Origin of the sequence: Haloactinomyces albus, assembly GCF_031458135.1 — a bacterium.
Lineage (GTDB): Bacteria > Actinomycetota > Actinomycetes > Mycobacteriales > Pseudonocardiaceae > Haloactinomyces > Haloactinomyces albus.
The window spans coordinates 3,151,415-3,208,451 of record NZ_JAVDXW010000001.1; the positions used below are offsets into that span (position 1 = coordinate 3,151,415).

Annotated in this window: 56 protein-coding genes (1 of these 56 only partly in view); 35 read left to right on the forward strand and 21 right to left on the reverse strand. The window is 67.3% G+C overall.

Translation table 11 applies throughout. From position 1 onward, the window contains the following. From JOF55_RS14920 to dapC, 3 genes are all read left to right on the forward strand, one after another. On the forward strand, positions 1–477 hold the 3' portion of the coding sequence (locus JOF55_RS14920; RefSeq protein WP_310274662.1) for a hypothetical protein. It extends 411 nt beyond the left edge of the window; 477 of the gene's 888 nt are visible here — the last part of the coding sequence; the start codon falls outside the window, past its left edge; its stop codon occupies positions 475–477. Between the two features lie 199 nt (positions 478–676). Further along, entirely contained in the window at positions 677–997 is a 321-nt protein-coding gene (gene fdxA / locus JOF55_RS14925) for a ferredoxin (RefSeq protein WP_310274663.1), read from the forward strand. Then, positions 994–2,124, forward strand: coding sequence for a succinyldiaminopimelate transaminase (dapC, locus tag JOF55_RS14930; protein ID WP_310274665.1), 1,131 nt, complete (start codon positions 994–996; stop codon positions 2,122–2,124). Before fdxA ends, dapC begins: the two co-directional genes overlap by 4 nt. Positions 2,125–2,244: 120 nt before the next feature. Here dapC and dapD read toward each other — a convergent pair whose 3' ends face one another. Next, positions 2,245–3,249, reverse strand: a complete 1,005-nt coding sequence (gene dapD / locus JOF55_RS14935; RefSeq protein WP_310274667.1) for a 2,3,4,5-tetrahydropyridine-2,6-dicarboxylate N-succinyltransferase — start codon at positions 3,247–3,249, stop codon at positions 2,245–2,247. Between the two features lie 104 nt (positions 3,250–3,353). Here dapD and dapE point away from each other — a divergent pair, with 104 nt between their 5' ends. Next, positions 3,354–4,430 (forward strand): succinyl-diaminopimelate desuccinylase, encoded by a 1,077-nt coding sequence (gene dapE / locus JOF55_RS14940; protein ID WP_310274669.1) that lies wholly within the window; start codon positions 3,354–3,356, stop codon positions 4,428–4,430. 7 nt (positions 4,431–4,437) lie between these two features. Here dapE and JOF55_RS14945 read toward each other — a convergent pair whose 3' ends face one another. After that, entirely contained in the window at positions 4,438–5,382 is a 945-nt protein-coding gene (locus tag JOF55_RS14945) for a slipin family protein (RefSeq protein ID WP_310274672.1), read from the reverse strand. 335 nt (positions 5,383–5,717) lie between these two features. Here JOF55_RS14945 and JOF55_RS14950 point away from each other — a divergent pair, with 335 nt between their 5' ends. Together JOF55_RS14950 and JOF55_RS14955 are read left to right on the forward strand one after the other, a co-directional pair. Next, entirely contained in the window at positions 5,718–6,557 is an 840-nt protein-coding gene (locus JOF55_RS14950; protein WP_310274674.1) for an LOG family protein, read from the forward strand. Continuing rightward, positions 6,539–7,171, forward strand: coding sequence for an LOG family protein (locus tag JOF55_RS14955; protein ID WP_310274675.1), 633 nt, complete (start codon positions 6,539–6,541; stop codon positions 7,169–7,171). Before JOF55_RS14950 ends, JOF55_RS14955 begins: the two co-directional genes overlap by 19 nt. Positions 7,172–7,306: 135 nt before the next feature. Here the strand turns inward: JOF55_RS14955 and JOF55_RS14960 are convergent, their stop codons facing one another. Both JOF55_RS14960 and JOF55_RS14965 read right to left on the reverse strand, forming a co-directional pair. Then, positions 7,307–7,678: a hypothetical protein gene (locus JOF55_RS14960; protein WP_310274677.1), complete on the reverse strand. Its 372-nt coding sequence runs from the start codon at positions 7,676–7,678 to the stop codon at positions 7,307–7,309. Beyond that, positions 7,675–9,450 carry an AbeC-like domain-containing protein gene (locus JOF55_RS14965; protein ID WP_310274680.1) on the reverse strand — a complete coding sequence of 592 codons (1,776 nt, stop codon included), beginning with the start codon at positions 9,448–9,450 and terminating at the stop codon, positions 7,675–7,677. Before JOF55_RS14965 ends, JOF55_RS14960 begins: the two co-directional genes overlap by 4 nt. Before the next feature lie 298 nt (positions 9,451–9,748). On the opposite strand from JOF55_RS14965, the gene JOF55_RS14970 reads away from it, so the two are divergent. The 3 genes from JOF55_RS14970 (at position 9,749) to JOF55_RS14980 (ending at position 11,033) form a co-directional block, all read left to right on the forward strand. Next, positions 9,749–10,081, forward strand: a complete 333-nt coding sequence (locus JOF55_RS14970; protein WP_374727509.1) for a PadR family transcriptional regulator — start codon at positions 9,749–9,751, stop codon at positions 10,079–10,081. A 125-nt stretch (positions 10,082–10,206) separates the two neighbouring features. Further along, positions 10,207–10,545: a DivIVA domain-containing protein gene (locus tag JOF55_RS14975; protein WP_310274684.1), complete on the forward strand. Its 339-nt coding sequence runs from the start codon at positions 10,207–10,209 to the stop codon at positions 10,543–10,545. 5 nt (positions 10,546–10,550) lie between these two features. After that, on the forward strand, positions 10,551–11,033 hold the full coding sequence (locus tag JOF55_RS14980) for an SRPBCC family protein (RefSeq protein ID WP_310274687.1): 483 nt from the start codon (positions 10,551–10,553) through the stop codon (positions 11,031–11,033). 133 nt (positions 11,034–11,166) lie between these two features. Here the strand turns inward: JOF55_RS14980 and JOF55_RS14985 are convergent, their stop codons facing one another. Beyond that, positions 11,167–11,958, reverse strand: a complete 792-nt coding sequence (locus JOF55_RS14985; RefSeq protein WP_310274689.1) for an enoyl-CoA hydratase-related protein — start codon at positions 11,956–11,958, stop codon at positions 11,167–11,169. Between the two features lie 519 nt (positions 11,959–12,477). Between JOF55_RS14985 and JOF55_RS14990 the strand changes: the two genes are divergently transcribed. The 3 genes from JOF55_RS14990 to JOF55_RS15000 all read left to right on the forward strand — a co-directional run bounded on the left by JOF55_RS14990 (position 12,478) and on the right by JOF55_RS15000 (position 15,565). Further along, complete coding sequence (locus JOF55_RS14990) at positions 12,478–12,645, forward strand: DUF3117 domain-containing protein (protein ID WP_310274691.1); 168 nt, start codon at positions 12,478–12,480, stop codon at positions 12,643–12,645. Positions 12,646–12,798: 153 nt separating this feature from the next. Then, a complete protein-coding gene (locus JOF55_RS14995) occupies positions 12,799–14,382 on the forward strand; it encodes a leucyl aminopeptidase (RefSeq protein WP_310274693.1) in 1,584 nt (527 codons plus the stop codon). Between the two features lie 10 nt (positions 14,383–14,392). Further along, entirely contained in the window at positions 14,393–15,565 is a 1,173-nt protein-coding gene (locus tag JOF55_RS15000) for an MFS transporter (RefSeq protein ID WP_310274695.1), read from the forward strand. A 174-nt stretch (positions 15,566–15,739) separates the two neighbouring features. Here JOF55_RS15000 and tatB read toward each other — a convergent pair whose 3' ends face one another. The 4 genes from tatB to sigE form a co-directional block, all read right to left on the reverse strand. Then, complete coding sequence (gene tatB, locus JOF55_RS15005; RefSeq protein WP_310274697.1) at positions 15,740–16,171, reverse strand: Sec-independent protein translocase protein TatB; 432 nt, start codon at positions 16,169–16,171, stop codon at positions 15,740–15,742. A gap of 108 nt (positions 16,172–16,279) precedes the next feature. After that, positions 16,280–17,752 (reverse strand): S1C family serine protease, encoded by a 1,473-nt coding sequence (locus tag JOF55_RS15010; protein WP_310274699.1) that lies wholly within the window; start codon positions 17,750–17,752, stop codon positions 16,280–16,282. A gap of 156 nt (positions 17,753–17,908) precedes the next feature. After that, positions 17,909–18,700 (reverse strand): zf-HC2 domain-containing protein, encoded by a 792-nt coding sequence (locus tag JOF55_RS15015; protein WP_310274701.1) that lies wholly within the window; start codon positions 18,698–18,700, stop codon positions 17,909–17,911. Then, positions 18,697–19,278, reverse strand: coding sequence for an RNA polymerase sigma factor SigE (gene sigE / locus JOF55_RS15020; protein WP_374727510.1), 582 nt, complete (start codon positions 19,276–19,278; stop codon positions 18,697–18,699). Before sigE ends, JOF55_RS15015 begins: the two co-directional genes overlap by 4 nt. A 267-nt stretch (positions 19,279–19,545) precedes the next feature. Between sigE and JOF55_RS15025 the strand changes: the two genes are divergently transcribed. Further along, the gene (locus JOF55_RS15025) at positions 19,546–20,208 is read left to right on the forward strand and encodes an O-methyltransferase (protein ID WP_310274705.1); all 663 of its coding nucleotides are present in this window, start codon (positions 19,546–19,548) and stop codon (positions 20,206–20,208) included. 125 nt (positions 20,209–20,333) lie between these two features. Here the strand turns inward: JOF55_RS15025 and JOF55_RS15030 are convergent, their stop codons facing one another. From JOF55_RS15030 to JOF55_RS15040, 3 genes are all read right to left on the reverse strand, one after another. Further along, positions 20,334–21,473: an Mrp/NBP35 family ATP-binding protein gene (locus JOF55_RS15030; RefSeq protein ID WP_310274707.1), complete on the reverse strand. Its 1,140-nt coding sequence runs from the start codon at positions 21,471–21,473 to the stop codon at positions 20,334–20,336. A 146-nt stretch (positions 21,474–21,619) separates the two neighbouring features. After that, positions 21,620–22,162 (reverse strand): DUF1003 domain-containing protein, encoded by a 543-nt coding sequence (locus JOF55_RS15035; RefSeq protein ID WP_310274710.1) that lies wholly within the window; start codon positions 22,160–22,162, stop codon positions 21,620–21,622. Then, a complete protein-coding gene (locus tag JOF55_RS15040; protein WP_310274712.1) occupies positions 22,155–23,456 on the reverse strand; it encodes a magnesium transporter MgtE N-terminal domain-containing protein in 1,302 nt (433 codons plus the stop codon). Before JOF55_RS15040 ends, JOF55_RS15035 begins: the two co-directional genes overlap by 8 nt. 91 nt (positions 23,457–23,547) lie before the next feature. Here JOF55_RS15040 and JOF55_RS15045 point away from each other — a divergent pair, with 91 nt between their 5' ends. From JOF55_RS15045 to JOF55_RS15085, 9 genes are all read left to right on the forward strand, one after another. Further along, entirely contained in the window at positions 23,548–24,507 is a 960-nt protein-coding gene (locus JOF55_RS15045) for an HpcH/HpaI aldolase/citrate lyase family protein (RefSeq protein ID WP_310274713.1), read from the forward strand. A 159-nt stretch (positions 24,508–24,666) separates the two neighbouring features. Then, complete coding sequence (locus tag JOF55_RS15050; protein ID WP_310274715.1) at positions 24,667–25,146, forward strand: HAD family hydrolase; 480 nt, start codon at positions 24,667–24,669, stop codon at positions 25,144–25,146. Between the two features lie 426 nt (positions 25,147–25,572). Further along, entirely contained in the window at positions 25,573–26,649 is a 1,077-nt protein-coding gene (gene pstS, locus JOF55_RS15055) for a phosphate ABC transporter substrate-binding protein PstS (RefSeq protein WP_310274718.1), read from the forward strand. Positions 26,650–26,762: 113 nt separating this feature from the next. Then, entirely contained in the window at positions 26,763–27,698 is a 936-nt protein-coding gene (gene pstC, locus JOF55_RS15060; protein WP_374727511.1) for a phosphate ABC transporter permease subunit PstC, read from the forward strand. Next, positions 27,698–28,786, forward strand: a complete 1,089-nt coding sequence (gene pstA, locus JOF55_RS15065) for a phosphate ABC transporter permease PstA (protein ID WP_310274722.1) — start codon at positions 27,698–27,700, stop codon at positions 28,784–28,786. The genes pstC and pstA overlap by 1 nt, the downstream gene beginning before the upstream one ends. A gap of 29 nt (positions 28,787–28,815) precedes the next feature. Further along, a complete protein-coding gene (pstB, locus tag JOF55_RS15070; protein ID WP_310274724.1) occupies positions 28,816–29,595 on the forward strand; it encodes a phosphate ABC transporter ATP-binding protein PstB in 780 nt (259 codons plus the stop codon). Positions 29,596–29,703: 108 nt separating this feature from the next. Further along, positions 29,704–33,411 carry a patatin-like protein gene (locus JOF55_RS15075; protein WP_310274726.1) on the forward strand — a complete coding sequence of 1,236 codons (3,708 nt, stop codon included), beginning with the start codon at positions 29,704–29,706 and terminating at the stop codon, positions 33,409–33,411. 180 nt (positions 33,412–33,591) lie between these two features. Further along, complete coding sequence (locus JOF55_RS15080) at positions 33,592–34,113, forward strand: general stress protein (RefSeq protein WP_310274729.1); 522 nt, start codon at positions 33,592–33,594, stop codon at positions 34,111–34,113. A 442-nt stretch (positions 34,114–34,555) separates the two neighbouring features. After that, entirely contained in the window at positions 34,556–35,401 is an 846-nt protein-coding gene (locus JOF55_RS15085) for an ESX secretion-associated protein EspG (RefSeq protein WP_310274731.1), read from the forward strand. 358 nt (positions 35,402–35,759) lie between these two features. Here the strand turns inward: JOF55_RS15085 and JOF55_RS15090 are convergent, their stop codons facing one another. Next, positions 35,760–36,005 (reverse strand): HC3 family zinc finger protein, encoded by a 246-nt coding sequence (locus JOF55_RS15090; protein WP_310274733.1) that lies wholly within the window; start codon positions 36,003–36,005, stop codon positions 35,760–35,762. Positions 36,006–36,146: 141 nt separating this feature from the next. Here JOF55_RS15090 and JOF55_RS15095 point away from each other — a divergent pair, with 141 nt between their 5' ends. The 6 genes from JOF55_RS15095 to JOF55_RS15120 all read left to right on the forward strand — a co-directional run bounded on the left by JOF55_RS15095 (position 36,147) and on the right by JOF55_RS15120 (position 40,798). Continuing rightward, positions 36,147–36,998 carry a helix-turn-helix domain-containing protein gene (locus tag JOF55_RS15095; protein WP_310274734.1) on the forward strand — a complete coding sequence of 284 codons (852 nt, stop codon included), beginning with the start codon at positions 36,147–36,149 and terminating at the stop codon, positions 36,996–36,998. Then, the gene (locus JOF55_RS15100) at positions 36,995–37,198 is read left to right on the forward strand and encodes a DUF397 domain-containing protein (RefSeq protein ID WP_310274736.1); all 204 of its coding nucleotides are present in this window, start codon (positions 36,995–36,997) and stop codon (positions 37,196–37,198) included. Before JOF55_RS15095 ends, JOF55_RS15100 begins: the two co-directional genes overlap by 4 nt. Positions 37,199–37,315: 117 nt before the next feature. Further along, positions 37,316–37,726 (forward strand): hypothetical protein, encoded by a 411-nt coding sequence (locus tag JOF55_RS15105; protein WP_310274738.1) that lies wholly within the window; start codon positions 37,316–37,318, stop codon positions 37,724–37,726. Between the two features lie 4 nt (positions 37,727–37,730). Further along, the gene (locus tag JOF55_RS15110; RefSeq protein WP_310274740.1) at positions 37,731–38,312 is read left to right on the forward strand and encodes a DUF3558 domain-containing protein; all 582 of its coding nucleotides are present in this window, start codon (positions 37,731–37,733) and stop codon (positions 38,310–38,312) included. Positions 38,313–38,375: 63 nt separating this feature from the next. Beyond that, entirely contained in the window at positions 38,376–39,719 is a 1,344-nt protein-coding gene (locus JOF55_RS15115; RefSeq protein WP_310274743.1) for a PPE domain-containing protein, read from the forward strand. 140 nt (positions 39,720–39,859) lie between these two features. After that, positions 39,860–40,798, forward strand: coding sequence for an EamA family transporter (locus JOF55_RS15120; protein WP_374727512.1), 939 nt, complete (start codon positions 39,860–39,862; stop codon positions 40,796–40,798). Between the two features lie 39 nt (positions 40,799–40,837). Here the strand turns inward: JOF55_RS15120 and JOF55_RS15125 are convergent, their stop codons facing one another. Continuing rightward, positions 40,838–41,296 (reverse strand): MarR family winged helix-turn-helix transcriptional regulator, encoded by a 459-nt coding sequence (locus JOF55_RS15125; protein ID WP_374727513.1) that lies wholly within the window; start codon positions 41,294–41,296, stop codon positions 40,838–40,840. 276 nt (positions 41,297–41,572) lie between these two features. On the opposite strand from JOF55_RS15125, the gene wrbA reads away from it, so the two are divergent. The 3 genes from wrbA to JOF55_RS15140 all read left to right on the forward strand — a co-directional run bounded on the left by wrbA (position 41,573) and on the right by JOF55_RS15140 (position 43,879). Beyond that, positions 41,573–42,184: an NAD(P)H:quinone oxidoreductase gene (wrbA, locus tag JOF55_RS15130; RefSeq protein ID WP_310274750.1), complete on the forward strand. Its 612-nt coding sequence runs from the start codon at positions 41,573–41,575 to the stop codon at positions 42,182–42,184. Between the two features lie 94 nt (positions 42,185–42,278). After that, a complete protein-coding gene (locus tag JOF55_RS15135) occupies positions 42,279–43,247 on the forward strand; it encodes a ring-cleaving dioxygenase (RefSeq protein ID WP_310274752.1) in 969 nt (322 codons plus the stop codon). Beyond that, complete coding sequence (locus JOF55_RS15140; RefSeq protein ID WP_310274754.1) at positions 43,244–43,879, forward strand: alpha/beta hydrolase; 636 nt, start codon at positions 43,244–43,246, stop codon at positions 43,877–43,879. Before JOF55_RS15135 ends, JOF55_RS15140 begins: the two co-directional genes overlap by 4 nt. A gap of 17 nt (positions 43,880–43,896) precedes the next feature. On the opposite strand, the gene JOF55_RS15145 is transcribed toward JOF55_RS15140, so the two are convergent. The 3 genes from JOF55_RS15145 to JOF55_RS15155 all read right to left on the reverse strand — a co-directional run bounded on the left by JOF55_RS15145 (position 43,897) and on the right by JOF55_RS15155 (position 47,258). Further along, the gene (locus JOF55_RS15145; RefSeq protein ID WP_310274756.1) at positions 43,897–44,649 is read right to left on the reverse strand and encodes a CAP domain-containing protein; all 753 of its coding nucleotides are present in this window, start codon (positions 44,647–44,649) and stop codon (positions 43,897–43,899) included. 666 nt (positions 44,650–45,315) lie between these two features. Further along, positions 45,316–46,416: a magnesium/cobalt transporter CorA gene (gene corA, locus JOF55_RS15150; RefSeq protein WP_374727283.1), complete on the reverse strand. Its 1,101-nt coding sequence runs from the start codon at positions 46,414–46,416 to the stop codon at positions 45,316–45,318. Positions 46,417–46,829: 413 nt separating this feature from the next. Then, complete coding sequence (locus JOF55_RS15155) at positions 46,830–47,258, reverse strand: NUDIX hydrolase (protein ID WP_310274760.1); 429 nt, start codon at positions 47,256–47,258, stop codon at positions 46,830–46,832. A 146-nt stretch (positions 47,259–47,404) separates the two neighbouring features. Here JOF55_RS15155 and JOF55_RS15160 point away from each other — a divergent pair, with 146 nt between their 5' ends. The 4 genes from JOF55_RS15160 to JOF55_RS15175 all read left to right on the forward strand — a co-directional run bounded on the left by JOF55_RS15160 (position 47,405) and on the right by JOF55_RS15175 (position 49,795). Next, complete coding sequence (locus JOF55_RS15160; protein WP_310274761.1) at positions 47,405–47,566, forward strand: hypothetical protein; 162 nt, start codon at positions 47,405–47,407, stop codon at positions 47,564–47,566. 18 nt (positions 47,567–47,584) lie between these two features. Further along, entirely contained in the window at positions 47,585–48,154 is a 570-nt protein-coding gene (locus JOF55_RS15165; protein ID WP_310274763.1) for a PH domain-containing protein, read from the forward strand. 88 nt (positions 48,155–48,242) lie between these two features. Continuing rightward, positions 48,243–49,115, forward strand: coding sequence for a PHP domain-containing protein (locus tag JOF55_RS15170; RefSeq protein ID WP_310274765.1), 873 nt, complete (start codon positions 48,243–48,245; stop codon positions 49,113–49,115). Between the two features lie 221 nt (positions 49,116–49,336). After that, a complete protein-coding gene (locus tag JOF55_RS15175) occupies positions 49,337–49,795 on the forward strand; it encodes a hypothetical protein (protein ID WP_310274767.1) in 459 nt (152 codons plus the stop codon). Positions 49,796–49,812: 17 nt separating this feature from the next. Here the strand turns inward: JOF55_RS15175 and xylB are convergent, their stop codons facing one another. The 4 genes from xylB to JOF55_RS15195 form a co-directional block, all read right to left on the reverse strand. Then, positions 49,813–51,225: a xylulokinase gene (gene xylB / locus JOF55_RS15180; protein WP_310274769.1), complete on the reverse strand. Its 1,413-nt coding sequence runs from the start codon at positions 51,223–51,225 to the stop codon at positions 49,813–49,815. A gap of 208 nt (positions 51,226–51,433) precedes the next feature. Continuing rightward, positions 51,434–52,594: a xylose isomerase gene (xylA, locus tag JOF55_RS15185; protein WP_310274771.1), complete on the reverse strand. Its 1,161-nt coding sequence runs from the start codon at positions 52,592–52,594 to the stop codon at positions 51,434–51,436. A 163-nt stretch (positions 52,595–52,757) separates the two neighbouring features. Further along, entirely contained in the window at positions 52,758–55,484 is a 2,727-nt protein-coding gene (locus JOF55_RS15190) for a glycoside hydrolase family 3 C-terminal domain-containing protein (RefSeq protein WP_310274773.1), read from the reverse strand. Between the two features lie 47 nt (positions 55,485–55,531). Then, positions 55,532–56,923: a sugar porter family MFS transporter gene (locus JOF55_RS15195; protein ID WP_310274775.1), complete on the reverse strand. Its 1,392-nt coding sequence runs from the start codon at positions 56,921–56,923 to the stop codon at positions 55,532–55,534. Between the last annotated feature and the right edge of the window lie 114 nt (positions 56,924–57,037).

Here is a 57,037-nt window from a genome sequence, read left to right on the forward strand (position 1 = left end):
ACATCACGGTTGCCGATCCGCAACGCACTCGGGACGGTCGGTCAGGGACTGGTGTTGTCGGCCATCGCCTCCGAGCACGGCGTGCACGATCAGGCCCACCAGGTTCGGCTGATCGCCGAGGTGGTCCTCGACCGTGCTCTTCCGCGCACGGTCGCGGAGGGGACCGGCACGGGTGCGCGAGAGCACGATGACGAACGCACCGCCGAGCTCACCGAGGAGCTGGAGGCATCCCGCCGCGAGCACGGGCGCCCGACATCCGCAGCGGTGGCGAATACGGTGTGGCGAATGGCACGCACCCTGTGGGAAATCGATTCCGAACTCGACAAGCGACCGCAGGGACGGTTCCACCACGAGGCGATCGGTTCGGTTCCCGTCCTCGGTGTGGTGGGCGGTTACCTGGGAGAACGTTCGGCACTGCGCCGGGTGGCACGGCATGGCTCGAAGTGGCTTCGCCGCAATCCACCTCCGGCCGTGTGAGATTGGCCCGCCCCGTGTCGGGGTATGACGCGTGTGCCCATGATGTGTCCCGAAGTAGAGTCACGGGAGCCCCGGCCGTGGAGCTTCTCGTGAAGTGGGAGCCACTTACGTATCCGGGGTGGTAACGAGGGATACTGTCAGCGACCGTGCCAGGTGATCCTGTGCGCGGAGGACGAACGTTTCTAGCAGGAGAGCAACCGTGACCTACGTGATCGCCGAGCCCTGCGTCGACGTGCTCGACAAGGGCTGCATCGAGGAATGCCCCGTCGACTGCATCTACGAGGGCGGGCGGATGCTCTACATCCACCCCGATGAGTGCGTCGACTGCGGCGCCTGCGAACCGGTTTGCCCGGTCGAGGCCATCTACTACGAGGACGACGTGCCGGAGGAGTGGGCTGCCTACACGCAGGCCAATGTGGACTTCTTCGACGACCTCGGATCGCCTGGCGGCGCGGCCAAGGTGGGACGGGTCAACAAGGACGTCGAGCCCGTCACCAGCCTGCCTCCGCAAGGCGAATGAGTCCCGCCGACCACCCGGGCGGTACGGGACCGTCCGGGCGGCGCGGCCCCGATCTGCCGAGCTTCCCCTGGGACTCCCTGTCCGGGTACGCATCGGTGGCGCGGGCCCATCCGGAAGGCGTCGTCGACCTCTCGGTCGGGACGCCGGTCGACCCGGTCCCACCCGTGCTGCAGCGGGCGCTGTCCGCTGCAGCCGATTCCCCCGGCTATCCGGCGACGCACGGCACGGAGCAGCTCCGCGAGGCGGCAGTGGATTCGCTGGATCGCCGCTACGGAATCCGCGGCCTTGCCGCCGACGCGGTACTGCCGACGCTCGGATCGAAGGAACTCGTGGCCTGGCTGCCGATGTTGCTCGGGGTCCGGCCGGGAGACCTCGTGGCGATCCCGGACCTGGCCTACCCGACCTATGAGGTCGGTGCGCGGCTCGCGGGTGCCGAAACCGTGCGACTGAGCCCCGGCCAGGCTCCACCTGCCGGGACCGCACTGGTGTGGTTGAACTCCCCGTCGAACCCGACCGGCCGTGTCCTGGATGCCGAGCAACTCGCCACGTCGGTGCGCGCGGCCCGCGACGTCGGTGCCGTCGTGGCTTCCGACGAGTGCTATCTGTCGCTGGGGTGGGAGGCCGAACCCGTCTCCGTACTGCACCCCTCCGTATGCGGAGACTCCTTCGAGGGTCTGCTCGCGGTGCACTCGCTGTCGAAGTCCTCGAACTTCGCCGGATACCGCGCAGGTCTGGTCACCGGTGATTCCGAATTGGTGCGTGGCCTCCTGGAACTGCGCAAGCACGCCGGGATGATCGTGCCGCGCCCGGTGCAGGAGGCGATGACCGTCGCTTTCCGTGATGACGACCACGTGCGCGTGCAGCGTGATCTCTACGCCTCGCGACGCGCGGTGCTGTGGCCGGAACTGGAACGGGCGGGCTTCACCGTCGAGCACTCGCGCGGTGGGCTCTACCTGTGGGCGACGCGCGGGGAGGACGCGTGGCAGACGGTGGACTGGCTGGCACAGCGCGGCATCCTCGCCGCTCCCGGCACCTTCTACGGACCCGGTGGTGGCGAGCACGTGCGTATCGGGCTCACCGCCACCGACGAGCGGGTCGACGCCGCCGCGAAGCGCCTCGCCGAGTGACGTCCGCTCGCGGCGTCGGTCGGTTTCGTGCGAAGTCGGCAACGATCGTGCCGAACCCGGCACCGTGGGGCGCTTCCGCCCGCCTTTGTCCGGTGGAGGCGCCCCACGTTCCGGAGTGACTCAGTCGTTGGCGTGCAGTGCGGCGTTGAGTTCGACCTTGCCGCCGGTGCGGGGCACGACCTCGACGGCGCCCGTGGTGGAGTTACGACGGAACAGCAGACCGTCGTTCCCGGAGACCTCGGAGGCCTTGGTCAGGGTTCCGTCCGGAAGGGTGATCTTGGTGCCTGCCGTGACGTACAGGCCCGCCTCCACGACGCAGTCGTCACCGAGGGAGATGCCCACGCCGCCGTTGGAGCCGATCAGGCAGCGTTGACCCACCGAGATGACCTCCTTGCCGCCGCCGGAGAGCGTCCCCATGATCGACGCGCCACCGCCGACGTCGGAACCGTCCCCGATGACCACCCCGGCCGAGATACGTCCCTCGACCATCGAGGCACCCAGAGTGCCCGCGTTGAAGTTGATGAAACCCTCGTGCATGACGGTGGTTCCGCCGGCCAGGTGGGCACCGAGCCGCGCCCGGTCGGCATCGCCGATCCGGACTCCGGAGGGAATGACGTAATCGACCATCCGGGGGAACTTGTCGATGCTGTAGACGGTGACCGCCCCGCGTGCCCGCAGCCGTAGGCGGGTCGCCTCGAAGCCCTCCACCGGGCAGGGGCCGTGATTGGTCCACACGACATTGGACAGCAGACCGAAGATGCCTTCGAGGTTCTGCCCGTGCGGGCGCACCAGGCGGTGCGACAGCAGGTGCAGCCGCAGGTAGACCTCGTGCGTGTCGGCCGGTGCATCGGACAAGCGAGCCACGCCGGTGCGCACCGCGACCACCTCGACGCCGCGGGCATCGTCTCGGCCGAGCAGGTCGGCGCTCGCGGAACCGAGCGTGTCGGAGACCTCCTGCGGGGACAGCCGGGTGCTACCGACCTGGTCGGGATCACCCAGCTTGACGATGGGGAACCAGGTGTCCAGCACCGTGCCGTCGTCGGTGACAGTGGCCAGGCCCACACCGTGGGCGCCCGTGGCCTGTGGGTCGGGATTCTGCGGGCTGGTCGTGGACGCGCTGTTCATGGTTGAAAACAGTAATCGGTGCAGGTGGCCGAAGCCCGTGCAGGGTGAGGTCGTGGCCGGTGGGAACGCAGGCCGCCGCGGGCGGGCGGGTATCCTGCGCAACCGTGACCGCACGCTTGGATCTCACCGCCGACCCTGTCGAATTGACCGCCGCGCTGGTGGATGTTCCCAGTGTTTCCGGTGAGGAGACCGATCTCGCCGACGCGGTGGAGCAGGCCCTGCGAACGCAGGCTCCACACCTGGACGTGGTGCGCAACGGCGATGCGGTGCTGGCTCGGACGAACCGGGGGTGCGACTCCCGCGTCGTGCTCGCCGGGCACCTGGACACCGTGCCGATCAACGGAAATCTTCCGCTGCATCGCACCGGCACCGGCGACGAGGAGGTGCTGCACGGCTGCGGCACGGTGGACATGAAGGGTGGAGTCGCGGTGATGCTGCACATCGCCGCGGCATTGACCGAACCGCGTCACGACCTGACTTTCGTGTTCTACGACTGTGAGGAGATCGCTGCCGAGTACAACGGACTCAACCGCATCGAGCGGGAACTGCCCGACTGGTTGGCGGGAGATCTGGCCGTGGTGGGCGAGCCGTCGAACGCCTCGATCGAGGCGGGCTGCCAGGGCACCCTCAGGGTCGAGGTGCGTACGCAGGGACGTCGTGCGCACACTGCCCGTGCGTGGATGGGTGAGAATGCCATCCACGCGGCCGAGCCGGTGTTGCGGCGGCTCACCGAGTACACGCCCCGGCAGCCCGAGATCGACGGGATGCACTTTCACGAGGGGCTCCAGGCGGTGCGTGTGGAAGGCGGCATTGCGGGCAACGTCGTCCCGGACGCCTGCGTGGTGACGGTCAATCACCGCTTCGCGCCGGACACGTCGCTCGCCGCCGCCGAGGAACACGTGCGGGAGGTGTTCGACGGATTCGACGTCACCGTCGTGGACGCCTCGCAGGGGGCCCTGCCCGGGTTGACCGAGCCCGCCACCGCCGAGCTGGTGCGTGCCGCGGGTGGAGAGCCGGTGGCCAAGCTGGGATGGACGGATGTCGCCCGCTTCGCCAAGCGAGGTCTGCCCGCCGTGAACTTCGGCCCCGGCTCGCCGACCCTTGCCCACACCCGGGAGGAGAACGTCGCGACGAGCGACATCCGACACTGCGCGGATGTACTACGGCGATTCCTGAGCTGAGCGGGACTCAGATCACTTCCCGGGAAGTGGTCGGGGGCGGCAGCGCCGGGTCGAGGGGAGCGTCGGCGGGTTTCCGCGGTTCGGGTGCCGTTGCGGCGTCCGGCGTGACCCGAAGGTCCGCCCCGTCCGTATGCTGCCCGTCCGCGCTCGATGCCGACTGCGCCTGCTGCTCCGGGGCACGCTGTTCCCCGTGCTGCCCGTCCCGGGCCTGCTCGACGAAGCGCAGCAATTCGACGGGGAACGGCAGGACGAGCGTGGAGTTCTTCTCCGCTGCCACCTCCACCACGGTCTCCAGCAGCCGCAGTTGCAGCGCGGACGGAGTGTCGGCCATGACGGTGGCGGCCTCGGACAGCTTGCGGGAGGCCTGGAACTCGCCGTCGGCGGAGATGATGCGCGAGCGCCTCTCCCGTTCGGCCTCGGCCTGGCGGGCGATCGAGCGCTTCATCGTTTCCGGCAGCGAGACGTCCTTGATCTCCACTCGGTCGATGTGCACGCCCCAGTTCAGTGCGGGACTGTCGATCATCAGCTCCAGGCCCTGGTTGAGCTTCTCCCGGTCCGACAACAGGTCGTCGAGATCGCTCTTGCCGATGATGGAGCGCAGCGAGGACTGGGCGACCTGTCCCATCGCGAACAGGTAGTCCTCGACATTGATCACCGCACGGATGGGGTCGGTGACGTTGAAGTAGACGACGGCATCGACCCGCACGGTCACGTTATCCCGGGTGATGCCCTCCTGGGCGGGCACGGGCATCGTGACGATCTGCATGGTGACTTTGCGGAGACGATCGATCCCGGGAACGATCAGCGTCAGTCCCGGGCCCCGTACCTGCTGCTGGAGGCGACCGAATCGTAGGACGACTCCGCGCTCGTACTGTTTGATGACCTTCACACTGGCCGCGGCGGCAAGCACGCCGAGGACGAGAACCACGATCAGTACGTTGATGAGAATCATGCCGGACTCCCGGGGCCGATGGTGTTCGTGCCCGACGACCGGTCGCCGACTGCAAGCCACTGCGTAGATCACATACGATCTGCGGGTGGGTCCTGCCGCGCCCGTCGTTTGACGGGCCTGTCGCTTGACGGGCCTGTCGGCAACACCCGATCCTTACTCGTATGGTACGCCGCGAACGCCCGAAATGAAGTCCTTCCGACCAGCATTTTCATCGGCCATTGACGGTGCGGATGCTCGGCCGGTGGGGTTCCATACTCGGCATCGTCGACGGATGGGTACTGCGCGGAGCCGGGCGGCTCATTCGAGGTTCACCCGGGCTGCCTACGCTCATCGGCATGACGATCGAAGGGCCCGGGGACTCCTTGTACAGCACCGAGGACGACGGTGGCGAGAACGGCGAGGACACCGGCAATACCGGAAACGGAAGTGACCATTCGCCCGAGAAACGGCGCGGTCCGGTGGTGCTGCGCCGGTCCAGGCTGCAGGAACCGACCACGACCGACCAGCGGCTCCTCGACTCGCGTGGACCCTCGGACTGGGTGCACACGGATCCATGGCGGGTGCTGCGGATCCAGGCGGAGTTCGTCGAGGGATTCGGTGCGCTGGCAGAGGTCCCGCGCGCGACCACGGTGTTCGGTTCCGCACGGACCTCGCGTGAGCATCCCGAGTACCAGGCCGGGCTCGAGCTGGGGGCGGCGCTGGCCGGGATCGGCTGTGCCGCGATCACCGGTGGTGGGCCGGGTACGATGGAAGCGGTCAATCGGGGTGCTTCCGAGGCCGGTGGCCTGTCGATCGGGCTGGGTATCGAGTTGCCGTTCGAGCAGGGACTCAATCCCTGGGTCGATCTCGGCGTCAACTTCCGCTACTTCTTCACGCGCAAGACGATGTTCGTCAAGTACGCGCAGGCGTTCGTCTGCTTGCCGGGCGGCTTCGGCACGATGGACGAGCTGTTCGAGTCGCTCACTCTCGTGCAGACCAAGAAGGTCACGAAGTTCCCCGTGGTGATGTTCGGCCGGTCCTACTGGCAAGGGCTGTACGACTGGATACGGGACACGATGTACGGGACGGGCAAGATCGGGGAGAAGGATCTGGCTCTGCTGCATCTGACCGACGATTTGGAGGACGCCGTGCGCGTCGTGGAGGAGGCATACCAGGCATGGGAGGACACGCACTGAGCAGCCCGGAAGCAGCGAGCCCGGAAGCAGCGAGCCCGGAAGCAGCGAGCTCTGAAGCGGCGAGCCCGGAGGCCGGATGGCAGGTTTCGGTCTGTGTCTACTGCGCGTCGCGTCCTGTCGACGAGCGTTACGTGCACCTGGCAGGGGAGGTCGGTGCGTCCATCGCCAAGCGGGGTTGGACGCTGGTTTCCGGTGGTGGCCGGGTGTCGATGATGGGGGAGGTCGCCCGATCGGCTCGCTCCGGTGGGGCGCGCACGGTCGGGGTCATACCGCGCGAACTCGTCGACCGGGAGGTGGCCGATACCGAGGCGGACGAACTGCTGGTCGTGGACACCATGCGCGAGCGCAAGGGGTTGATGGACGCCCATGCCACGGCTTTTCTGGCGCTGCCCGGCGGTATCGGAACTTGCGAGGAGCTGTTCGAGGTGTGGACCTCCCGCTACATCGGTATGCACGACAAGCCGGTGGTGATACTCGATCCGGACGGCCACTACCGGGGGCTGCTGGATTGGGTGCGCGAGCTGGTCGGCAGCGGTTTCGCTTCCCAGCGCAGTCTCGATGCGCTGACCGTGGTCACCGATGTCGAGGCCGCCCTCGATGCCTGCGCGGGGTGAGGCGGAGCTGCCCGGAGATACCGATTTCCTGGCTGAGGCATGAACTACCTCCTCGACGCCCATGTCGCTTCCGAGTTGCCTCGGCGTTCCCCGAACCGGTTCCTGTGAGCGCTGGTCCGCCCAGCGCTCACAAGGTCAGAACAGGCTGCTGATCAGGCTCGCGATCGAAGCCACCGAGCCTATCGTGCCCACCGTCTCGAGCATCGGTTCCAGCCGCGACCAGCGGTTTTTGATGTGCTCTGCGTTCGGTTGCTCGTCTTCCAGTAGCTCGGAGAGTTCTTCGGTCCGCCAGCGGGCTTCGCCACCGTCGAGGTTCGATTCCGGTTCGGCGTGCAGAGTTCGTACGAGCTGCCGCACGAGGTGCCGAAGTTGCTCCAGGTCCTCCTGGTGGGGGTTTCCGGAACCGAACACCTGCTCGGCATGTGCTTTCGAGCGGGAACCCCAGCTGTGTGCACCGACGAAACTTCCGCCACTGATGTTGATCCGTTGTTTCTCGTCGTCACTCATGTGTGCTCCCTCGATTCGGTGGCTGCCGGAGACGGAGCCGGTGCGGCGGCTACCGTGCCGGTACTGGCGGTCGAGTGGGAACCCCAGCTGTGTGCACCGACGAACTGCCCGCCCCGGATGGTCGTGGTGTTGTTGATGATGTGAGTGCTTTGCCGGTCCAGTTCCTCGGTGCTGTAGCCGCGTTCGGTCAGGTGGTTGCGGACCGCCGAGAACATCCGTTTCTCCAGTAGCCTGATGTGGCGCTGGCCGTCGAGATCCTGGAACTCGCCACCACACTGGTCGTCGGCGGCCATTTCCCGGATGCTCTCGATGTTGCGACGGGCGTAGGTGGGGTCGGTCGCTCCGAGCCGGGTGGGCGCGGCGCGCAGGCCGTGTGCCATCTGCCGGATGGTGCGCCAGCGTCGTGCGATGCTGCCCAGCAGCTGCAGGAACTCGAGCGTGGCCAGACTTACCGCGTGGGACGCCGATGGGTCGACATGGCCACCCCTGCGGTACTCCGGAGCGATCGGGAACAGGCAGTAGGCGTTCCATTCGAGGTAGAGCGTGCGGTTGTCACAACCGATGTTGAGAAACGTGGAGACGACCAGGTCGGAGTCCCAGCTCGGCACACTGCTGCGCTGGAAATGCCGAACCCACTCCTGATCCTGGTCCATCAGGCTCAGCAAGGTCTCGTTCCGAAGCGCGATGGCGGGACGTCCGCTGTGGTCGGGCAGTAGCTCGTGCGCCAACGGGCTGTCCCGGTGCCTGCGGAGGCCCTGACTGGAGGCCACGACCAGGGGCTCCACCGTCAGGTCGCGGAGACGTCCGCCGGGGGCGAGCAGGTCGGCTTCGCGCATGTTGCACAGTTCGGTGCTGACCGCTTCGTACAGTTCCTGGGGACGCAGCGGTGTGGCTTCGTCGGAGTTCTGCTCCCGGCGGCGGAGGACCAGGGGAAGCGTCCAGGCGCTGACGCGGTGGCCATGAGCGACGAAGGCGTCCCAGCCACTGTGGACGAGGATGTTGCCGCTCGCCGACCGGTGAGCCACCTCGTCCAGCAGCGGCCCGTGGCGGGAAACGACCGCCGAAATCAGGCGGTTGATCAGGTTGGCGATCAGCGGGGATGGCTGCGGCGGTGGGGCAGGACTGCTATGCGTGGCCAGCAGCTGCTGCACGACACGCTTGTCCGCCAGCAACACCAGGTAGATCGCGGCCACGGCCGGCAGAAATACCAGCGCGAGGAGGAACCAGGCCACGCCCGGCGAACCCCCGCTTCCGAGGGCGCTCGCGATCAGCATGGTGGAGAACAGGAAGAACAGTCCGCCACCGAGCAGCCAGACCAGGAACAGCACTGTGGCGGCCATGCCGACGAAGCTGACCCCGCTCTCCTCGTCGCGGGTGTCCGGGTCTTCTCGCCGCGGAGTTCGTCGCAGGCCGACGGTCAACGACCAGAACAGACACATCGCGCCCCAGAACAAGGTGAAGGCGACGCTGTAGGGCAGGACGACGAGTGCGGCCACGAGCATGAGGGCCAGCACGGTCGCGTCACGTGCCCGGCGCCGTCGCCGGGCTACGAGGGCCTGGGTCAGGATCACCCGGGCGTCCAATCCCAGTGCCGGAGGCAGTGCCTCCGAAGGGGCGGAGAAATAGGTGTCGATGACGCGGTCGGCGAAGTCGGGCTTGAGATGGACGGCAGCCGTGAGGTGCCGTGTGATTTCGTCGTGGGATTGTGGAGTGCCGGTTCCTCCGGGCGGACTACTCGGTGCCGCTACGGCCGTCGGTGGTGTCGGGTGCATGGATCTCCTCGGTGGTGCCGGTCCGTGCGCGAGGGCTGCTGTTGATATTGCTCACTCCGGTGAATCCGACGCGAGAAAATGAAATGAACTCATCCGATCGGAGTAAATGGGCTCGGGCGGGCCGGGACAGGATTGCTGATCGTGAGTTGCGTCCCTCGATCGAGTCACGTTTTTCCGGTGTGCGACCACTCGGAAGGATCAGTGATGCAGGTCACGAAAGCTGCGTACCGGATGAGGACTTAAGGCTCTTGCCGGGCGCTCGTGACAGTGGCCGCCGATGACCGTAGAGTCGCTACTCGTGAAAGCCGATGCCCTACGTGGTCACCTGGACGGGTTGCTGCTGGCCACTCTCGACGGTAGGCAGCTCCACGGCTACGCGATCATCGAGGCGCTGCAGCAACGCAGCGGTGGTGCCGTCGATCTCCCCACCGGCACCGTCTACCCGGCATTGCGCCGGCTGGAACGTGCCGGGTACGTGTGCAGCGAGTGGAGCACCGTCGGCGGGCGCAGGCGACGTACCTACCGCCTGACTCGATCCGGGATGGGCACTCTCCATGCCGAACGGCGTGCCTGGCGGGAGTTCACCGCTGCTATCGAAGGTGTACTCGGTGACGTGGTCACTCCTGCCTGAAGGTGGGACGTGTCGAGGTGTTTCGCCGGGCGGGCGACGCCGCCGCTGTTTTCGAGCTGTACACACCCCACCCCGGGATGGCGGCGGTATCCGTGTTCCGTCCCGTCCGTGCCACGATCTGACCTGTGGTTAGCGCACTCATCTACCTCGTCGTCGTACTCGCCGTGGCCGCGGTGATCTACCTGCTCGCCTCCCTGGTATTCGGTCGTGGTGAGGAAATGGAGCCACTGCCGCCCGGATCGACTCCGACGCGACTGCCGCCCTCGGGGGTCCAGGGCGGCGATGTGCGCGCCTTGCGATTCCAGCAGGTCTTTCGCGGGTACAAGGCTTCCGAGGTGGACTGGGCGCTGAACCGGTTGGCCGGGGAGCTGGACGAGTTGCGTGGTCAGGTCGCGGTACTCGAACGCCAGTTGAACGCGGCGAGCGAGCAGCGCCACCGACCGCCCGCCGACGGAAGGGACTGAAAGACATGGGTACTGCCGAGGTGCGGCAGAGCGTGCAGGTTCAGGAGGCGGCCGAGGTGGTCTGGGCCGCAGCCACCGACTGGAGCAGGCAGCGCGAGTGGATGCTGGGCACTGAAGTGCATGTGACCAGCGGCGACGGTGCCGGACCCGGAGCGGAACTGATTGCCTTCACCGGACTGGGCGGGATCGGTTTCCTGGATTCGATGGAGATCACCGAATGGGCACCGCCGCTGCGCTGCGTCGTCCGTCATCGCGGCACCCTGGTGCGGGGAACGGGTGGTTTCCACATCGTGCGCAGCGCTGCGGACGGTTCGACGTTCATGTGGTGGGAGCGGTTCGAACTCCCTGCTGTCGGCTCCGCGGTCTGGCCGCTGGTGCGCCCCGGCGTCAGCTGGGGTCTGCGCACGTCGCTGACGCGGTTCGCGAAGTTCTGTCACCGCTACCGGAGAGATCACCCCGCCCGGTCCGAGGGGACAGCCGAGGAGTGAGCCGACGAAGACATGACCGGTGCACAGGGATCGGTGCACCGGGACCGGTACGGGGATGTGGACGATTTCGCGAGAAATTGGCGTTCACCCGAGTGATGGTGAATTTCTCGCGAAATTGCCCGACGTTTCGCGTTCAGTGGCCGGTGAACTCGGGATCGCGCTTGTCGATGAATGCCGAGACCGCCTCCCGATGATCGGCTGTGTTCCCGGACTCGGCCTGGGCCCCCGCTTCCACCGCGAGCGTTTCGTCGAGCCCCTCGGCTGCCGCGGCGAGCATCGTCTCCTTGATCCGCGCGTACGCGCTGGTCGGACCGGTTGCCATCCGGGTGGCGAGTTCGGTGGCCGCGCCTGCCGCTTCGCCCGCGGGCACGACGCGATTGACCATGCCGATCCGCAGTGCCTCGTCGGCGGCCACGGGCTCGGCCAGCAACAGCATCTCCATCGCCCGGCCGTATCCGATCAGCCGGGGTAACGTCCACGACGCGCCGGAATCCGTGGACAGGCCGACATTGGCGAAAGCCATCAGGAACTTCGCGTTCTCCGCGGCCACTCGCAGGTCGCAGGCATAGGCCAAGGACGCTCCTGCGCCTGCCGCCGTGCCGTTGACCGCGGCGATCGTCGGCTTGGGCATGGTGGTGACCGCTCGGATAAGCGGGTTGTAGTGCTCCTCCACCGTGCGTAGTGGTGTGGGATCGTCGGATTCCAACTGGGTGATGTGTTCCTTGAGATCCTGTCCGGCGCAGAATGCCTTTCCGGCGCCGGTGACCACCACGGCACGCACCGAATCATCGGCTGCCGTGTCCCGCAGAGCCTCGATCAGCCGCTGCTTGAGTTCGACGGTCAGCGAGTTGAACGCATCCGGGCGGTTCATCGTGATCCGTCGTACACCGTGGGTGTCTTCGATCAGCAGTACATCGTCGGACACGGGGATCCTTTCGTCGGTGGTGGCCGACGCGGCGGGTCTTCGTCCGCCCGCGGCGTCGGTGTCAGGCAGCGTGGCAGCAGAGTGACGGCAGTGTGACAGCGGACACGGTTGCGATGATCGGGGCTTCTCCACGGTAGTCGTGTTTCGTCCGCGACCGGAACATGCGGCGACGGTGCTCCGGAATGGCACACTCCGGAGTGGACGGTGATCGTCCTCTCCCGAGGGATCCGGAGGGGGCAAAAGGCGTGGCAGCTCGTGCTGGATCGCGGCGGTGCGGTGCTGTGGCCGGTGATTGCTCGACATCACCCGTGCGCATCAGCCTGCCCCTGGGGCCGGGAATCACCGAACGAACTCGCACGACGGCTGAGTCTGCCACTTGCCTGCGGTATCGGACCAGCGCAACTCGGACACGCTTTGATCGGTTCGGTTTCGCGGCTGCATCCGGATGGGGGAGAATGGTGTGGGACCAACTGGTTGTGGCGACCAGTGGGTGGGAAGAGTTCACGGAGGGAGCACGCTATGGCGGCCATGAAGCCCCGGACCGGTGACGGTCCCCTCGAGGTGACGAAGGAGGGACGCGGGATCGTGATGCGCGTTCCGCTCGAGGGCGGTGGGCGCCTCGTCGTCGAGATGACGATGGAGGAGGCCATGAACCTGGACGAAGCCCTGGACTCGGTCACTGGCTGAGGTCGCCGCGAAGCGATCGGGGAGTGCCCGATCAGGTGAAGCGTTTGAGCCCCGGCACCCGAAGACGGTGCCGGGGTCGCCGTCCGCAGGCAGGTCACGAACGCATGCTGTAGCACAGTCGTAGGTATTCGCAGTGAACAGGAAGGTGCCGTGGTGCCCGGTTCTTCAGTGTCGGCGTCGGCCGCCGACTCGGTCCTCCCCGTGATCCCGACGTCACTGGTCGACGTGGAAGTGGTCGAGCGGCAGCGTGAGGGTGTCCCCACGGCAGTGCCGGTGCCGGATGTCGACGGCTCGACGGATCTTGCTGCCGCTGCCGCGACGTTCGAGGTGGACACCGTACTGCTGGAGACCGTGGGTGCCACGAGTTCGGCCGGTGAGGTCCGCACTGTGCCGATGGCCGACGGCAGGTTCGGCTGGGTGGTCGGCTCGGGCTCCGGTGAACCGGCGAGCTGGCGTCGGGTCGGCGCCGGGCTCGCCCGGGCGGTCCGCGAGCGCCTCGGTGAAGGCGACGGCGACGGCACCGAACCCGAGGACCTCGGGGATGCGCTGGACGCCGACTATGTGCAGGTCCGGCTTCCCGAGGATGCCGACGCGGACACGGTCACGGCACTGACACTCGGCCTGTCCCTCGGCGACTACCGGTTCCGCGTGACTGCCAAGCCGACGCCGCCCCGGTTGCGCAAGGCACTGCTGGTCGCTGCCGAGGGAGCCGACACCGCAGCGCTGAGCGAAGCGGTACGGCGCGCCCACCAGTGGGCGGCAGCCACAGCACTGGCCCGTGACCTGGCCAATGCGCCGTCCAATGTCAAGGATCCGGCCTGGTTCACCGACACCGCCGCGCAGCTCGCGCGCGCCATACCCGGTCTGGAGGCGACCGTCCGGGACGAGAAGTGGCTCGGCGATCACGGGTTCGGCGGAATCCTGGCGGTCGGTGGCGGCTCCGCGCGGCCACCGCGCCTGCTGGAACTGTCCTGGACTCCGGACCTCCCGGCGTCCGGCTCCGAGGGATCGGCACCGCACATCGTGCTGGTCGGCAAGGGCATCACCTTCGACACGGGTGGTATCTCGATCAAGCCCGCCGACGGCATGGAACTCATGCGCACCGACATGTCCGGTGGTGGGGCCGTGATCGGGGCGATGTTGTCGATCGCGCGGCTCGAACTGCCTGTCCGGGTGACCGCCCTGGTTCCCGCGGCGGAGAACCACGTATCGGGATCGGCCTACCGCCCCGGCGACATCGTGCGTCACTACGGCGGCACGACCACCGAGGTCGGCAATACCGACGCCGAGGGACGCATGGTGATGGCGGATGCCCTGGCCTATGCCGTGCGCAGGTACGAGCCGGACATGCTCGTGGACGTGGCGACCCTGACCGGTGCGATGAAGGTTGCTCTCGGCCTGCGGACCGGAGGTGTGCTCAGTACGGACGAACGGCTCGGTGACCGGGTGCGCGCGGCGGGTGAGCGTACCGGCGAGTCCTGGTGGCCGATGCCGTTGCTCGATGACCACGCCGAGGACGTTCGCAGCGAGATCGCCGATGTGCGGCAGACGCCACCGGGACCGGGCGGGGTGACGGCGGGGCTGTTCCTGCGCGAGTTCACCTCGGGGCTGCCGTGGGCGCACCTGGACATCGCAGGGCCCGCCCGTGCCGACAAGCCTTATGCCGAGGTCGTTACCGGTGCCACCGGGTTCGCCGCGCGCACTCTCATCGAGTTCGTGGCCGGCTTCACCGAGTAGCCGCAGCATCGTGGACGGTGACGCGGGCCGGGTACGCAGAATCAGGTTCGCGTCACTGACCGGTGCTCTGGCCCTGTTCGCGCTGCTCTACGCACCGCAGGCGGTGCTGCCGCAACTCGCCGCGGAGTTTTCGGTCTCGCCCGGGACCGTGGCGCTGCTGATCTCGGCGAGCACGCTCGGGCTGGCACTGGCAGCGATTCCGCTGGGAACGCTGTCCGAAGTGCTCGGGCGCCGCCGGATCATGGTCGTGTCCTTGCTGGTTGCCGAGGGAATCGGTCTGCTCCTGCCGTGGGTGCACCACTTCCCCCTGATGGTCGGTGCGCGCCTGGTGCAGGGTGCGGCTGTGGCAGGCCTCGCCGTCGTTGCCGTCGCCTACCTGGCCGACGAGGCCGGGGGCAGGCATCTCGGCAGCACGATGGGGCTCTACGTCGCGGGAACCACGATCGGCGGAATGTCCGGCCGCATCGTGTGCGGGGTGGTCGCGGACTTCGCCGGATGGTCCGGCGGGATGCTGGCCGTGGCACTGCTGGCCGGTGTGTGCACGGTCGTGTTCGTGACGCTGCTGCCCGCCGACAGCCGCCACAGCAGACAGCCGTGGCGATGGCGTCCGCTGGCAGCGGGGCTGCGCAGCGCCGCGAGCACCCCGGTGCTGTACGCGCCGTACCTGGTGGCGGCGCTGGGGATGGGTTCCTTCGTCACGATCTACAACGTGCTCGGTTTCCGGCTGATCGGCCCCCCGCTGATGGTGCCACCGGCGCTGGCTGCGCTGGCTTTTCTCGCTTATGCGGCGGGTACGGTGAGTTCGGCGGTCGCCGGTCGGGCAGCTGATCGCCGGGGGCGTTCCCCGGTGCTGCTGTGCGGGTTGTCGATCACCGTTCTCGGGCTGCTGACGATGCTGAGCGGGCAACTGGTGCTGATCCTGGCCGGTCTGGTCGTGTTCACCGGCGGGTTCTTCATGGCCCATTCGGTGGCCAGCACCTGGGTCGGTGCCCGGGCTCCGGAGTCGGCGCGAGGCCAGGCGTCCTCGCTGTACCAGTTCTGCTACTACTCGGGGAGCAGTGTCGGTGGTGTGGCCGGTGGCACGGCCTTCGCTGCGTGGGGATGGGCGGGGATGACGGCGTTGCTGTGTTGCTGGCTTGCCGTCGCCGCCGGGGGTGTGCTCCTCGCGCGTAGCGCCACGTGAGAGAGCGGTTGCGCAGGGAGCTGTACGTCCCGGTGACCACGCGGATTGGTCGACGTGGCTACACTACTCGAGGTACCGGCTCCCGCAGTGCGGCCCCGCAGCGAAGCGCAGCAGCGAGGCCGCAGCCGGAGGTTCCGCCATCCGCACCACTACGCAAACCGATCCGCGCACTCGCTACGTGGTGTCGGCATCGTAAGGGGGTCGCTCTCCGGGCTCCAGCGGCTGTTGGTCGGTGTTGCCGGAGACCGGCCGCGCGTCCGAAGGACGTTTGTCCCCATTGCCGTTGCTTCGACCGCTGCTGTGGGGATGCTTGTCGTTGGTGATCCCGTCCAGCGGGTTCTCGCCGTCGAACAGGTGCTGGGTGACCGCCTTGCGGGGGTCGAAGTTGCGGACGCCGCGCAGGTCTTCCAGCGGTTGACGCAACTCGTCGAACTCCGTTCCGAGTTCGGAGCGGAGTTGCTCCCGTGCTCCTGTGGCGTACTCCTTGACCTGTCGCACGGCCCTACCCAGCCATGCTGCCGCCGAGGGAAGTCGCTCCGGGCCGAGAATGAACAGACCGGCGATGATGAGCACAGCAATCTCACCCCAGCCGATGCTATCGAACACCTCGACTCCTCCCGGATCACTTCACGGCCGCAGGAACACGGCGGCGCCAGCATACCGGCCACACGGTGCCGCACGGAAACGAACATCGGACCAACCGCCGGATACACGTTATTGCAGGGTGGCATCGAGGACGAGCTCGCGGCCGCCGCGGACCACGGTGATCGGGACAGTGGCGCCGACGCGGTGTTCGTCCACCGCCACGATCAATTCGTTGGCGCTGGCGACCTGCCGGTCACCGACCTTGATGATGACATCGCCCTCCGCGACCCCCGCTGCTTCGGCGGCACTGCCCTGCTGCACGTTCTGCACCTGGGCACCCCCCTCTGTCCCGTCGGTGACCGACTTGGCGTTCACACCCAGCTTGGCGTGCTGAAACTGGCCGGTACGGATGAGCTGTTCGGTCACCCGACGTACCTCGTCGATCGGGATGGCGAAGCCGAGACCGATCGATCCGCTCTGCCCACTCGAGCCGAGGGTGCGGATCGCGCTGCTGATGCCGACCACGGCGCCGTTGGCGTTGACCAGAGCCCCACCCGAGTTGCCCGGATTGATGGCGGCGTCGGTCTGGATGGCGTCGATGACCGCGTTGGTGTCGGTGCCCTCCCCGGCCAGCCGTACCGGGCGATGCATCGAACTGACGATGCCGCTGGTGACCGTGCTCTCCAAGCCGAGTGGAGAACCGATGGCGATCACCCTGTCACCGACCGCGAGATCCTCGGAGCTGCCGAGCTGAGCCACGGTGGGGTTGGCCACGTCGACCTTCAGCACGGCGAGGTCGGTTCGGGGATCGCGTCCGACGATCCGTGCGGGCACACGCGTACCGTCCGAGAAGACGGTGAAGACCTTCGCCTCGGGAGTGTCCACCGCCATGGAGATCACGTGGTTGTTGGTGACGATGTAGCCGTTGCCGTCGATGACCACTCCCGAGCCGGTTCCTCCCTGGGAACCCACCTGGACCTCCACCGAGACCACGGCGGGGACGACGCGTGCGGCGACTGTGGCGACGGTCCCGGGCGGGCGATCCACACTCGGCTCGACCTTGGCGAGGGTCACGTCCGGATTGGTCAGCGGGTTGCCTTCCTCGGCGGTGATACGCCCGACGAAGCCACCGACGCCCGCGAGGAGGAGTGCCACGGCAGCCAGCGCAGCCAGGGCACGTGGGTGCACTCTGCGGCCGAACAGCACCTCTCGTGCGCTCAGCAGAGGACCGGGAGTCGGTTCGTGGTCCTTGTCGGAGTTTTCCTCGGTGAGTGCCGGAGCCCCGACGACCACGCCGGAAGCCGGGTCCCGCCACGGATCCCGCTCGCCGTGGCTGTTCCAGAACAGCTGTTCGTCCGGCGGTGTCCGTTCGGACGGTTCCGGATCACCGGGCGCGCGCTGCAGCGCCTCGGCACTACCCGGTGGACGGCTGAATGCCGTTGCCAGCGCTTCCGGGGTGGGGGGTGTGTTTTCGATGCCGCGGGGCGGAAGATCGCCACGTCTGCGCGAATCGAAGCTGCCTTCGACGCCCTGGGGGCGGCGGAACACCGCCGACTGTTCCGGATCGGGGTCCTGCACGGACCTCCTCGGCTGCTCGCTCATCGCTCCCCGGGCATGTGCACGTATCGGCCTTGTCGCTGCCATGCGAGTGGATCACACGAACGGGCGCCGACGTATGCCGGTGTCAGGACCCACTTCGCACCCATTTTGCCGGGAACGGCGTGAAGTCTCCGTGGGTACGACGATCCGGTGGCGACATCATCCGGCCGGGGGTGCTGCCGAAGCGGGTGTGGTGCTCGTGCCGAGGTCGGGTCCGGTCGGTATCTGCGCCGCCGGAATTTCCCGCAGGGGCGTGGCCTGCGATCCGCTCGCCGGTGTGGCGCTCGGGGTGGTGGCCGGTGCGGAGGCGGGAACGGTGGCGTCCTCGCGGGCGGTGTCGCCCTGGGGAAAGGGTCGAGGCACCGTGGTCACGGTGTTGTCCGACTCTTCCGCGGGAATGTTCATGAACGCCAGAGCACCGAGCACGATGCCGGAGAACACGACGCTGGCGCCCTGCTTGGCTCTGCGCCCGTGCCCCCTGGGATGCTGGGAGTGCTCCGAAGCTTGCTCGGAAACGTCGCCCCCGAGCGGAGTGCCCCCATCGCCGTCTCGGCGGCCACGGCCCAACCGGGCGCTCGATCCCAGCACGGGAACGGTGGACTCGTAGGCCGACGACGCGCCGGAGTGATTCGCATCACGGTGATTCAGGGCCACCAGCCGGCCGTCTTCGGTGAGGGCGAGTTCGTCCGGCCGGTCGGGCAGTTGTGCTTCCCCGGGGATGGACTGCAGCGTCCTGAGGAACTGTGGCGACATCGACGGCGTGTCCGCCGCGCGAATCGCCGAGCGTGCCTGCCGCTGGGCTGCTGCGTCCGCCTTGCACGCCGAACACTTCGCGATGTGTGCGGCCGCACGATCGTGGGCGTTCGGGGTCAACTCGCCGTCGACGAAAGCGACGAGCGCATCCAGTGCAAGATGCTGCTCGGGTAACCCCCACCCACGCAATGCGCTCATGCGGACTCCTCCCGTGCCTTCTCCCGGCGAGTTGCCAGACCCGCCTTGAGCAGTTGCCGCCCACGATGGATCCTGCTGCGTACAGTACCCAGCTTCACCCCGAGAGTGGTACCGATCTCCTCGTAGGACAGGCCCTCCACGTCGCAGAGCACGATCGCCGCCCGGAACTCGGGTGCGAGCTCGTCGAGTGCGGCCTGCAGATCCGGGTCCAGGTGGGTTTCGTGAAACACCTGTTCGGGACTCGGCCCCCGGCCGGGGATGCGGTCGGTGTCCTCGGGGAGGCCCTCCATTCGCAGCCGTGACCTGCGACGTGCCATATCGAGGAACAGGTTGGTGGTGATGCGGTGCAGCCAACCTTCGAAGGTGCCGGGCTTGTACGACGCCAGGGAGCGGAACACGCGAATGAACGTCTCCTGGGTCAGGTCCTCGGCGTCATGCTTGTTGCCGGAGAGCCGGTAAGCCAGCCGATAAACCCGGTCGGCGTGGTTACGAACCACTTCCTCCCAGGTCGGAGGTGTCCACGCTGTCTCCTGCGACGGGATGACGGCGTGCTGGTCGGCGTCGGCCATCGAGCTCATCGGCTCTGTCGCGGGGGTGTGAGTTGCCATGTGAGTGGAAGGCACCTCCTGCGGGGGTTGTGCCCCGTAGAACGATTCTGCCGGCTGCTGTGTTCCCGGCGGTCTGAGCAAGAGACGCCGTGCGCGACCGGATATGACACCTTCACTGTGCTTTCCGCTCGTGAGGCGGACGTGAAAGCGGGCTGAGAGCAGCCTGAGAAAACGGCAGTCACAACAGCGTGATCCCGACGGTCTCGCGTGTCCGTGAATACCGCGACGATAGCCTATGTGATCGTGTTCCCCGAGAAACCGACCGACAACGAGCCCGCGGGCCGGAATGACGCCGGACGCCGCGGCGCCGACAGCGGTGTGGTCTCCCTCCGCGGGAACCATGCGGGCAGCGCCGAAGCGAGTGTACTTCCCGTATCCACCGGGGCAACGTTGCGGTTTCTGACCTCGGTGCTGCGAGCCAGGGCCGTGGTGGAAGTCGGTACCGGTTCGGGCGCGACCGCTCTGTCCCTGCTGGAGGGCATGGCCGCCGACGGGCTGCTCACCTCCATCGACCTCGATCCCGACGCACAGCGCACGGCTCGGGCGGCGCTGACGGAGGCCGGAGTGCCCGGCAACCGCACGAGGCTCATCACGGGAGTGGCTCAAGAGGTGCTGCTCCGGCTCACCGAGGGCGCCTATGACCTGGTACTGATCGACGCCACCAAACCGGATTACTCCGCTTACCTGGAGCCCGGTAAGCGGTTGCTGCGCCCCGGCGGGACCCTCGTGTTCCGCGGCATCGTGCCCGACAGCGACCTCGGTGATCCGGCACGGCGGAACCCGGGAACCCCGAGGACCGCCGCCCTGCACGAACTCCTCCGAGCCGTCCACGCGGACCCGAGCCTGGTCCCGGTCGCACTGCCGGTCGAGGATGGGCTACTGGCCATCGCCCGGACCTAGACTCCGCCTGGCCCCGGTACCCGGGTTCCGCCTGGCCCCGGTACCCGGGTGAGGGGTGAAGTCTTCCGGAAAACCTCACCCCCACCAAGACCGACCGGACGGGCCTCGGGGAGTACGCGGACTCCCTACGCCGGGGAAACCGACAGGAGCTGGCCGGCCAGCCCGCGGGCACGGGTGGAGAGCTTCTTCGCCACGTCGCCGAGAACCACGCCTGCCGGGGACTCGGGAGCCTCCAACACCAGCGGCGTGCCCCCGTCGCCGGCCTCACGCAGGCGCGGGTCGAGCGGGATCTGACCGAGCAGCGGCACGTCGGCACCCACGGATTTGGTCAGCGAGTCCGCGACGATCTGGCCGCCACCGGAGCCGAACACGTCCATCCGCTGCCCGTCGGGCAGTTCCATCCAGGACATGTTCTCCACGACGCCTGCCAGCCGCTGACGGGTCTGCATCGCGATCGCACCTGCCCGCTCGGCGACCTCGGCGGCTGCCTGCTGCGGTGTGGTCACGACCAGGATCTCGGCATTGGGCATGAGCTGAGCGGTGGACAGTGCCACGTCACCGGTGCCGGGTGGCAGGTCCAGCAGCAGGACGTCCAGGTCGCCCCAGAACACGTCGGACAGGAACTGCTGGAGTGCCCGGTGCAGCATCGGACCGCGCCACACCACCGGCGTGTTGCCCGGGGTGAACATGCCGATGGAGATCAGTTTCACGCCGTGCGCCTGCGGCGGCATGATCATGTTCTCGACCTGGGTGGGCTTGTTCTCCGTGCCGAGCATCCGGGGCACGGAGTGTCCGTAGATGTCGGCGTCGACGACACCGACCGACAGGCCCCGCTGGGCCATCGACACGGCGAGATTGACCGTCACGCTGGACTTGCCGACGCCGCCCTTGCCGGAGGCGACGCAGTACACGCGTGTCATCGAGCCCGGCTCGGCGAACGGAATCCTGGGCTCCTCGGCGCCGCCCTTCAGCTGCTTGCGCAGTTCGGTGCGCTGCTCGTCGCTCATCACGTCGAGCTCGACGGAGACCGAGCGCACGCCCTCGATTCCCGATACCGCGGAGTCGACCCGCTGGGTGATGGTGTCCTTCATCGGGCATCCCTGCACCGTGAGGTACACGCCGACCTCGACATCACCGTCATCGCCGACCGTGATCCCCTTGACCATGCCCAGTTCGGTGATCGGCTTGTGGATCTCGGGATCCTCGACCTGAGTGAGAGCCTGGCGAACGGCCTCTTCGGTGGGAGCGGACTGTGTAGTGGCCACGGTTACGCGACACCGACCTTTCCTGCGCGTATGGTCTCGGCATCCATGCTACGGATGCCCGATATGCGTGCCCACGGTGTGGTCCGGCGCGCCGCGGTTCGGACCTTCCGTTCGGCTGCGACTGCGGCTGCGGCTGCGGACCGTGGTCAGCTCCGCTCCTCGCTCGGGTTCCACGCATCCGGCTTCGGACCGCTCCGGCGTCGTCGGGCGCTCGTGCTCTCCGTGCCGGGCAACTCGTCGCGCAGCCGATCGAGTTCGCCGCGCAGGTAGTCCCGAGTGGCGACCTCGCCGATGGCCAGGCGCAGCGCGGCGAGCTCACGGGCCAGGTACTCGGTGTCGGCCTTGGTCTGTTCCGCCCGTGCCCGGTCTTCCTCCAAAGACACCCGGTCCCGGTCGTCCTGGCGGTTCTGGGCGAGCAGGATCAGCGGCGCGGCGTAGGCCGCCTGGGTGGAAAACGCGAGGTTGAGCAGGATGAACGGGTAAGGATCCCAGGCCAGGGAGACGGCGAGGAGATTCAGGCTGATCCAGGTCACCACGAGCAGGGTCTGCCAGAACAGGAACTTGCCGGTCCCCAAGAACCGGGCGATCCGTTCGGAGAGCCTGCCGAACAGTTCCGGATCGAGATCGAGCGAGAAGCGGCGGGGTTGGCGCGGCTGGTCGAGCCGCCGTCGGGGCAGCAGCTCAGGCATTGCCGGCACCCGCTTCCTGCACGGCGGCGGCCGACTCGTCGCTGTCGGGCAACCCGCTGCGCCGCCAGTTCTCCGGCAGCAGGTGGTCGAGCACGTCGTCGACGGTGACGGCTCCGATCAGATGCTCCTGATCGTCGAGGACCGGTCCGCACACCAGATTGTAGGCGGCGAAGTACCGGGTGACCTCGGTCAGCGGTGCTGCCGGGGGCAGGCTCGCCAGGTCGGTGTCCAGGGCACCCCCCACGAGGTTGGACGGTGGCTCGCGCAGCAGCCGTTGGATGTGCACGCAACCGAGATACCGACCGGTGGGTGTTTCCGACGGGGGCCTGCACACGAAGACCATGCTCGCCAGGCCCACCGGCAGCTCGGCGTTGCGCACCATCGCGAGTGCCTCGGCGATGGTGGCGTCCGGCTCGGCGATCACCGGTTCGGGTGTCATCAGTCCGCCCGCGGTATCGGAGGAGTACTTCAGCAGCCGCTTGACCGGCGCGGACTCCTCCGGTGCCATCAGTTCCAGCAGCCGTTCCTTGTCCCTCTCGGACAATTCGGCCAGCAGGTCGGCAGCGTCGTCCGGGTCCATGGCCTCCAGCAGCTCGGTGGCACGGTCCTCGCCCAGGTGCTCGACCAGGTTTTTCTGGTCCTCCTCCGGCAACTCCTCGACGACGTCGGCCAGCCGTTCGACATCGAGTGCTTCGGCGACCTCGTAACGCCGCTTGGTGGGCAGTTCGTGCAGCGCGCTGGCCACATCGACGGCGCGCATCGTGTCGAACACCGTGAGTAGTTGGTGCACGCCCTGAGGTTGGTCGGTCAGTTCGGCGACGGCCAGACCCGTGATCTGGTCCCAGGCCAGTACCTGCACCGGCCCACGGCGCCCGAGTCGACCGGTGCGCTCCCGGACGGCGAGCTTGCCGAGCTGCCAGTCGCGGGTGCGGGTTTGCTCCATCGCCGCATCGACCAGCATCGCCGGGGACCCGGAAGCAGCCACGGTGACCCGGGCATCCAGGAGCTGGCCGAGCACGAGAACCTCGTTGGGGCGCTGGTGGAACTGCCGCATGTTCAGCGTGCCGGTCGCCAGCATCACCGCACCCGCCTCGATCCGGGTGACCCGCAGCATCGGCACGAAGATGCGCCTGCGGGTGGCCATCTCCATCACCAGACCGAGCACGCGCGGGGGTCGGCGATCCGGGCGCAGCCCGGCCACCACATCCCGCACCTTGCCGATCGATTCGCCGTCCGGTCCGAACACGGCCAGTCCGGCCATCTGCGCGGCATAGACTCTGTTCGTGCCCGCCACGCTGATCAGGCTAGTCCCGAGCGCGCTTCGGGACACGCTCACGCGGGTGGTAGACACGAGAGGTCGTGTCCCGGCTCGAGGAGGATTTGCAGTGGTCGACCGTCATCGCCCCCGCCGCACGTGTCTGGCGGTTCCCGGATCCGGTCCGAAGATGATCGACAAGGCACGCGGTCTGGACGTCGACCAGTTCTTCCTGGACTTGGAGGACGCGGTCGCGCCACTGGCCAAGGCATCGGCCAGGGAGACCGTCGTCGCCGCGCTCAACGAGGGTGGCTGGGACGGCAAAACCCGCACCGTTCGGGTCAATGGCCTGAGCACCGAATGGACCTACCGGGATGTGATCGAGGTCGTGGAGGGAGCGGGATCGGCGCTGGACACGATCATGCTTCCCAAGGTCGGCAGTCCCGATCAGGTGCGTTGGTTGGACCTGACGCTGACCCAGCTCGAGAAGGCGATCGGGCTCGACGCCGGGGCGATCGGTATCGAGGTACAGATCGAGGACGCGCGAGGCCTGGTCGACGTCGACGCGATCGCGGCGGCCTCACCGAGGGTGGAAACGCTCATTTTCGGCCCTGCCGACTTCATGGCCTCGATCAACATGCGCTCGCTGGTGGTGGGGGAGCAACCACCCGGCTACGACGTCGGAGACGCCTACCACTACATCCTGATGCGCCTGCTCATGGCCGCGCGTGCCCATGACCTGCAGGTCCTCGACGGTCCATACCTGCAGATCAAGGACATCGACGGGCTCAGGCAGGTCGCCGGTCGTTCGGCCGCGCTGGGATTCGACGGGAAGTGGGTGCTGCACCCCGGTCAGGTCGATGCGGTCAACGAGATTTTCTCCCCGCGCCAGCAGGACTACGACCACGCCGAGAACATTCTCGACGCCTACGAGTGGCACACCTCGGAGGCGGGAGGCAAGCGCGGCGCGGCGATGCTCGGCGACGAGATGATCGACGAGGCCTCGCGCAAGATGGCGCTGGTGATCGCGGGAAAGGGACGTGCCGCCGGAATGCGGCGGACCGAGCCTTGGACCCCGCCCCGGGACTGAAACCCGGGTGTCGAAAGACCCGGTGAGCTCGGGCGGCCGGACGGACGTGTCCTCGTTCGTCCGGCCGATGTTCGCCGGGTGTTCACCCGGAGTGTGTGGCGGCTGTGGTTTTCCTGCCCAAAGCTGGGTGCGTGAGCTCGTCCGGCCCGGGAGATCCGAATGGTTGCCGATGGGAATCGTGCGGTCGTGCTCGGCTGGAACGGCACGCTCATCGACGGCCCCGGGGATCGGCGCGCACGGCTGGTGCCCGGAACTTCCGAGATGCTCACCGGGGCGCGCGCAGCGGCGATTCCGGTGATCGTGGTGACGTCGGTCGAGTTGGCCGTGGTCGCACGCGACGCACGTCGTCTGGGTATCGGCGGGTTGTTGTCGATGGTGATCGCCGACGTCGAGGAACCGGTTGCGGAATTGGCCGCCGTGAATCACGACTTTCCGCGCCTGGCCTGCGTGAGCGGTGTTGATTCCGAAATCGTCGCGGCTCGCCGGGCCGGTGTCGTCGCTTTCGGCTATTCCGGTGGGCTCCACTCGGGGTCGCACCTGCGGGCAGCGGGGGCCGAGGCCGTGGTTGCTCGGTTCGATCGGGGGCTGGCACTACGGGTTACCGCCAACAGGCTGTTCGCCGTGCAGGGGCATGCCTGAGCCGGTTTTCGGCAAAACCGCACGCCCTGCACCTGGGGTGGGGAAAGTTCTCTCGGCGGTTTTTCATCCGGTGCCCGGTAGGCCGGAGCGCCCGGTGTCGAAAATCGACGACGATTACTCCGCGTGCCGTGGTGAGTACATCGGGTTTCGGGTACGCTTTCTTGTGTCGTCGGCTCTTCGGGAGGGTCCGGCCCACGAGGGCGGTACGGTGCCCGGCCGTGCTCGAGTCCGGAATTGAATATCCGGTTACTTTTGTGACGTCACCGTGATGACGAATATTCGTCGAGTGCTATTTCCCGTCTGTTCATCCGAGTTGCTCGGCCATGTCACTTTCACGCTTTAGTGTTCCCTTCGCCAGCGAATACAACGGTCGGCGCTTGTCGGCCGAGCCAGGTCGAAAGGGGCAAACCTGTGCAGCGCAGTATCATGAGACGCACTGTCACCTTGCCGGTGGCAGCGGCGCTCACTCTCGTTCTGGGAGCCTGCGGTGCCGCCAACGAACAAGCTGCGGGCGGCAGTCAGGGATCGGGTCTGTCCGGGACCATCAATGGTGCGGGTGCCAGCTCGCAGGAGGCCGCGCAGCAGGCATGGCGGGCCGAGTTCGTCAAGAAGAACCCGAACGTCACGGTCAACTACTCGCCGATCGGCTCCGGTGGGGGACGTGAGCGCTTCGTTTCGGGCGCCACCGACTTCGGCGGGACCGATGCCGCTCTCGAGGGGGAGGAGCTGGCCGCCGCCAAGAAGCGCTGCGGCACGCTTGTCGAGGTTCCCACGTACGTTTCCCCGATCGCGGTCGCGTTCAATCTCGAGGGCGTCGATCAGCTGAAGCTCAAGCCTGCGACGATCGCCAAGATCTTCAACCAGAAGATCACCAAGTGGAACGACCCGGCCATCGCCGCGACCAACCCCGATGTGCAGCTGCCCAACCTGCCCATCACGCCGGTGAACCGCTCGGACGAGTCGGGAACGACCGAGAACTTCGTCGACTACCTGTCGGTGGCAGCAGGCGAGGCGTGGCCGCACGAGGTCAGCGGCAACTGGCCGGTTCCGGGTGGCGAGGCGGCCAAGGGCACCTCGGGTGTCAAGCGCGCCATCTCGGCCGGACAGGGCACCATCGGCTACCTCGACGCCAGCCGCGTGGGTGAGCTCGGCACGGTGGCCGTCGGCGTGGGCAACGAATTCGTCCCGTACTCGCCGGAAGCCGCGGCGAAGGTGCTGGAGGTCTCGAAGCGAATCAAGGGACAGGGCGAGCACGTCTTCGCCTACGACCTGGCCCGGGACACCAAGGAGTCCGGCACGTACCCGATCGCTCTGGTCTCCTACGGCATGGCCTGCGGAAGTTACGACGATCCGCAGAAGGGCAAACTCGTGCGGTCCTACTTCGAGTACATGCTCAGTGCCGAGGGCCAGCAGGCGGCTGCCGAGGCGGCCGGTTCGGCACCGATCTCGGACGCGCTGCGCAAGAAGCTGATGCCCGCTGTGCAGGCCATCGGCGCAAGCTGAAACACGCACCGACTGTGAGTTCGGGGAGGGTCTCTGCCGGGGAACCTCCCCGAACTTGGTGTGACGCTTCCTCGTCCACCGCATCACTCGAAGGAACCCGTGTGACCGATACCATTCAAAGCGCATCCGAACGCCGCAGAGCGAGGCAGCGGCCGGGAGACCGCGTGTTCACCGGTACCGCGACCGGTGCGGGCATCCTGATCCTCGTGCTCCTGGCCGGCGTCGCCGCGTTTCTGCTGATCGAGGCCTGGCCTGCGTTGCTCGCCCCGGACGAGAAAATCCCGGGCGGTGAGGGACTGGTCGTCTACATTTGGCCGCTGGTGTTCGGCACCTTGTGGGCGGCCGTGCTGGCGCTGGTGATCGCCGCACCGCTGGCGGTGCTCATCGCGCTGTTCATCACCCATTACGCCCCGCGTCACTTCGCACAGGGGCTGGGCTACATCATCGACCTGCTTGCCGCCGTGCCGAGCATCATCTACGGCCTCTGGGGATTCTCCGTGCTCGCGCCGGCTACCACGGGCCTGACCCGGTGGCTGGAGGACAACCTCGGTTTCATCCCGCTGTTCGCGGGCCCGGTCTCGACCACCGGTCGCACCATGTTCACCACAGCACTGGTGCTCGCGGTGATGATCCTGCCGATCATCACCGCGGTCGTGCGGGAGGCTTTCGTGCAGACGCCACGCCTGCACGAGGAAGCCTCCCTGGCGCTGGGTGCCACTCGTCTGGAGATGATCCGGATGGCGGTGTTGCCGTTCGGTCGCTCCAGCATCGTCAGCGGGTCCATGCTCGGTCTCGGACGCGCGCTGGGCGAGACGATGGCCGTGGCGATCGTCCTCTCGACGTCCGGCGGGGTCACGTTCAACCTGATCAGTTCGGGCAACCCGTCGACGATCGCGGCCAACATCGCGCTGGAGTTCCCGGAATCCTCCGGCATCGCCATCGACACCCTGATCGCCTCCGGCCTCGTCCTGTTCGCCATCACGCTGGTGGTGAACATGCTCGCCCGAGCGATCGTCAACCGGAGCCGCGACTCTTCGGGAGCCAACTGATGAGCACCCCGACCACTTCTCCTTCGTCGACGCGGCCCGACTCCGAGGCCGTGTCCTCCTCGGCAGCGATCGCGCGTGGCGCCCTGCCCCGATGGGCACCATGGGCCACCCTGGCCGCGGGGATGCTCGTGGCAGGCCTGCTGTCGTCGATCACGGGTTTCGCTGTCGTCCTCTTCGCCATCGAGACCGTGTTGTTCTACACGATCGCGATCTATGCCTGGTCGCGCCTCGTCGAGGGCGCGCGCAAGGCCGCTGACCGGCGTTTTACGGCCATCGTCGCCTCCGCGTTCCTGCTCGCGCTGATGCCGCTGATCTCCGTGCTGATCACTGTGGTGTCCAAGGGTCTCGAGCGCTTCGACCTGCAGTTTTTCACCTACTCGATGCGTGGTGTCGTCGGTGCGGGTGGGGGTGCCTATCACGCCCTCATGGGCACGCTGATCGTCTGCGGATTGGCCGCGCTGATGTCGGTGCCGATCGGCCTGCTCACCGCGATCTACCTCGTCGAGTACGGCCGCGGCAAGCTGGCCAGAGCGATCACGTTCGTCGTCGACGTGATGACCGGTATCCCGTCGATCGTCGCCGGGTTGTTCGCCTACGCCCTGTTCGGGCTGTTGTTCGGCCCGGGCACCATTACCGGCTTTGCCGGTGCGGTCGCGCTGAGCGTGCTGATGACCCCGGTGGTCGTACGCTCCAGCGAAGAAGCGATCAAGCTCGTGCCGAGCGATCTCCGTGAGGCCGCGTACGCGCTGGGAACTCCCAAGTACCGCGTGATCCTGCGGATCGTCCTGCCGACCGCGGTGGCCGGAATCAGCACCGGCGTGACGCTGGCGGTCGCCAGGGTGATCGGGGAGACGGCGCCGCTGCTGATCGCGACGGGCACGACCGCGAGCACCAATCTCAACCCCTTCGAGGGGCAGATGGCCACGTTGTCGGTGTTCGCCTACTACGAGTACGCGACCCCGGGTGTCCCGCCGGACCCCTATCTGGACAGGGCGTGGGCGGCGGCGTTGACCCTCATGGTCATCGTCATGCTGCTCAACCTCGTCGCCCGGTTGATCTCCCTGTTTTTCGCCCCGAAGAGCCGCTGAAGCGGTACCGATCCGAAGAGGACGTAGAAGTGGCAAAGCGCATCGACGTCAAGGACCTGGACATTTACTACGGCTCTTTCCGAGCCGTGCAGAGCGTGTCGATGACCATCCAGCCGCGCGCGGTGACCGCACTGATCGGCCCCTCCGGCTGCGGGAAATCGACCTATCTGCGCGCGCTCAACCGGATGCACGAGCTCATGCCGGGTGCGCGGGTCGAGGGCAAGGTCGTCATGGACGATGAGGACCTCTACGACTCCGATATCGATCCGGTCGATGTCCGCAAGCAGGTCGGGATGGTCTTCCAGCGGCCGAACCCGTTCCCGACCATGTCGGTCTATGAGAACGTCGCCGCCGGTCTGCGGCTGAACAACAAGCGGATGAAGAAGTCCGCAGTGGACGAAGTGGTCGAGCGGTCGCTGCGTGGGGCGAATCTGTGGGAGGAACTGGGGGGCCGTCTCCACAAGCCCGGGTCCGGGTTGTCCGGAGGGCAGCAGCAGCGCCTGTGCATCGCGCGCGCCATCGCCGTCGAGCCCGCGGTACTGCTGATGGACGAGCCCTGTTCGGCACTCGATCCACTCTCGACTCACGCCATCGAGGACCTCATGGCCGAGCTGAAGAAGGACTACACGATCGTCATCGTCACCCACAACATGCAGCAGGCCGCCAGGGTCAGCAACTACACCGGCTTTTTCAACATCGCGGGCACGGGACAGCCCGGTGAGCTGGTGGAGTTCGACGAAACACAGACGATCTTCTCGACCCCGACGCACGCTGCCACCGAGGACTACATTTCCGGCCGTTTCGGGTGAGGAGTGCTTTCCCCTCTGGCCGCATCCGGTCGGCGGTTCCGAAGTGGATGGTGTGCGCGGTAGTTTCGCCGCACTGAGCGGGCATCCGACCGAGAGGCGGACTTCGAGGTGGTCGATACCGGGCCGTCACGGCCGAATCAGCAGCAACTTCGGTTGGCACTGGCCATGCGCGGTGGCGTGAGCATGGCGGTGTGGATCGGTGGTGCGGTCTCCGAGATCGAGCACGTGCGCAACGCCGCCGCGCGACGACGGGAAACCTCCGGCGAGGTGCACCCGTGGGGGGAACTGGCCCGGCTCGCCGGATACGACTCGGTCGAGGTGGACGTGCTCGCAGGCACCTCGGCGGGTGGCCTGAACGCGACCCTGCTGTCCGCTTCGCTCGTCTACGGAATGCCGTTCGAGGGGATGCGGCGGACGTGGGTGCGGCTGGCGGATCTGGAGGCGATGGCCCGCCCGGTACCGAAGTTCTGGCACCGTCGACCGCAGTCGCTGCTGGAAGGCGATGCCTACTTCCGACCCGAACTCGCCCGCGCGATCACCGAGCACGTGCCCGCACCCGGCCGGGCGGAGGCACTGGGGAACCGAGTGGATCTCCTGCTCACGGCGACACTGCTGGATCCGGTCGTCGAGCGGCACCTCGACGGCCGTGCCGAGCCGATCACGAAGGAGCGGCGTCGAGCCGCATTCCGGTTCCGGCACCGGGGCCGACCCGGACTGCCACTGTCCGATTTCGGCGCCGAGGAGGAATTTCCCGGCACGGCAGGACGCCTGGCTCAGGCGGCCCGTACGACCTCGTCGTTTCCGCTGGCCTTCGAGCCCTCCGAGGTGTACTCGTCCGCCGCGGAACCCGCCGAGGACGTACCGAACATGTACGGATTGTTCTCGCGGACGGGCACGTCCTCCGGGCGCCGGTCGTTCCGGGTGATCGACGGCGGAGTGCTCGACAACATCCCGGTGACCTCGGCGATTCGCTCGATCGCCGATGCGCCTGCCGACCGGCCGACCGAGCGCTGGCTGCTGTACCTGAACCCCGAGCCCGCGCAGCCGGAAACCGGTGCGCAGCGGGGAACAGGTACCGGGAAATCCGGTGGGCGCCGGTTCGCGCTGCCCGTCACCACCACCGCATTGCAGGCCAAGCTCGGGCAGGAGTCCCTGCTGGCCGACATCGCGGCGTTGGACGAGCACAACAATGCGGTGCGGCGAACGGAACTGCGCAGGAGGGCGTTGTTCGCCGAGCTCGCCGCGACAGCACCCGGTCGACGGCAGCGGGTGCTGGCCGAGCATGTCGAGTCCGTGCTGGGTGATCACGCGGTCGTTCGGGCGGAACTGGATGCCGCGGCCGTGCACCGGTTGCTCACCGACCCGGAGCCGACCGAGCACGGCCGCCTCCTGGAGCCGGTCGCCGAGGACCCGCTCGCGGAGTGGTCGAGCTCGGCGCGAACCGAGCTGCGCGAAGCACTGTCCGCACGGCTGAGCAGGTTGGCCTCCGATGCTCCGGAGGCGATGTTCGACGGTGTCCGCGGCTTGCTGTCCGGCGTGCACGAATGCCTCGGCTGGGCGCAGGACCTGGAACACCGGGTGCCGGAGGAGCAGGCACGGGAGATCGGCCGGTGCAAGGCGACGCTGTACCGACTGCGCGTGTTCGGCGAGGTCCTCGCGGATCACGCCGATCGATACTGGATCACCGGGGCACTGTGGGAGCCGATCACCCGGCTCGAGGAGCTCGACGGGTGGGTCGGTCGGATGGCGCGGCGGCAGCGCCGGCTACAGCACCACCTGCCGTCGCCGATCCGGCCACTGCTGGGGGCGGTTCTGCAGGCGGCCGAGGCGGACGAGGAGCTGCTGGGGGAGCATTTCCAACGATGCCTGGGCGAGTTCGCCGCGGAAATTTCATCCATAGTGGAATCGTCGGGTGCGGATGCGAGTGCCGAACCCGAGACCCCGGAGAACACCGAGGGACCCGGGGACACCGGCGAGAAGACCCGCACTTCCCCGGACACCGGCCCGGTGGATGCGGTGGCCGAGGCGAGGGCGGTGCTGCACCGGGTGCTCGCGCGCATGGCGGCCGCCGTCGGCGACCGTGCCGGATCCCGCGAACCGCAGCAGCTCGCCTACTCGATGTTGGAAGGTGCGGCCCCCGAGCAGCAAGCCGCCGTTCTGCACCGGTTGGTCGTGCTCACGGCGCCGCTCGATGCCGGAGGTGCCGCCGGAACGCATATCCGCTTCCTGCGTGTCGCCGGGGACACGCACACGCCGCTTCCGTTCGACTCGCTACGGCGGGGCGGTGCGAGCCGGGACGGCCGGATCCGCGTCGCCGACAAGGTCCGGGGTTCCGCACTGGGGAATTTCGCGGCGTTCCTGTCCGCGAAGTGGCGCGCGAACGACTGGATGTGGGGCCGGCTCGACTCGGCCGCGAATCTCGTCCCGCTGCTGACCGACCCTGTTCGCCTGCGGCAGTACAACGCGGACCTCGGTGCGGAAGGACTCGGTGATGCCCTCCAGGCCGTTGTCTGCCGCCCGACACGGGCCGAACTCGGAGAGCTCGACGAGGCGGGCACCCGGCAATGGCGTGCGTTTCTCGCCGAGAAGTGGGCAGCGCGTGCCGGGGATGTGCGGGCCGAACTGGATGCCCTGTTCGCGCGGCCCGACAGCGATCACCCGCTGACCGAGACCCGTACGGTCCTCACCGAGCGTCTGCAGTGGGCCATCGCCGCCGAGGAGGTTCCGTTCGTCTCCTCGGTGGCCTCCGGTGCCGATCCCGATGCGGCCGATGTGGCCCAGGCAACCGAACCGGCTCGGCTCGTCGAACAGGTGCGGCACTACGACGTCGGGCGCGGACGCGCCACCGATCTCGACGAGCAGCGGAAGGCGTCGATGGCCACGCGGTTCGTCCTGATCGCCTACCGCGCTCTCCTGCCGAACCGCAGCGGCGTGCCGACGGTACTGGCGCGATGCGGCACCATGCTGCTCAAACCGCTGTTGCTGACCCTGGCGTTCGTGGCCGCCGCTCCCACGCGCGCCGCCCTGGTCGCCTTCCTCGCTGCGGCGGGCAGCACGTTCACGGGACTGGGCATCGGGGCGAAGTCGAGTGCCCACTCCGCCTCCGACCTGCTGCCGGACGGCGGTGGCGCCGACCGAATGACGTGGACGATGACCTGGAAGGACGGCTCCGCCCCGGATCTTGCGGACACCGTGATCAACCTGTTCGGCACGGAGATGTCCCAAGTCCTCGAATCGGCTCAGCGGCTCCGAACCGAGCAACAACGCTCTCCGCAGTGGCTGACCTTCTTCGACTTCTCGGGGGTCTCGTTCGGCCCCGGCGTGTATGTCGCTCTCGCCCTGGCAGTGGTCACCGCCGGGTGGCTCGGTTGGCAGGTCGCGGGCCGGGTGAGCCATGGCCATGGGTTCGCGAGAGGGGTCCCGGCACTGTTCGTCGGCGGTGCTCTGCTCGCGGGCGGCTACTGGCTGTTGACGACCGGGTTGCGGCTGGGGCCGCTGGGGCTGGCTGTGTTCGCGGTCCTGGTGGCGTGGCTTGCGACGTTCGCCTATCGCAGCAGCGGCCGGCTCCTTGCGACCGTGCTGACGGCGGTGGTGTTCGGTTCGGCGATGTGGGGTGCTGCGTGGCTGGGATGGTCCGTCGGTGGCTGGATCGCGGTGGCCACGGTCGTCGCTGCGTACGCGCACATGCTGCTGCTCGGCACGGTCGATGTGCTCCCTCCGCGCCCGCGGCCCGAACGTGCGCATGCGGCGGGTTCGACCCGCTTGCGGGAAGGCCGAACGGCGGGAGATGATCTCCCGCCGTATCCGGCGGAGTAGCCTGGGAGGAACAGGAGAGTGGCAGGTTTCGTGCCTGACCACAGCGAGCAGCCCCAGGGCGGAAGCGGCACGTGTGGAAGCGACACAGGACGCGACCATCCCGGGCGAGGAACACAGTCGAGTAACGCAGTGCAGCGAGCCGCCCGGACCAGGGCAGCCAGTGTCATGGAGGTGTCAGCGGTGTCCAGCCCGTTTTCCGGCTCCGCCCGGCCGGGGCCGGGCGCCCCGAGCCTGCCCACCCCACCGACCGGTTGGCCGATCGGTTCGTACGGCACCTATGCGGAGGCGCAGCGCGCCGTCGATCATCTCGCCGACAACGAGTTCCCCGTGCAGGAGGTCACGATCGTCGGCGTGGACCTCATGCTCGTGGAGCGTGTCACCGGCAGGCTGAGCTGGGCACGTGTCCTGGGCGGGGGTGCGGCCTCGGGTGCCTGGTTCGGTTTGTTCGTCGGCCTCATCATGGGCCTGTTCTCCGCACAGGGCATGTGGTTCGGCCCGGTGCTGGTCGGCCTGGGTGCCGGTGTGATCTTCGGCATGATCTTCGCCGCCGTCGGCTACGCCTCCACCCGAGGACGCCGTGACTTCTCGTCGGCCAGCCAGCTCGTCGCGGGCCGCTATGACGTACTGGCCCAACCCGGCCACGCCGAGCAGGGCCGCGACCTGCTCGCCCGCCTGGCCATGCGCCCACCGCCCTCCCAGTAACCGGTACTACGTGCGGTTGTGCTTGTGCAGTTTCGCGCGAAACTGCACAAACACACGGAACGCCATGGCCGTGCGCCCGCTGTTGCTTCAGCAGTGCCGAGCGGGTACGGAGGCCGTGCTTACTCGGGACCATGGCCGGTGGGTATCCGACTCGACCCGGCGATCTCCCGGAGATGGTGCTGCACGTGGTGGATGGCTTTTTCCGCTGTCAACGCCTGTCCTTCGAGATGTTCTTGCCCGTGGCGCTCGCGGCTCAAGTGCCACGGGCAGCATGCAGCAGTCCACAGCCCGCCGAGAACCGCCCCGAGAGCGGGTAGGCCGGAGACCACGGCCCTGCGTGGCTCGGGTGTTGTTCGGATGTGCGTATTGACACTCGGCGCGACGGCGACGTAGCTAAGCTCGTCCGGAATCCGATCATGGACAGCGGTGGGAGTAGGCGCGAATGACTGGGGTGCGGTGCACGTTCTGGGAGTTGGGGGCCATCGTGCGGCATGCGCGCAAGCGACACGCTGCCGGTCTCGTGCGCGGTGCGCAGGGGCGAGGGAGATTCGCCCTGCCGTCGTTTCTGACCTCGCGGGACAGCGGTCTGGAACAGCCCGCGGATCCGGTGGCGGTGCTGGCCGAGGCGGAGGCGAGCGCGCGGCACAAGGGCTGGATCGGTGATGACGAGCAGCTGAACGATCAGTGGGAGGAGATCGTCACCTCGCTGGTGCACGGCTCCTCCTGCGGGTTTCTGCAGATCGGTGATCCGGAGGCCGACGAGGTGCGGGTGCTGGTGGCCCAGCACGGTCTGGCCCACCGAGTGGTCCTGGAGCGCGAGGACGTGACCGTCGACGAGCTGCGCCCGGAGGCGGCGTGGCAGTCGCTGGCTGCGTGCCTGCCGGAGAGAGCACCTGCCGAGGGGCGTGCGGTTTCGGTGTCCACCGAGGTGCTGGCCGTGGCCGGCGCCGAGGGCGAAAAGCACCGGGGTGACCAGGGCGAGTGGATGAGCTACGAACTGCGCAGGCAGGACGTGCCTGCGGCGGACGCGCAGGCGGTCGGGGCACTGACGAACATGGCCGACCGGACCACCGCCCAGATCGCCGTGGCCGTCCGCGATGAGAACAACTCGCTGCACATCGGACCGTTCGCGATCAACGTGCACCACGCGCCATCGGGGTGGGTGGCGATGTTCCGGCAGCCCCCGAACGGGGAGACGACGACGGTGACCCCGGCGGACACCGCGCTGATCGCCACGACCACCCAGCGGTACGTGGACCGGTTGCACGAGCGGGTCGCCCGGAATTGATCGGGCGGTCAGGTGGGGGAGGAAAGACGTACCCGGCCGGTGCGGACCTGGTCGAACACCATCCGCACACCGACCGGTTGTCGGTGTCGGTGAGGTCGCCGGGCGAGGTCAGCACGCCGCACAGGGCGGCGATCCGGCCGCGCCGGTCCGGCACGGCCGGCAGGGCGATGACATGGTTCTGGTAACCGAAGGCGGCCCAGTAGCCGGTCGGTGGTTGTGCGGTGTTGCTCATTCGGTGAGGTGACTTTCCGCTGGCAGGGATGGATCCGGTGGCCGGGCGGGGAGAGGCGCGCTGCCCGGCCACCGGGCGGTCCCGCGCGGGTCGGGGTCACCGCGCGAAACCGGGTCTTGGGGGCTGCTAAGACTGCTGCTGTTGGGCTTGCTGCTGTTGTTCTTTCAGCAGGCGCCAGCAGTCCATACAGGTCTGCTTCATGATCCAGTCGATTTCCTCGGCCACCCGCTGCAGCTCATCGGTGTCGACCTCGGCTCCGCACATCGCCTCGACCGTCTCGCCCGGCTCGGCCTGACGCGCCCGCACTCCGAAGGCATGCCGACCACTCGACACCGGCTGCCAAAGCCCCACCCGCGTCCCATCACTACGCATCACTACCTCCTCGGTTGGTTCCTACATCACAAAATATTTCTAGATATTGTGAGGATCCACAAGACGCCCGATCGGGTGGTTGCCTTGGCCGGAGGTGGCCAGGAGGGGAAGATCAACGAGTCCTGCCGAGGAGGCCCACACATGGCAATGAGTCCGACCGTGCGTAGCCGTCGCTTGGGTGCCCAACTGCGCGACCTGCGGACGAACGCCAATATCCGAGGTGTTGAACTCGCCAAGGCTGCGGGCGTTTCGCAGTCGCATCTGTCGCAGTGCGAAAACGGCCGTGCGGTCCTCACCGCGAAGCAGCTTGATGCGGCGTTGACCCACCTCGATGTTGTCGCCGACCAAGCAGAGCACATGCAAGAGCTGCGTCGTGACGCCGCGAAGAAAGGCTGGTGGCACGACTTCGTCGATGTGCTTCCAGAGCAGGTCGAAGTGCTGATAGGCCTTGAAACGGAGGCCAGTTGGCTACGCACCTATGAAGGCGGCGTCGTTCCGGGATTGCTCCAGACCAGGAACTACGCGGAAGCTGTGATCAGCGCTGCGACACCGTATGTGCGTCCTGAGGACATCGAGCGGCGGGTGGATCTTCGGATGCGGCGTCAGGAGCGTCTGGCCGAGCCCGACTGTCAGCTCACAGCTGTCATTGGGGAGGAGGCCATCCGATACCAGGTAGGCGGTGCCGCAGTGCTACGCGAGCAGCTACATCACCTGATCAACACGGTGGCCAGATACAACGTCACGGTGCAGGTCGTGCCGTTCACCACAGGAGCGCACCCGGGACGCGGTGAGAACTACATGATCTTGAGTTTCCCCGAGCCCACCGATCCGGAGGCCGTGTACTTGGAGACATTGACGTCCTGGGCCTTCCGGGAGAAGCCTCACGAGATACGTGCGTACACCTATACGTTCAATGCCATCACGGCCTTGGCATTATCTCCCAAGGAGAGCATGGAGTTAATCAAAACAGCTGCCGAGGAGCTAGCAGGATGAAGGCCAACGCTGAATTGAGTCCCCTGACTGGGAGCTGGCGTAAGTCCAGCAGGAGCAATGGAACCGGTAACTGTGTCGAGGTGTCTGTGGGTCCTGCGGTGGGGGTGCGCGATACCAAGGATCGTCACGGCGGGATGTTGATGTTCGGCGAGCGCGCGTGGGCGGATTTCCTCGCGCACCTCAAGGCAAAGAGGTCCTGATCCGAGGGCGCTGGGCAGCGGCCGGGTAGGGGTTTTATCCATTTTCGCCCACGCGGGTGTGGCTCTGTGCCACGATCATCGGCGGGGCCGAGGGGCGGTCTCACCGAGGGGAGCGGGATGAGCGAGGAGATGAGCCCGGCCGAGATGCGGATCGTGGGTCAGGCTGTGACGCCGTTCAATCCGGTCACGGGTGCGGCCATGATCACGGCGGGAACCGTGCACGGGCAGACGACCTTCGAGGTTCAGCCCGACATGCTGCCCCGCCTGCTGTCCGGCCTCGACCGGGTGCGGGGGAAGTACCGTGAGGCCCTGCGTCTATCCCGAAATCTGAGCAATATCGCGCCGCCCGCGTGGGACGAGGTGACCAAGCAGGTCACCAGAAACATCACCCAGCGGGCCTCGGGCGGGCCGAACAGCCTCGAAGATACGGCCACAGGAATGATCAAGTGGGTGGACGACTTCAAGGCTGCTGTGCAGCAGGCGATCACCGACACCCAGCGCGTCGACGAAGCGAATCGGATGGTCTGAAGCGGTGCGAACCACATACATCACCCGTGCCGCCGCTGCCGCTGTGCTCGCTGCGGGAGTGGCGAGCTGTGCCGGTCCGGGAGCGGAAACTCCCGAGCCGACCACGGGCAGTGAGACCTCGCCCTCGGCGACGAAGAGCCCATTTTCCATCTCGCAGCCGAAAGACCTGGCCGCGATCTCCGATCCCTGCCGGTTGTTGACTCCGCAGCAGGTGCAGCAGCTCGGTGCCGGTGAACCTCAGCCGGACGGGAAATCACCGTGGGGGCAGGCGCAGTGTCTATGGGATAGCCAGAAACTGGCAATCAGTGTTTCTCCGGACACGGTGCAAGGGCAGGGCATCCGCACGGCAGCGTTCAACAACAGCGAGTCCGGCAAGCCCACCCATCGAGTGCGCGGATACCCAGCCGTGCACTCGTATCCGAGCGACATCAGTTGCGGAACGTTCGTGGGTACGTCGAAGACCGATGTGGTTTCGGTGTCCTTCACGGTCGGCAGTGCGGGACGCGGCGCCCCCGAGTACGCCGATCCGTGTGCCATGTCGGACAAGATCGCGGGCATGGTGCTCGAGAACCTGCCTCCGGCCTGATCCGGGCGGAGCCTCCGCCCACCCCGAGTCCATCCACAGCGCGAGAGAGGGAGGTGTGTGGTCGTGGTGCTGGGTTTTGGCTGGCTGTTCGGTGGTGATGATGTCGATACGGCCCACAACGGTTTCGATCACGCCAAGATCTACAACGAGTGGCAGACCGGTCCGGGCGTGGCGGACATGTCGCAGGCCGCCGGAGACTGGGGTCGCCAGGTCAGTGACGCGTTCGACGTTGCCCACGCCGAGCTGGAGGGTGTGCTCAAGGACTCCGAGGTGGCCGTGCGCGGTGCGGCCGGCGACTCGATGCGCGCGAGTGCGAAACCGCTGCAGCAGGCCACGCGGGAGTCCATCGGCGTGGCCACTCAGGTAGGGTCCACAGTGGAGCAGCAGGCGCAGGCCTCGGCCGATTTCAAGGCCGCGTTCCCGCCGCCGCACCAGGTGCCGCCGTCGAACATCGGCTGGACCGACTACATCAACCCGGTCTCGTACGGAGTCAAGAAGGGCGTGCAGGCCAAGCACGAGCAGCTTCACGACGAGGTCGAGGCCGAGGCACGGCGCCAGTACGAGGGCTACACCCAGGCCAGCAACGACCGCACCTCCGGCATTCAGCGCTTCTCCCCGGTTCCTACCTTCGGTGGCGAGGTCAACCGTGCCGAGGCTCAGCCGGTCGGCGCCGTGGACCCGAACGCGGGCGGTGCCGGGGCCGGTGGCGGTGGTTCCGGTTTGCAGGTGGGCGGCACGTACCGCGCCGCCGATGACAGCGCGGCGGGCTCGGGGCAGTCTCCGACCGGTTCGACTCCTGGTGGCGCCGCACCCGGCTCAGGCGGTGCCCCCGGCAGTAGCGGCCCAGGTGGTGCTGCCGATGGTGGGAACTCGGCGCCGGCGGACCCGGCAGGCAGCGAATCCTCCTGGGCGACCCAGCCCCCGGCCACCGGCGGTCCGGCGCCCCTGCCCGGCACCGGCACGCCCGGCACCGGCTCGGGTGGTGGCTTCGTCGGTGGTGTCGTCGGAGGTGGCTCCGGTGCGGGTTCGGGTGTGCGTGGGGGAGCAGGTACCGGTGTGGGAACCGGTCGTGGTGGTAGCGGCCCGGCACCCGGTGGCCGCTCGGGAAGCGGCACGCTCGGCACACCCGGTGCCGGTACCCCTCGTGCCACGGCTCCCACGGCCTCTGGCGCCGGAGGTGTGCGCGGTGGAGCTCCGGTGGCCGGCGCCCGTGGCGGTCAACAGGGCGGCGACGAGGACGAGGAACACGAGAACAAGTACATGGTCCCGACCGACGAGGCCTGGCAGGACCTGGGCCTGCCCCGCACCGCTCCGCCGGTCATCGGCGGCGACCTCGAACCGGTGCAGCCCCCGCCGCGTCCCCACGAAGAAGGCGACAGCCGCGGAGGGGAGCGGTCCCTGTCCTGAGCCGGATACAGCGGGGTGAATGCGTCATCGTGGCAGTCGGATTGCCAGGACGACGTATCCATCGAGGCTCTTCGGAGCGGTGAGGAAGGCACGGCGTGCGAGCTGATTCAGGCGAACATGCGGCGGGGACCGGGGCATCGGTGACTGCCCGCAGTCCCAAGTCCACCGGTGTGGCCATCGCGGTGGCCTCGGCGTTCTGCTTCGGCGGATCGGGGCCGTTTGCCAAGCCGCTGATCAGTGCCGGTCTGAGCCCGTTGCAGGTCACCTGGCTGCGAATAGCGGGAGGGGCGCTGTTGATGCTGCCCTTCGCGGTCCGACACTTCGACGTGGTACGTCGGGCCCCGAAGCTGCTGCTCGGCTACGGTCTGTTCGCCATCGCCGGCGTGCAGGGTTTCTACTTCGCCGCGATCGCCAGCATTCCCGTCGGGGTCGCGCTGCTGATCGAGTTCCTGGGACCGGTGATGGTGCTGGGATGGGTCAGATTCGTGCTCCGCAAACCGGTCACACCGAGCGCGGCCATCGGAGTGGCGATCGCCGTGGTGGGGCTGGCCGCGGTGGTCGAGATCTGGGCAGGGCTGAGTTTCGATCCGGTCGGGCTGTTGCTGGCGCTCGGTGCAGCCGGTTGTCAGGCCGCTTACTTCCTGTTGTCGGACACCGGTGCCGACGTGGACCCGCGCGCACTGGCCGCCTACGGGCTCCTCCTCGCAGCGGGCGTGGTCACCGTACTCGTTCGCCCCTGGGAGGTCGACTGGTCGGTGCTCGGTGGTGAGATCGCCCTGGCCGGTCGTACGATCCCTGCTCTGCTTGCCGTCGGATGGATCGTGCTGATCAGCACCGTGCTTGCTTACCTGACCGGGATCATGGCCGTGCGCAAGCTGTCCGCACCCATCGCGGGAGCGATCGCCTTCCTGGAACCGGTGGTGGCCACGATCCTGGCGTGGTGGCTGCTGGGCGAGCACCTCGGTGCCGTGCAACTTGTCGGCGGGATGCTCGTGCTCATCGGAGCCTACGCCGCACAGCGCTCCGCATCGGGAAAGGCGGAGCGCTTCGATACCGACCCGCTTACCGGAGCCGCATAACAGCTCGCTGCGACGGTCGGACCAGCCACGACGACGCATTCAACGAGGTGTTTCCGCGTCGCCGCTGTTGCTTTCCCGCAGGGTGCGCATGGCTTCGGCCAGCGACGCCGACATCTCCGTGCCGAGCGGAGCCAGGACACGCTCGCGGAGGATCTCGGCGCATGCCTGCCGCGCCTGCTGGGCGGTCTCGCGGCCGTGGTCGGTGAGTACGGCATAGGTGATCCGCCGATCGGTTTCGCAGGGTTGCCGTTCGATCAGTCCCGCGGCGGTCAGGCGGTCGGCGACCTTGGTGAAGCCGCCGCTGCTGAGTGCGGCTTCGTGGGCCAGGCGGGTCATCGGCAGCCGGTGCTCCGGGGACCGGATCAGGCGCACCAGGATGTCGAAGGAGGCGGGGGCCAGGTCGAACCGCTTGGCGATCTCGGTCATCAACCGTTCCTGGGTGACGTGGTAGCCCTCGATGACCAGGCCCCACCAGGTGACGATCTCGTCGTCATCGATGCACGGATCGCCCCGCTCCGGTTTCTCCCGTCCCGCTTGTGCGGCCGCTGCGACGTCGGCGTCCAAGGTTCTCCCTCTTTCGTTGCTGCCTCGCCGCCGACCAGGCTACCGGGTGATCGGTGAAGAGAAAATATTTTCCTTTCCAAGGAAATATCTTGCGAGCGAGAGACGTTCTGAGTAGTGTCCGACGTGGTGGCGGCAAGCAGCCACTTCACCGCAGGCACCGGCAGGGCAAGTCCGGTACCCGCAGGGCAGTGCAGAACAGGAGAAACACCCATGGAGCCCGTGAAGCTCAGCGTCATCTACTACTCGTCCACCGGCACGATCGCCGAGATCGCCAACACGCTCGTGGCCGAGGCCGAGGCGGCCGGTGCCGAGGTGCGGCTGCGCAAGGCGCCGGAACTGGCACCCGACGCCGCGATCGACTCGAACCCGGCTTGGCGGGCCAACGTCGAGGCCACCCGGTCGGTGCCCGAGGTCGCCGCCGACGACGTGGTCTCGGCCGATGCGGTGCTCTTCGGCTCGCCGACCCGGTACGGCAACATCGCCGCACAGCTCAAGCAGTTCATCGACGGCCTGGGTGGCGAGTGGCAGCAGGGACTGCTGGCCGACAAGGTCTACAGCGGCTTCACCTCGAGCGCGACCCAGCACGGCGGTCAGGAGTCGACGCTGCTGGCCCTGTACAACACGATCCACCACTTCGGCGGAATCATCGTCAGCCCCGGCTTCACCGAGGGCTCGAAGTTCGTCGACGGCAACCCCTACGGCACCAGCCACGTGGACGCCCAGGGTGAGAACAAGGTCGACGACGTCACTCGCACGGCCGCGGCCGTGCAGGCCAAGCGCGTGGTCTCCGTGGCCAAGGCACTCAAGAACGGCGCCGCCTGAGCGGAGCGGTTCCGACGTCCGGGGCGGGGTCGGTCGATTCCGCGAGACATCGACCGGCCCCACACCGGCTCACTCCTCGGTCCAGGAGGACAACATGACCATCGCAACCAGCGGGTTGCACCACGTGACGGCAATCGCGGGCAATCCGCAGCGCAATGCGGACTTCTACCTGAAGACGCTGGGACTGCGCCTGGTGAAGTCCACGGTGAACTTCGACGACCCGGGCACCTATCACCTCTACTACGGTGACGAGTCCGGTCGGCCCGGATCGCTGATGACCTTCTTCCCGTTCGATGGCGCGCCCAGCGGGCGCCAGGGCACCGGACAGGCCACCACGACCTCGTTCTCGGTACCCGAGCACTCGATCGGCTGGTGGCAGAAGCACCTCGACGACGTCGGTGTCGAGGCGAGCCACATCCGGAACCGCGACGGCGAGGACGCGCTGACCTTCCGTGATCCCGACGGGCTCATGCTGTCGTTGGTCGCACATCCGCAGGGCGATCCGCGCGCTCCTTGGGACAACGGGGTGGTTCCGGCCGAGCACGGCATCCGTGGCCTGCACTCCGTGACGCTGTCGGTCACGCAGGAGGAGGCCACCGCCGGGATGCTGGACGGGCTGGGGCTGCACCTGGTCTCCGAGGAGGGCAACCGGTTCCGGTTCGCCGCGGGCGACGGGGGCCCGGGAACCTTCGCCGACGTGCTCGTCACCCCGGACGCACCTCGGGGCATGGTCGCCGCGGGCACCGTGCACCACGTCGCCTGGCGTGCTCCCGACCAGCAGACCCAGGCGAACTGGCGGCAGGAACTCGTGGGCAGCGGCGTGAGCGTCACGTCCATCCTGGACCGCCAGTACTTCCGGTCGATCTACTTCCGCGAGCCCGGCGGAACGCTGCTGGAGATCGCCAGCGACGATCCCGGATTCACCGCCGACGAACCACTGCTGGAGCTGGGACGCGCGCTCAAGCTGCCTCCGTGGTTGGAGCCGAACCGCGAGCAGATCGAGGCCACGCTGCCGAAGCTGAACCTGCCCAGTGAGAACAACCCGGAGGAATTGTCCGCATGAGCACGACGGATCTCTCCCTGAGCCACGGTTTCCGGGAAGGATCGGCGGACGCTCCCGTCCTGCTGCTCCTGCACGGGACCGGGGGCAGCCCGCAGGACCTGGTCGGGCTGGGCGAGCAGCTCAGCCCGGAGTCCACATTGCTGGCCCCGGCGGGCACGGTCTCGGAGAACGGAGCAGCTCGGTGGTTCCGGCGACGAGCCGAGGGTGTCTTCGACACCGACGACGTCATCGCGCGCACGCACCAACTCGCCGACTTCCTCGGTGAAGCCCGTGAACACTACGGGTTGGGGACGCGGCGACTCGTGGCCGTCGGGTTCTCCAATGGTGCCAACATCGCGGCGGCGCTGACACTCCTGCGTCCGGATGCGCTCCGGGAGGCCATTCTGTTCGCCGCGATGCTGCCCGTGCCCGAGCCTCCGGCGCACGACCTTGCGGAGACACAGGTGTTCCTGTCCAACGGCGAGCGTGATCCGATGGCGCCTCTGCAACCGGCCGACGAGCTCGTCACGGCACTCGAGCAGCGTGGTGCACGAGTACGGTCGCATCGGCATCCCGGCGGCCATCGGATCACCGACGACGGCTTGCACGAGGCCACGCAGTGGTTCCGGAACGGCTTGCGCACGGCGGAATGAGCGTGGCCGGGTGAGCGCTACTTCCCTTCCGACGAGCGGGAAGGGGTCGGTTCGCTTTCCGCGGGCCGCCCGAGGTTCTGCGTCCAGTAGTTCTCCCACTCGCCGGACGGATCACGGACGTATCCGACGCCGAGTTCGGTAAACGAGCAGTTCAGGATGTTCGCGCGGTGTTCCGGGCTGGTCATCCACTGCCGGAAGGTTTCCTCGGCGGTGTTGTTTCCGACCGCGACGTTTTCTCCGACATAGCTGCTCCGGTATCCGGCGGCCCTGGCTCTCTCGATATGTCCGAACCCGGCGCTGCCGGTGTGTGCGAGAAAGTCGTGGCGGGCCATGTCGCGGCTGTGCTCGAGAGCGGTGCGGCTGAGTGTCGGATCGAGGCGTACCTTCGGACATCCGGCGCGTGCCCTGGCCCGGTTGGTCAACTCGAGGATGCGCTGCCGGAACCGTGACTGCCGCGCGGAGTCCGCGGTCGGTGTCCGTGACGGCTGCGTGGACTCCGTGGAGAGATCCTGTGCCGGCTGCCATGGCTGCGAACTCTGCGTGGATTCGGTGGCGGGCGGCTGCGAGGTCCGTGTGGATTCCGCGAAGGACGGCTGCGAGCCCCGCGACGGCTGCGGTGTCCGCGATGGCTGCGTGGACTCCGTGGAGAGCTCAGGTGAGTACTGTGTGGACTCGTCGGGTGGGTCGTGCATGCCCGCCAGGAGAGTGCTCGTGACCAGGACGGCCGGCGCGGCAGCGAGGAGCGTCCGGCGGTGCGAATTCCATGCCATGCGCGTGATCCTTGTCGGCTCGGAAATAACTCGGCTCGGAAATAACCGAGCCTGCCAAGTATTCACCGAAACCGAGCCGTACCGTGCCGCGTATCCACGTCCGTGGGACACGCGGCACGCCAAATTCATCCGTGCGGATGGAGCCGTGTGTACGGCAGTCCGATCGAAACGCTGCCCGATCGAAGCACTGCTTGATCGGAACGCAGCTCGATCAGACCTGGTGCGCGATGATGATGAACAGGGTGATGATCCACCCGGTGATCAGCGTGCACAGCACGGCCAGCTTGTTGGTGACCAGACGGGTCATGTCGATGCCTCCCAGCGTGCGAAACGAAAGTGCGTCCGAATGAGCCCGTGTTGCCGACGGGCTCCGCCGTAATTCGCTGGGACTTCGTCGCGATGCGCCCGCGAGGGAAGCAGGCAGCCGGTGTCCTGCCGACTGCCGGTGGTGCGGTGTGACCTGCATGGCTGCCTCCTCACGTGCATACGTCCACGGCCCGCGCCGGGCCGGAGGCGATCGGTGGTTCTTCTCCGCCGGATGGGACGGACAACGACCGGTCCTGTGCGGGATGGCCCCGCGTTGACCGGCCTCCCGCAGGATGGACCCGCGCGGGGCGGACCCGCACGGTATGTCGCAGCCGCTCCGGAATTCGTTACGTCCCGGCATCACAGCCACCTGTTCCTTCGGAAGGTCTTGAACAGGACCAGACACGAGATCAACATCACCAGCAGCGTGACCGGGTAGCCGAAGGCCCAGTCGGTCTCCGGCATGACCTCGAAGTTCATTCCGTAGATCCCGGCGATCATGGTCGGGGTCGAGATGATCGCCACCCACGCCGAGATCTTGCGCATGTCGGTGTTCTGCTGCAGCGTGATCTTGGCCAGCGTCGCGTCGACCAGCGTGGTCAGCAGCTCGTCGAAGGAAGCCACTCGTTCGGAGACCGTGGTGAGGTGGTCGTCGACATCGCGAAAGTACGAGCGCACCTGCTCGGGCACGATCGGCGTGTACCCCTCGGCGAGCCGCTGCAGCGGCTTGGCCAGTGGCATCACCGCCCGCCGTAGTTCCAGGACCTCGCGCTTCATCAGGTAGATCTGCTCGGCGCTGACCTTGGTGCGCAGGGCGAAGACCTCGGCCTCGATCTTGTCGATGTCGTCCTGAATGGCCTCGGTGACATCGAGGTAGGTATCCACCACGTGGTCGGCGATCCCGTGCAGCACCGCCGCCGGGCCGAGCGATATCTGCTCGGGGGTTTCCTCCAGCTGCCTGCGTACCCGCGCCAGGCCCGCATGCCTGCCGTGGCGGACCGTGATGACGAAGTCACGGCCGACGAAAGCCATCAGCTCGCCGCTCTCCACGATCTCGCTGTTGGTCGTCAGCGTCTTGTTCGCCACGTAACGGACGGTCTTGAGCACCATGAACAGGGTGTCGTCGTAGCGCTCCAGCTTGGGACGCTGGTGTGCGTGCACAGCGTCCTCCACGGCGAGTTCGTGCAGATCGAACGTCTCCGCGATCCCGTTGATCTGATCCTCGTTCGGTTCGTGGAGCCCGATCCAGACGAATCCGCTGCCGCGCCGCCGGACCTCGGCCACGGCTTCCTCGTGCGTCCAGCGGCCTTCGAGCCGTTCACCCTCGACGTAGACACCACAATCCACGACCGACGCGGACAACGGAGAGGGGGCAGGAGAGGAAGCAACCGGGGTGCGGCTCATACTGCGACCGTTACGGGTGACGCGGCTTCGCAGACCGAGCGAGGGCAGGCTGGGCACGGTGGCCTCCAGGAAAGGCGGGGACGGCTACGCGAATCAATCGAGATCTCGGGCGCATCCCGGCCGAAAGTCCTGTCGACCTCAGTGCGAGTGGATCGCTCCCGGGGTGACTTCGTCGGCGAGGATGCGGCCGCTACTACACGGAGGTGCGCTGTCAGCACTGCTGGGCACGAATCCTCACCTCCTCGAGATCGGCCACCTGCGTGGTGGGCTCTGCCAACCGACGAGTCACCATACCCCGCATGTGTGGATGGTTCGCATTGGCGGGCGGTCAAAATCACACTGTGGGTGAAACGGGTGAATCTCACCGAGGATTTTGGTCGACCTCGACCGGAGGAACCCCTGCTGGGGCCATCGGCGAGGCTCGACCGGCAGCGCTGCGTGCGTGGTGGGTTCCGCCTCCGGGGTATCCCTCACTCGTCGCGGGGTAAGCAGCCCCAATCGCGCAGGAAATCACCGAGGTGCTCGGTGAGAGAGCCCGCCCGTTGGAGTGTGGTGAACATCGCATGCCCGATCCATGCGGCATCGGCAGCGTCGTCACCAGGGCAAAGTTCCTCGTGGTCACTCCGGCAGTGGTAGTCGAGGATCTCATAGCTGCCCTGTGAGCCTGACCACCGAAGCCGGCCCGCGAGGGAGCCGACGGTGACGGAGAGTCCCGTTTCCTCGCGGACCTCACGTCGTACGGCCGCTTGGTCGGTTTCTCCGGGCTCGACGCGCCCGCCGGGCAGGGACCACTTGCCTCGACCGGGTGCGTTGTCCCGGAGGATCAGCAACAACCGACCCCGCGAGTCATGGACGACCGCACCGACGCAGCGGATCACGGAAGGTTCCGATATGATCACCAATACACAGCGTAGCTGATCCGGAGCCGATTGGGTATGACTGACCCATGTGTGCGAAAAACCTGCCGTAGAGCGGCTGTGTGCGGTACAACGGATCAGCAGGCGCCGGCACGGACTACAGGGCATTTCGGACGGGGTGCGTCACAGTGAACATCAAGAAGATCCTCACCTGGGCCGGGATCGCGTTCCTTCTGTTCTTCCTCATCTCTGCGCCTACTGAGGCCAGTGATGTGGTCGATGGCATTCTCGACAGTCTGCAGCAGGCCGCCGAAGCGGTGATCACCTTCATGCAGAACCTCTTCCGCTGAGACTCCCGGGAGACGACCTTGTTCGCACCGAGGGACCCCGACGAGTACCTACTCGAAACCGAGCGGCGAGTCATCCGGGTACGCAGGCATTGGGCGTGTTTGGTGTGGGACCTCTTCGAGGCGGTGGGCCTGCTTGCCGGCGCCGTCATGGTCTCCTACCTGCTGCCCGAGGACGCCTGGCTGCCGCAGAACATTCTGTGGTACGCGGGGCTGTTCGTGCTGATGCGGTTCACTTACCAGATCCTCGACTGGTACGTGGAGCGCATCGTGGTGACGGACAAGCGCTTCATGATCACCGAAGGCATCTTCACGACCTCGGTGCAGATGATGCCGATCACCAAGGTGACCGACCTGACCTACGAGCGCAGCATTCCGGGCCGCATGCTGGGCTACGGGACGCTGGTCGTGGAGTCGGCCGGGCAGATCCAGGCGTTGAACAAGATCGAGTACCTGCCCAATCCCGAAGAGGTCTTCGATGCGATCTCGTCGTTGGTGTTCGGTGAGAAGAAGGCTCAGCAGGACCGGTTCTCGATGCTCAAGGCGCGACGTGCCGCCGTGGGCAAGAGCCGGGCCAAGCTCGGTAAGTGACACCGAAACCACGTGCAGCCCGTCTCCGTGACCTCGTTTCGAGGGTGCCGGTGCGCCGTGGCATGCGCCATCGGTCACACTGACGGGTGTGCGTATTGATGTGCACACCCATTCCACCGAGTCCGACGGCACCGACACGCCGACGGAGCTCGTCGCCACCGCGATCGAGGCCGGACTCGATGTGGTTGCGTTGACCGACCACGACACCACTGCCGGATGGGGAGAAGCCGAGCGCGCGGTACTGCACGAGGGCCGGGTCGGGCGGATTCGTCTGGTGCCGGGAGCGGAGCTGTCGTGCTGCTGCCCGGACGGCCGGGGCAACTCGATCACCGTGCATCTGCTGGCCTACCTGTTCGATCCGCTGTCGCAGGCGCTGGTCGACGAGCAGACGCGGTTGCGTGCGGAGCGAAGGTCCCGGCTGTACACGATGGCCCGGCGCATGGCCGAGGACGGATTCCCGGTGGATCCCGAGGAAATAATGGCGGGTCTGCCGCCGGACTCACCGGGAGGCAGGCCCCATCTGGCGCGTGCCCTGGTCAACGGCGGCACGGTGGCCAGTGTGGACGAGGCGTTCGCGCGTTATCTCGGCTCCACCGGCAACTACTATGTTCCGCGCACGGACACCCCCGTGTGGCGCGCCATCGACATGATCGCCGATGCGGGTGGTGCCACGGTTCTGGCGCATCCCTTCGCGGCTGCTCGTGGCCCGATGGTGACCTCCGAGGTGATCGCCGAACTCGCCGAGCACGGTTTGTCCGGAGTCGAAGTGGATCACCCGGATCACGAGCCGGAAGCTCGTTCGCGGCTGCGCGGCATTGCTGCGGAGTTCGACCTGATCGTCACCGGAAGCAGCGATTACCACGGGATCAACAAGACCCTCCGGATCGGCCAGGAAACCACGCCCGCCGAGTCGCTGGAGCGGCTGGAGCAGCGCTGTACCGGCAGTAAAGTCATCGGCTGATTCCGGCTGGTTCCGGACTGGTTCCGGGGGGCGAGTGGCCGCGCCGGGTCGCCCACGCTGTGATCGGGGCCGATCCGCAGCAGGGCGCCGCACTGCGTAGTGTGGGATCGAGTACCGGCAGCACTCCCCGAGAACAGGTGAACCGTGCCGGATATCGCGTCATGGGCACTGCTGGGGTGGAACAGTTGAGGAAACCGACCGGATCCGATGAGGATGGCTCGATGCGGGCAGCAGCCGAACAGCGCGGGCAGGAACCGTCGACCGACCGGGAACCGTCGACGATGCCGCACGTGCCGCAGCCACCGGGACGCGGAAAGGCGGAAACCGGCGACTGGCAGGCGCGGCGGGAGCGAGCGCAGCGCCGTCCTCGGAGGACTCGAAGGAGTAGCACCGAAAAACCACCCGGCCGAGTGGGTGGCATCCTGCGAGGGCTGAGCGGCTCGCTGGCCGCGGGCCTTCTGGTGCTCGCGGCCATGCTGGTGGGGGTTCAGGTCTGGGCGGCGAACAACGACTGGATAGGTCCCGGCATGGGGTCCGTGGTCGGCCACTCCGTGGCAGGCGGTGTCGCGCTCGTGGCGCAGCTGGTGGCTGATCGCAGGCGGGACACCGCCGGAGGTCTGTCCGTCTTCGCCGTCCTCGCCGTGGTGGTCGGTACCCTCTGGTACTGGTGGTGGCTCTAGCTCGGCGTGTGTGCTGGTCACACGCCGTACAGCTCGTGGCGGGCCCGGCTGTAGGCATGCCTGATTTCCCGGCCTTGGTCGAGGTCGGTCGGATCATGCTGTTCGGAACGCAGCGGCCAGTCGGGCGGAGTGTCCGATCCCGTGGCGGCCCACGCCGCCTGCCGCGCGGCTCCGCGAGCGACGTACTCGCTCGACTCGGGGATCTCCACGCCGACGCCGAACAGCGATGGCGCGATCCTGCGGACGGCGGTCGATTGGCTGCCCCCACCGATGAGGAGTACGCGCCGTATGTCGACACCCATGCGCTGTATGGCTTCGACCCCGTCCGCGAGTCCGCACAGCATTCCTTCGACGGCGGCGCGGGCGAGGTTTTCCGGCGTCAGGTTCGTGCCGCGCATTCCGGTCAGCGTGCCGGTCGCCTCCGGCAGGTCCGGTGTGCGCTCGCCCTCGAGGTAGGGCACGAGTGTCAGGCCGCCTGCGCCGGGGGGCGCGGCCAGTGCGAGCCGGCTCAGTCCTTCGAGGTCGGTGCCCAGCATGTGGGCAGTCGAGTCCAGGATTCGGGCCGCATTGAGCGTGCACACGAGCGGAAGGTAACGACCGGTGGCGTCGCAGAACCCGGCCACTGTGCCGGTGTCGTCGACGCAGGGCTGCTCGGTGACGGTGAAAGCGGCACCGGAGGTGCCCACGGATACGACAACATCGCCGGGGCCGATGCCGAGCCCCAAAGCGCCTGCCATGTTGTCCCCGGTGCCCGGGCCGAGCCGGGCTCCGCTCAGCTCGTCGAGGGCAGTGACCGTGCCCGCCGTGCCCGACGGTCCGAGGACCTCGGGAAGTCGTGGTTGCCGCCCCCGCATCGCTTCGGCGAGGAGATCGGGCAGCCATTGTCCGGTGGCGGGGGAGAAGTACCCGGTTCCCGACGCGTCGCCGCGGTCGGTGCAGACCGGGTTCTCCCCGCCGGAGAGCTGCCACGTTACCCAGTCGTGCGGCAGCAGGACGCGGTCCACCCGGTCGGCCTGGTGCGGTTCGTGCTCGGCGAGCCAGGCGAGCTTGGTCAGGGTGAAGCTCGCGACGGGGACGAGGCCCGTGCGCTCGGCGAGTCTCGTCGCACCGTGGCGTTCGATCAGAGTGCTCGCCTGCGGTGCCGATCGGGTGTCGTTCCACAGCAGGGCATCGCGCACCGGCGTGCCCGTCTCGTCGAGGGTGACCATGCCGTGTTGCTGGCCTGCCACCGACACGGCGGAGATCGGTCCCGGAACTCGGGAGCCTGCTTGGCGGACGGCTTCCCGGCAGGCTGTCCACCAGGCCGAGGGAGCCACCTCGGAACCCGTTGGATGTGCGGCCTTGCCCTCGCTGAGGACACGACCGTCTTCGGCGTCGACAACCAGCGCCTTGGTTGATTGAGTGGAGGAATCGATGCCCAGAACGAACACGGTTTTCCTTTCGTCGAAAAACGAAATACAGCGCGATGTACCGGCTTACTCGTCGACAGCGGGGCAGCCTGCTCCTGGTGACCATCCCAGCGAAAAAGCCGGTTTGAAAGACCGAGAACGCACAGGGGCCGTGCGTGGGCACAGCTCGCTGCGCCCACGCACGACCCGAATCGACCGGCCTGATGCGGCAGGCGTCCCGTGGTGTGTCTCAGATTCCCATGAGGTGTTCGAGTGCGAGTTGGTCGAGGTGTTCGTAGTGCATGCTGCGTTGGGCGGCTGATTCGGGGTCGAAGTCACCGTCGGCGTGCAGGAGGTCTTCGGGTTTTTCGCCGGGTGTGGTGGTGGGTTGGGACAGTTCGGGGATGCGGGCGTTGTGCAGTGCCTGTTGAACCCGGGGGTCGGCGCGGAAGGCGGCGGCGCGGTCTTTGAGGATCAGGTAGTTGCGCATGCAGCCTTCGGCCGAGGTCCACACGTCCTGGTCGAGGTCGGTGCGCAGGGGTTTGAAGTCGAAGTGCCGGGGTCCGGTGTAGCCGGCTGTTTCGAGGAGGTCGACGGTGAAAAAGGCGCTTTTCACGTCGCCGGCTCCGAAGCGCAGGTCCTGGTCGTATTTGGCGCCGTGTTGGCCGTTGAGGTCGAGGTGGAACAGTTTGCCTGCCCACAGTGCTTGGGCGAGGCCGTGGGTGTAGTTGAGCCCGGCCATTTGTTCGTGGCCGACCTCGGGGTTGACGCCGACCATGTCGGGGTGGGCCAGTTGGTCGATGAAGGCCAGTACGTGTCCGACGGTGGGCAGGAAGAGGTCGCCGCGTGGCTCGTTGGGTTTGGGTTCCAAGGCCAGCCGCAGGTCATAGCCGCGGTCGCGGATGAACTCGCAGACCAGGTCGATGCCTTCCTTGTAGCGGTCGAGGGCGGCCCGCAGGTCGGTGGCGGCGTCGGTCTCGGCTCCTTCGCGTCCGCCCCAGGCGACGAAGGTCCGTGCGCCGAGCTCGGCGGCGAGTTCGACGTTGCGCAGCATCTTGCGCAGGGCGAAGCGGCGTACGTCGCGGTCGTTGGCGGTCAGGGCGCCGTCTTTGAACACGGGGTGGCCGAACAGGTTGGTGGTCACCATGGGCACGGTCAGGCCGGTTTCGTCCAGGGCACGGCGGAACCGGGCCAGGATCCGCTCCCGCTCGGCTTCGTCGGCGCCGAAGCCGAACAGGTCGTCATCGTGGAAGGTCACCCCCCAGGCGCCCAGGTCGGACAGCCGCTGCACCGCCTGCACCGCATCGAGCTCCGGCCGCGTGGCGGCACCGAAAGGATCATTGCCCCGAAAACCCACGGTCCACAGTCCGAAGGAGAACTTGTCCGCGGGAGTCGGTGTGTAGTCGTTCATTCTCGTCTCTCCTTGACCGGGGACGGTGATCACCGTCCTGGCTGCTTGCTGTCTTCCGGACCGGGTTCGTCCGGAGTCGGGAGCGGGGCCGTGGCCGTTCACCGGGCGCGGCGGGGATGACCACGGCCCCGCTGTTGTCGGATTCCTCGGTCGATGCGATCCGCTAGCGGACCTTGATGACGAAGCTCGTCGACGTGGTGCTGCCGCGGTATTTCACGGTCGCGGTGACGGTGGCGACACCCTCGTCGCTGGTGCGGATGGTGCCCTGGTGATCCACCGACACGACGTTCGGACGGTTGCTCCGGTAGCGGACGTTCATCCCCGGAGGGAAGGGCTTACCGGATCCCTCCGCGACATGGCCGTGGAGGGTGCCGTCGTTCATCGACACCGTGATCCGAGGCTGCACCACGGTGTTGCGCGGAAAGATCTTGCGGACGGTGATCCCGCGTGCCGCGTCGCCCTTGGCACGCGGTGTGGTGCTGGCGGTCACCGGGCGCAGCTTCAGCTCGCCGTGGACCTGGAACGACGCGCGCTGCGCGACACCGGACGTCGAACTCGACCGGGCGAGCTGGAGCGTGTAGTCACCGTTGGTCACCTCGAAGTGCCCCTGCTGCTGGTCGAACAGGGCCAGCTCGCGAGCCCGGACGTCGAACTCGACGCGCTCGGTCTCGCCCGGCTTCAGGGAGATCTTCTCGAAGGCCACGAGCCGCTTGTCCGGGCGCTGCGCCTTCTCGGACTTCGGGGCTGCCCCGTAGAGCTGGATCACGTCGGATCCGGCCCGCTCGCCGGTGTTGGTGACCTTCGCGCTCACGTGCACCGTGCCGTTCGGGGTGACGCTGGAGCGGTCGATGCGCAGGTCGCCGTACTCGAAGTCGGTGTAGCTCAGGCCGTACCCGAACGGGTAGGACACGTCACCGTCGAAGTACATGTAGGTCCGCCCCGGCTGCGAGTCGGTCGGCCGGATGCTGTAATCCCCGATCGACGGGAGTTGGGACTCGCTGCGGTACCAGGTGAAGGGCAGGTGACCGCTCGGGTTCGCCTGCCCGAGCAGCACGTCGGCGAGTGCCTCGCCCTTGCGCTGGCCGTTGTAGGAGCTCCACAGCAGGGCCGACACGTCGGAGCTGAAGCTGCGGACGTCGACCGTGCCCACGGTCTCCATGTAGACCACGGTGTTCGGGTTCTTCCCGGCCACCTCGTTGATCAGTGTCGTCTGCGGCTTCGGCAGGGTCAGGTTCTCGCGGTCATTGCTCTCCGAGGCGGTTTCCTCACCGGTGCCTGCGTAGACGATGGCGGTGTCGTAGTTCGCCGACTTGGCGACCGTCTCGGTGTTGAGCTGATGCTCCGTCCCCGGCGCGGTGCCGGGCAGGTAGTCCACGACCGCGTCGGGGTTGATCGCCTTGATCGCGGTCTTGATGCCCTCGTAGCCGGTGGTGCTGTTGGCCAGGCCGGCGGATCCCTGGTTGCTGGAGTAACCGCCCAGGTACATCTTCTTGGCGTGGTTGCCGATCACGGCTACGCGGAACGGCCCGGACTCGGGCACCTTCAGCGGAAGCAGCTTGCTGCCGCTGCCGTCGACGGGCTCGTTACGCAGCAGCACGATCGACTCGGCGGCTGCTTCGCGTGCCAGCTCCAGGCGCTTGGGGGTCTGGGTGACGGCGTTGTTGGCGTTGGAGTTCTCCCAGCTCCCCCGGGGAACGCGCTCGCGGGCCTTGCGCACCCACGGAACGTCTGCCGGATCGTCGAACTCGCCCAGCTTGATCCGCACCGTGAACATCCGCACCAGCGAGGCGTCCATGAAGTTCTCGGTGTAGACCCCGTTGTGGGTCTTGATGCCCTTCTCAACGGCGGTGGGCAGGGTGTTTCCGTAGTGGTGCTCGTCGTGGAAGCCCTGGTTGCAGTTGAGGTCGATCCCCGCTGCGTTGGCGTACGCGTTGCGTTCGATGTGATCGACCGGCTCCTCCTTGTTCGGAGGCTGCCACTGGTGCCCGTGCTGGATCTCGTAGACCGAGTCGCAGTCGGACGTGAAGAACCCGTCGAAGCCGAACGTCTTGCGGGCCAGCGTGTCCAGCAGGTGCAGGTCGGCCGAGGCAGGCACCCCGTTGACGCGGTTGTAGGCAGCCATGATCGAGCCGGGATCGCTGTTGCGGATCACCTCCCTGAACGGTGCCGTGTAGTACTCGCGCAGTGTCCGCTCGTCCATGTTGGACGATCCGGTGCGGCGGTTGTACTCGCTGTTGTTGGCCGCGAAGTGCTTGATCGTGGTACTGGTCTTCAAGTACCCCTCGGCGGAGGGCAGCAGGTTGCCGTTCTTGTCCTTGCCCTCCATCCCGTTGACGAACTGCGAGCCCATCTTCGCCGTCAGAGTCGGGTCCTCGCTGAAGGTCTCGTCGTTGCGTCCCCACCGGGGATCGCGGCTGAGGTTGATCGTCGGCGAGTAGAAGCTGAGGTCGAGCGTGTTGTTGCGCACGACCTCGCGGGCTTCGCTGGAGGTCCGGCTCGCCACTCGGTACATCAGGTCCGGGTTCCAGGTGGATCCCATGGACAGGCTCACCGGGTAGGACGTGGTGTTGGTCAGCACCTTCGGGTTGTCACCGTCGTTGTACTGCTCCCGGGCGACGCCGTGTGCGGCCTCGTTCCACCAGCCGTGGGCTTTCACGCCCAGCCGGGGAATCGCAGGCGACTGGCTGCTGATCATCTGGGAGGCTTTCTCCTGGAGGGTCATGCGCGACACGAGGTCGACCGCACGTTCCCGGGCGGAGTAGGACGGGTCCAGGTAGATCGGTGTGTTGGCTTCCGCAGCTGTGGCCTGTCCGGCGGTCGAGGCCGCCGAGACGGTACAGGCCACGCTCAGCCCTATGGCCGCGAAGAGCCGTAAAGGTCTTGCCTTCATGCACTTCTCCGATTCTCGGTTACTACAAGCGGGTCGGAAACGCTGGATCACGCCTGACCCGACACCTTTTCCTGCGGCGTCTCCCGCAGGTCGTTTTCCAGCTGTTCGAGGCTGCGGCCGGTGGTTTCCGGAACCAGTGCCCGGACGAAGAAGAACGAGACCACGCCGAACGCGGCGAAGATCAGCATGGACAGGCCCTGCCCGATGGTGGCCAGGACGACGGGGAAAGCCAGCGACACGACGAAGTTGGCGGCCCAGTTGCTCCACGTGGCCAGGCCCTCGGCCGGGCCGCGGATACGCAGGGGATACAGCTCGGGCAGCATCACCCACACGATCGGGCCCCAGGTCGCCCCGAAGGAGGCGATGTAGGTGGCCAGGCAGATGATCGTGATCACGGCGACCGTGGTCCCGGACGCACCCACGATCAGGGTGAGGGCGCCCAGGACCCCCAGGCTCAGGCTCATGCCGAGGCTGCCTGCCAGCAGCAGGCGCTTGCGGCCGATGCGGTCGGTGTAGCGCACCGCGACGAGGGTGAACAGCAGCATCACGGTGCCGATCCCGACCTGTGCGGCGATCGAGGCGCTCTCGCCCATACCGAGCTGGGTCAGTGTCGTCGGGGCGTAGTAGATGATCGTGTTGATGCCGACGAACTGCTGCAGCACCGCCAGGCCGATACCGATCGACAGGGCAGGGCGGATCCACTTGGCGGTCAGGTCCCGCCAGCCTGCTTCCTGACGGGCCTGCTGCTCGGCGGTGTTGATCTCGTCGAGTGCTTCGTCGATCTCGTCGGGGCGCCGGGTGCGCTCCAGGACTTGCCGAGCTTCGTCCATCCGGTTGCGGCTGGCCAGCCAGCGGGGTGTCTCGGGCATGAACAACATCCCGACGAACAGCGCCACCGCGGGCACCACGCCGAGCCCGAGCATCCAGCGCCAGGCCTCCCACGGGGCCAGCGCGTAGTCGACGATGTAGGCCAGCAGGATCCCGGCCGTGATCAGCAGCTGGTTCAGCGAGGTCAGCGTGCCGCGGATGCGGGTGGGGGAGATCTCGGCGATGTACATCGGAACGATGACCGAGGCCAGACCGACACCGATGCCGATCACGAATCGCGAGACCACGAGGGTGGCCACGTCGGGGCTCAGCGCGGCAGCGAGCGAGCCCACGGCGAACACGCAGGCGGCGACCAGCGCCATCTTCCGACGCCCCAGACGGGCGGCCAGACTTCCACTGGTCAGCGCTCCGACCATGGCTCCGACGAGAAGGCCACTGGTGACCAAGCCCTGGAGAAAGGCGTTGTCGGCGATCCCCAACGGGCCCTTGAGATACAGCAGGGCACCGGAGATCACACCGGTGTCGTAGCCGAACAGCAGGGCGCCGATCGCACAGATCGTCGCCGCCAGATACACCGAGCGCCCGCTGCGGCGCCGTATCGGTTCGGTCATCGTTCGTTCACTCCCGCGCAATGAATAAGATTTGTAAAAGGAAAAAACAAAATCGCCGATGTGTCAACACCCACACCCGTTGGCGGGATGCGGAGACGCCACGTTGACTGCACG

Excerpts from the sequence above, each read along its gene's own strand:
- dapC (WP_310274665.1), top strand. The coding sequence starts at position 994 with ATGAGTCCCGCCGACCACCCGGGCGGTACGGGACCGTCCGGGCGGCGC.
- dapD (WP_310274667.1), bottom strand. The coding sequence starts at position 3,249 with ATGAACAGCGCGTCCACGACCAGCCCGCAGAATCCCGACCCACAGGCC.
- JOF55_RS14945 (WP_310274672.1), bottom strand. The coding sequence starts at position 5,382 with ATGATTCTCATCAACGTACTGATCGTGGTTCTCGTCCTCGGCGTGCTT.
- JOF55_RS14950 (WP_310274674.1), top strand. The coding sequence starts at position 5,718 with ATGACGATCGAAGGGCCCGGGGACTCCTTGTACAGCACCGAGGACGAC.
- JOF55_RS14955 (WP_310274675.1), top strand. The coding sequence starts at position 6,539 with ATGGGAGGACACGCACTGAGCAGCCCGGAAGCAGCGAGCCCGGAAGCA.
- JOF55_RS14960 (WP_310274677.1), bottom strand. The coding sequence starts at position 7,678 with ATGAGTGACGACGAGAAACAACGGATCAACATCAGTGGCGGAAGTTTC.
- JOF55_RS14965 (WP_310274680.1), bottom strand. The coding sequence starts at position 9,450 with ATGCACCCGACACCACCGACGGCCGTAGCGGCACCGAGTAGTCCGCCC.
- JOF55_RS14980 (WP_310274687.1), top strand. The coding sequence starts at position 10,551 with ATGGGTACTGCCGAGGTGCGGCAGAGCGTGCAGGTTCAGGAGGCGGCC.
- JOF55_RS14990 (WP_310274691.1), top strand. The coding sequence starts at position 12,478 with ATGGCGGCCATGAAGCCCCGGACCGGTGACGGTCCCCTCGAGGTGACG.
- JOF55_RS15010 (WP_310274699.1), bottom strand. The coding sequence starts at position 17,752 with ATGAGCGAGCAGCCGAGGAGGTCCGTGCAGGACCCCGATCCGGAACAG.
- JOF55_RS15015 (WP_310274701.1), bottom strand. The coding sequence starts at position 18,700 with ATGAGCGCATTGCGTGGGTGGGGGTTACCCGAGCAGCATCTTGCACTG.
- sigE (WP_374727510.1), bottom strand. The coding sequence starts at position 19,278 with ATGAGCTCGATGGCCGACGCCGACCAGCACGCCGTCATCCCGTCGCAG.
- JOF55_RS15035 (WP_310274710.1), bottom strand. The coding sequence starts at position 22,162 with ATGCCTGAGCTGCTGCCCCGACGGCGGCTCGACCAGCCGCGCCAACCC.
- JOF55_RS15050 (WP_310274715.1), top strand. The coding sequence starts at position 24,667 with ATGGTTGCCGATGGGAATCGTGCGGTCGTGCTCGGCTGGAACGGCACG.
- pstS (WP_310274718.1), top strand. The coding sequence starts at position 25,573 with ATGAGACGCACTGTCACCTTGCCGGTGGCAGCGGCGCTCACTCTCGTT.
- pstA (WP_310274722.1), top strand. The coding sequence starts at position 27,698 with ATGAGCACCCCGACCACTTCTCCTTCGTCGACGCGGCCCGACTCCGAG.
- JOF55_RS15085 (WP_310274731.1), top strand. The coding sequence starts at position 34,556 with ATGACTGGGGTGCGGTGCACGTTCTGGGAGTTGGGGGCCATCGTGCGG.
- JOF55_RS15090 (WP_310274733.1), bottom strand. The coding sequence starts at position 36,005 with ATGCGTAGTGATGGGACGCGGGTGGGGCTTTGGCAGCCGGTGTCGAGT.
- JOF55_RS15095 (WP_310274734.1), top strand. The coding sequence starts at position 36,147 with ATGGCAATGAGTCCGACCGTGCGTAGCCGTCGCTTGGGTGCCCAACTG.
- JOF55_RS15100 (WP_310274736.1), top strand. The coding sequence starts at position 36,995 with ATGAAGGCCAACGCTGAATTGAGTCCCCTGACTGGGAGCTGGCGTAAG.
- JOF55_RS15105 (WP_310274738.1), top strand. The coding sequence starts at position 37,316 with ATGAGCGAGGAGATGAGCCCGGCCGAGATGCGGATCGTGGGTCAGGCT.
- wrbA (WP_310274750.1), top strand. The coding sequence starts at position 41,573 with ATGGAGCCCGTGAAGCTCAGCGTCATCTACTACTCGTCCACCGGCACG.
- JOF55_RS15135 (WP_310274752.1), top strand. The coding sequence starts at position 42,279 with ATGACCATCGCAACCAGCGGGTTGCACCACGTGACGGCAATCGCGGGC.
- JOF55_RS15140 (WP_310274754.1), top strand. The coding sequence starts at position 43,244 with ATGAGCACGACGGATCTCTCCCTGAGCCACGGTTTCCGGGAAGGATCG.
- JOF55_RS15145 (WP_310274756.1), bottom strand. The coding sequence starts at position 44,649 with ATGGCATGGAATTCGCACCGCCGGACGCTCCTCGCTGCCGCGCCGGCC.
- JOF55_RS15175 (WP_310274767.1), top strand. The coding sequence starts at position 49,337 with ATGCGGGCAGCAGCCGAACAGCGCGGGCAGGAACCGTCGACCGACCGG.
- xylA (WP_310274771.1), bottom strand. The coding sequence starts at position 52,594 with ATGAACGACTACACACCGACTCCCGCGGACAAGTTCTCCTTCGGACTG.
- JOF55_RS15190 (WP_310274773.1), bottom strand. The coding sequence starts at position 55,484 with ATGAAGGCAAGACCTTTACGGCTCTTCGCGGCCATAGGGCTGAGCGTG.
- JOF55_RS15195 (WP_310274775.1), bottom strand. The coding sequence starts at position 56,923 with ATGACCGAACCGATACGGCGCCGCAGCGGGCGCTCGGTGTATCTGGCG.